The organism is Pseudomonas sp. GW822-FHT04C11, assembly GCF_058800905.1.
On record NZ_JBXAMS010000020.1, the window covers coordinates 57672 to 115342 of the forward strand.

Sequence of the window (57671 nt, forward strand, 5' to 3'; positions counted from 1 at the left end):
GGTGCTGGGGGTTTATCAACGCAATTGGCAGCGGGTCTGGGACCTGGTGCAAAGCGATCCGGACCTGCATGCCGCGTTTGGCCTGCATCCGGCCTACCTCGATGAGCATCGTCCCGCTGACCTGACCGAGTTGGCGGACTGGCTGACGCGTCTGGCCGGCCATCGGCAACTGTGCGCCGTGGGCGAAATTGGCCTGGATTACTTTCTTCAGGACCTGGACCGCGAACGTCAGCAAGCGCTGTTTGAAGCACAACTGCAACTGGCGGCAGACTTCCAGTTGCCGGCGCTGCTGCATGTGCGGCGCAGCCATGCGGCGGTGATTGCGACCTTGAAACGCTTCAGACTCAAACGCGCCGGCATCATCCACGCCTTTGCCGGCAGCCAGGAAGAGGCCCGCGAATACCTCAAGCTCGGTTTCAAACTGGGATTGGGCGGTGCGGCAACCTGGCCACAAGCCTTGCGCATGCACAAAGTAATCGCTGGTTTGCCGCTGGAATCGGTGGTGCTGGAAACCGATTCACCGGACATGGCGCCCGCCATGTACCCCGGACAACGCAACAGCCCTGCTCACCTGCCGGCGATTTGCGCAGCACTGGCGCAGATCATGGCCATCAGCCCCGAGCAACTGGCCGCTGCCAGCACCGCCAACGCCTGCGAGCTGTTCAACTGGTAATAACTGACAGCACAACACACCACATTTATTCGTGGTGAGGCTTCAAACCCTGAACGCGCTGATCAAGTGCTTCAACTGCACCACTTGGGCCGAAAGTGCACGGCTGGCATGCTCGGTCTGGTGCGCACCTTCGGCGGTGCGCTCGCCGGCCCGGTTGATCTCGACAATGTTCTGGTCGATATCGTGGGCCACCGCGGTTTGCTGCTCGACTGCCGCGGCAATTTGCTGGTTCTGATCGACGATCATACCCACCGCGCCGAGGATGTTTTCCAGGGCTTGCTGGACCTTTTCCGACTGACCGACCGTGCCGCTGGCCATCTGGTGACTGACGCCCATGGCCTTCACGGCGGCGCCAACGCCAGCGTGCAGCCTGGTAATCATCTGCTCGATTTCTTCGGTCGATTGCTGGGTCCGTTTGGCCAGGGTGCGGACCTCATCGGCCACCACCGCAAAGCCACGTCCCTGCTCACCCGCACGGGCGGCCTCGATGGCCGCGTTGAGCGCCAGCAGGTTGGTCTGCTCGGCGATGCTCTTGATCACTTCCAGCACGCGACTGATGGACTGACTGTCGCTGGCCAGTTGATTGATCACCAGCACTGACGAGTCGATCTCGCTGGCCAGTTGCGCAATGCTGCCTTGTTGCGACTCGACCAAGCCGCGACCGCTAATGGTTTCATCGTTGACGCTGTGGGCGCTGCTGACGGCAGCCGCCGCACTGCGCGCAACTTCCTGAGCGGTGGCCGACATCTGGTTCATCGCCGTGGCGACTTGCTCGATCTGCATACGCTGACCGGCCACCGCCTGATTGCTCCGGGCCGACACCGTTTCCACCTGACTCGCCTGACGCTCCACTTCGTTGACGGTCTTGCCGACCAACTCGATCAGGTCATGGATCTTCGCCACGGTGCCATTGAAGACGTTGCCCAACTCACCCAACTCATCACGGCTGTGGGCGGTAAACGTGATGGTCATGTCACCGGCCGCCACCTTGTCCATGACTCCGCCGAGACGCTTGAGGGTGGTGCGGGTGGAGGCATAGAAGCCGCCATAGAGGTAAAAAATCAGCACGAACACCACCGACAGTGCCACCGCCTGCAGCACCATGTGCGTGCGGTTCTGTTCCAGGCGTTGCTGCAATTGAACGCCGAGAAACTTAAGCGCCGCGTCATTCAGTTGATAGGTCTTGTCCATCAGCCCGGTGACCTGATCGTAAAAACCCTGCCAGGGTTTATCGAGGGTATCGGCCACCACCACTTGCTCTTCAAACAGCTCGCTGGCCTGTTTGAGCGTGGCTTTACTGGCATTGGCCGAGGGCTCCAGCACCTCACGCGCCGCTTTGCCGGCCGCCAGTGCGTCCTGCAACTTCAAGGCGTATTCGGCCTGAAGCTTGTCGATCTGCGCCAGCAGTTCATCGAACCGGGTGCTCGAAGCAGAGTTGAGAAACCCCTGCCCCAGCGAGTAGGCCCCCATCGCCCGGCCCTCGCCGAGGGTTTGCGTCACACGCGGGGTAACGTTGGTGATCAGCTCACTCAATTGGCGCAGATCACTCTGGTTGTCACGACTCAGGCCGGCCTGGCTGGCGATGATCTGACTGAAAATCTGTGCGTTGCCGAGCAGTTTGCCAATCAGCGCACTTTTGCTTTGCACAGACGTCTCCGTTTGTTGAGCCTTGAACGCTGCAATCATTTCATCGCGCTTGCCATCAAAAACACTGACCTGCTCAGGATCATTGGTCGTCGCGGTCAGACTTTGCAGGCGTGCTAGCACGCTCTGCTCAAGGGCGCTGATTTTCGATTCGGTATCGCCCGCCTTGCCAGACTGGCCGAGGGTCGCGTTGATCTGTACCAGGTTGTTCAGGGTTTCCAGATCTCGCCGCAGCGTCAGGCCACTGCCCAGCAGGTCGAGGCTTTGCAACTCGACCTGGGTGCCCTGGAACTCGCGATACGAATCCCGAACCAGATAGAAATTGGTCACCAGCATGGGGAAGAAAAACAGCACGCTGATCAGGCTGAACTTCATGCCGAAGCTCAGGCGATTCATCAGCGCAACGGCGGGATAGAGCAAACTCTTCACGGACGTCCCCCTTTCATTTCTTATTTTTTTGGGCAGGCACGCAGATGCAGCAGATAGCCACTATGGCGCGCTGCTTCTGTATAGCTCAAATCGAAAGGGGGTTTTGTAACTTAAGGTTAACGACTCGAACGCGATCACTCAGGCCGGAAGAAAAACCTGTGGCGAGGGGGCTTGCCCCCGCTGGGGTGCAAAGCGCCCCTAAAATCGAAGTACGCGGTTCGTCAGGAGAAGTGAGTCAACCGGTTTTACGACTGCTCTGCAGCCGAACGGGGGCAAGCCCCCTCGCCACAAAAGCGTTCGCCACACAGCTGGATCAGGGCAGCACGGTCCAAATGGCAAACCCGGCATACCAGACCACCGCCGCTCGCAGCAGCAGTTCCCAGATCTGATCCAGGTTTTGAACCCCTTCAGGCCCCGCCACTGGTGCCGGAATCTCACCCGCTACCACGCCGACGTTCTCGATCAACTGCGCGGCGCTGATATTCCAGTTCAACAATTCATGGAGCATCACCCGGCTGACCGCGACGAAGTTACCGACCAAAGCAAAACTCGCTGCCAGCAAGCGCACCGGCAGCCAGTCAAAGGCATGTCGCAATTGTGCGGCGCGCTCGACCACCGCCGGGTTCTTGCCGTGCTCGGCCGCCAGGGCCAGCAAGCGATAACTCAGGGCCGCCACCGGACCGAGCAGGAAGTACCAGAAAATCACCGCAAAAAAACTCTGATAAGCCTGCCACAGCAAATGGGCTTGAACCTTCTGCAGCAATTGCTCGCCGCTGTCGGCGCAAATATCCAGGTCACGTTTGGCGACAAGCGCCGCCGCTTGCAGGTCTTCCCGGCGCCAGGCATCACGAAACGGTCCCAGGCCGCCGAGCAAATCACCACGGCCCAGGCTGTAAATCACCACCAGCAAGTGCACCGGCAGGGCCAACAAGCCATAGGCCACCGGCTCCAGTACCAGCAGCAAAAAGCCGAGTAACGCCACAGGGAAGAGCACCAGCAATGCCAGCACCAGCCAGGGCCGATTCGCAAGCTTCGGGCTGGCTTCATACTTGGCCAGCTCCCGCAGCCATCCACTGTCGCGCTGAACTTGATGACGCAAGGCCGAGAACTTCTCGATCCAGACCGCCAGCAGTAACACCAGAAAACTCATTGTGCTTCCCCTTTTTCCAGAGCCCCGCGATAGCGTGCCCAGTCGAACGCCGGTCCCGGATCAGTCTTGCGTCCGGGGGCGATATCGCTATGCCCCTGGATACGTGAATGGGTGATGGCTGTAAACGTAGACTGCAATTGGCGGGTCAGGGCAATCAGCGCGTGATATTGAGCCTCGGTGAACGGCAGATCGTCAGTGCCTTCAAGCTCGATGCCAAGGGAGAAATCGTTACACCCTTCACGCCCCTCGAACCGGGACACGCCTGCGTGCCACGCCCGATCAAGACAAGAGACAAACTGTGTGATCGCGCCGTCACGCTCGATCAGAAAATGCGCAGACACGCGCAAGTCGGCAATCCCTTCAAAGTAGGGGTGCTCGGTGACATCCAGGCGGTTCTGAAAAAATTCCTGCACCTTGCCCGTCGCGAACTGCGCCGGAGGCAGGCTGATATTGTGGATTACCAGCAAGGAGATTTCGCCCGTGGGGCGCGCATTGAAGTTGGGTGACGGGCAATGGCGCACGCCTTCAAACCAACCGCTCGCGGGGTCCAACTGCATACAGGCTCCTTCAATGACGGCTCTGACGGGCTCCAGTATGCCGTGATCACCCCTCAGGTTGCGATCACTTGCCGCAATTGAGGGGCGGCGAGAATGAATTCGAGGAGCATCGCGATCAGATTGATCACATCCTCGTCCGCTACCCCGACCACCCGAGAGTTGCCACTTTTGACGCTGACCCGGGTCAGCAACTGTTCAAGCTGATTGCGCAGGTCAAAATCATCCTGGGCGCCAGGGGCCGGCACGTATTGCTGCAAGTGCGAGAGCAGGCGCAGCAGATCGCGGGTCGAGATGGGCTGGCTCTGGGCGCTGGCTTCGAGGGTCGGCGCAACATTGTCGCGCACGGGGTACAGCAACGCCTGCAAGGTGGCGAAGACTTCTTGCACGCTTTTATCGTCGTGCGTGCTGTTGGATCTGACGCCCGACTCGCTGGACTCCGCATGAACACTGGCCGCCGCCCGGCCCGTGACACGACGTGCGGGGGCGGTCTTGAGTTCAGGCAGAACGCCAGTGGCGATCAGCAATTGGTTGGCTTGCGCATAGAGCTGATCGGCATCGCTGAGCACATAGCGTTCGAACAATTTGAGGATGATCAGCTTGACCTTGATCTCCACCCCCAGATTGCGTCCGGCCTGCAAAAAATACTCGCAGAGCATCGCCGGCCCCATGGGATTGCGCGAATCATCCAGGGGCTTGCCCAGCAGAGAGCTCAGGCGCGCGGTCAGCTGTCCAAGGGCAAAGCCGTCCCGGTTGAGCGCCTTGGCGACCATGGCTTCAAGCGCCGCTTGCCGCTCAGGCTGGTCATAGGGGAGTTCGATCGAAGGGTCTGGATTCATCGCCAACGGCAAGGCGGCGTGAGTCGGGTCGTACTGGATGAGGCCGGCAAAGGCCTCGAAGAAAAGCTCGTGAAAGCCGCGCTCGATGTTTTTGCGCTTGAGGCGCAAATCGCGCATGGCTTCAAAGAAGATGTTCTGCTCGACATTGGTCTGTGCCCGGTCAGCCATTTCGAACAAGGTGTCGTCGGCATTATCAAACATCTCCTGCAAACCAAGCCTGAGTTGTTGCGCAGCCTTGTCGCGAACCTGAAGCAGAATCACCGGCAGGCGGGCGAGCGGCGATGGATTCGCCTGACCGGTAGCGGCCTTGTGCAAAGGCACTACATTCCCGTCGTTGTGCATCCAAGCCTCCTGCAAAGGGGGGATTCCTCCATTCAATGTGAAGCGACAAACGCACACGGCCGGCTCACAACGCAATCGTGATGCACCGCGCTGCATTTCAAGTGTCGGGAAGCCAAAGAAACGTCAAGGCCATGACGTCAAACGCAAGGCGCGATTATCTGCAAAAGACCTCCCGAGTGCCAGCAGACTCTGCATCGGCCCATGAAACAGCGCCCGATCACAGATCGGCATGCAGGGGTAATGCGGGCGAGTCGACCAAGTACAGGTTTTAGAACCTGCTGAAAGTGCTGGGCGTCTTGGGTTCGCTTGCAGCATGGCCCTATAATCGAGCCACTTTGTTTGTGGAGCCCGTTATGCCGAATCTACGCCTCGCCGATTTGACCGCCGAAATCGAAGCCAACGTGCGCCGTGCGTTGCTTGAAGACATCGGCAGCGGCGACATCACCGCACAATTGATCCCGGCCGAACGCCTGGCCAAAGCCACGATCATTACCCGTGATGCGGCCGTCATCAGCGGCACCGCTTGGGTCGACGCGGTGTTCCGGCAACTGGACCCGCGCGTTGCGGTGCACTGGCAAGTGCGCGACGGTGAGCGCGTGAACCCCAATCAGGCGTTGTTTCACCTCGAAGGCCCCGCCCGTTCGCTGCTGACCGGCGAGCGTAGTGCGCTGAATTTTCTGCAACTGCTTTCCGCTGTCGCCACTCGTGCGCAATACCTGGCCGACTTCGTTGCCGATACTCAGGTGAAACTGCTGGATACCCGCAAAACCCTGCCTGGGCTGCGACTGGCGCAAAAGTACGCCGTGACCTGCGGCAGCTGCCACAACCACCGCATCGGCCTGTACGACGCTTTTCTGATCAAGGAAAACCACATCGCTGCCTGCGGGGGCATCCCCGAAGCCATCGCCGCCGCGCACAAGATCGCGCCGGGCAAACCGGTGGAGATTGAAGTGGAAAGCCTGGAGGAGCTCAAGGAGGCCCTGGCGGCGGGGGCCGATATCATCATGCTCGATGAGCTGAGCCTGGAGGACATGCGTGAAGCCGTGCGGCTGAATGCCGGCAAGGCGAAACTCGAGGCCAGCGGTGGCGTCAACGAAAGCACCTTGCGACCGATCGCCGAGACGGGCGTGGATTACATCTCGATTGGGGCGATGACCAAGGATGTGAAGGCCGTAGACCTGTCGATGCGCTTGAGTCTCTGACAAAAAGAAACGCCAGCCTCATGAGGCTGGCGTTGCTTTCAAACCACCAGATTGTTCATCTCGCAGTATTCTTCCCACTCGACGCCCAGCACCTCGGCTGCTTCCTTGTGCAACGCAAGGCGCGTCGCCTCGTATTCTTCCGGCGTTGAGGTGTACTTGAGCGTCAGCTCCCAAGGCTGCAAGCCCTGCGCTTCTGCCTCGTCCTCGAACGCCCACTGAATCTGATCTTTCTGATCGTCGGCGCTCAGGTTCTTGATCTCTTCCATCAGTTCCGGCGCATCAAGCATGTACTTCTTGAGGGCCTCTTCGTGTCTTTGTTCTTGAGTCATTTCGTTCACGGTCATGGCGTTCTCGCTGATCATGGGAATGGAAGATGGATCTGGATCATCAAGGATCTCTCTGACGCAGAAAACCGTTTGAAGCCCGGTTTATCTGGCCTTCAGAACCATTCGGGATCATCTGAAAACTGCTGGGCGATGCTCATGCAGGCACCGAATATAGGACGTTTGGCCCGCGAATTACACGGCTCTTTACATCTATTCCACAAAAAGTTTCACGCTGGGTGCGTCGAGAGCCTCGGGAACATAATTTCAAATCCAAAGTCATAGCGATGTGCCATATCGGTACTTCACAAGGAACCTCAGTGATGCGCAGTTTTTCGAAGCTTTCCTCTGTTCTGTCCGCCAGCGCAATGACCGCCCTGCTGGGTGTCCTGACTTTGCCAGGCACCGCAATGGCCAGCATTGAGCTGAGCAACAGCGGTCCGTCTTACGATGACAAACTCTCCGCCATCCACTATGAATACGGCAAGGACGTTCTGGTCAAAAGTGATTTCCGCATCGACGAACTGAAAAAGATGCAGGAAACCATCAACAACCAGACGCGCCAGATCGAAGAACTCAAGCGCAGCAGCGGTTCCAGCTCAAGCTCCAGCAGCAAGGAGATCGACGACCTCAAGAGCAAGGTCAAAGAGCAGGAACGTGATCTGGATAAGCTCGGTCGGCAGGTGGAAGACCTCAAGCGCAACAGCGGCTCCAGCTCCAGCTCGAACAGCAGCGAGATCTCGAACCTGAAACGGACCATCAGCGATCAGGATCGTGCGATGGATCAGCTCAAACGTACCGTCGAGGAGCTGAGTAGAAAGGTGAAATAACAGGGGGAAGTGGTGCCCGAGACAGGAATCGAACCTGCGACCTTCGCGTTACGAGTGCGCTGCTCTACCGGCTGAGCTACACGGGCGGTGGGCTAAAGCTAGCACTGAGTTTGGGGTCGGGCAACCTGGACAAGCGCCTCATTTTTCACGGATTTGCTCTGAGCCTCTGTAGCAGCTGGCTTCGCCAGCTGCTACAAGGGCGCATTTACTGCACACAGCAAAACGCCCCGAACCAGTCGGGGCGTTTGCTTGTTCAGCGCTTAAGCTGCGGGGTAATTAAACGCCCGAAGCCTTGGCTGCTGCTACGTCTTTGATGGACAGCTTGATACGGCCGCGGTTGTCCACGTCCAGTACCAGTACTTCCACTTCCTGGCCTTCTTTCAGGATGTCGGTCACTTTCTCAACGCGAGCGTCGCTCAGCATGGAGATGTGAACCAGACCGTCCTTGCCCGGCAGGATGTTGACGAATGCGCCGAAGTCGACGATGCGCTCAACTTTACCGACGTAGATCTTGCCGATTTCAGCTTCAGCGGTGATGCCCAGAACGCGCTGACGAGCGGCTTCAGCGGCTTCCTTGGTTTCGCCGAAGATCTTGATCGAGCCGTCGTCTTCAATGTCGATCGAAGCCTTGGTCTCTTCACAGATCGCACGAATGGTCGCGCCGCCTTTACCGATAACATCACGGATTTTGTCGGTGTCGATTTTCATCGCGATCATGGTCGGAGCATTTTCCGACAGCTCGGTACGCGACTGGGCAATGATCTGGTTCATCTGGCCGAGGATGTTCAGGCGCGCTTCCAGGGCTTGGCCCAGAGCGATTTCCATGATTTCTTCGGTGATGCCTTTGATCTTGATGTCCATCTGCAGCGCGGTAACACCTTTGGAGGTACCGGCTACTTTGAAGTCCATGTCGCCCAGGTGGTCTTCGTCACCCAGGATGTCGGTCAGGACGGCGAACTTCTCGCCTTCTTTAACCAGACCCATGGCGATACCGGCAACCGGCGCCTTCATCGGCACGCCAGCGTCCATCAGGGCCAGGGAAGCACCGCAAACCGACGCCATCGAGCTGGAACCGTTGGATTCGGTGATTTCCGATACCACACGGATGGTGTACGGGAACACGTCGGCAGCAGGCAGCATGGCCTGAACCGAACGACGGGCCAGACGGCCGTGACCGATTTCACGACGACCAGCGCCACCCATGCGACCACACTCGCCCACCGAGAACGGAGGGAAGTTGTAGTGCAGCATGAACGGGTCTTTTTTCTCGCCTTCCAGGGTGTCCAGCAGTTGTGCGTCACGGGCGGTGCCCAGAGTCGCGACGACCAGAGCCTGGGTTTCGCCACGGGTGAACAATGCCGAACCGTGGGTCTTCGGCAGAACGCCAACTTCGATGTTCAGCGGACGTACGGTGCGGGTGTCGCGGCCGTCGATACGCGGCTTGCCGTTAACGATGTTTTCGCGAACGGTACGGTATTCGATTTCACCGAAAGCTGCTTTGACTTCGCTGGACGAAGGCTGGCCTTCTTCACCGGACAGCTTGGCTACAACCTGGTCTTTCAGTTCACCCAGGCGAGCGTAACGGTCGGCCTTGACGGTGATGGTGTAAGCCTGGGAAATCGCGTCGCCGAACTCGGCACGGATAGCGCCCAGCAGTGCGGTGGCTTCAGGCTGAGGAGCCCAGGTCCAGGTTGGCTTGGCAGCTTCGGCAGCCAGTTCTTTAACAGCATTGATCACAACCTGGAACTCGTCGTGAGCAAACAGTACTGCGCCCAGCATCTGGTCTTCGGTCAGCTCTTTGGCTTCCGATTCAACCATCAATACCGCTTCCGAAGTACCGGCAACGACCATGTCCAGGCTCGATGCTTTCAGTTGTTCGTAAGTCGGGTTCAGCAGGTAGCCGGTGCTTTCGTGGAATGCAACGCGGGCAGCGCCGATCGGGCCATCGAAAGGAATGCCGGAGATCGCCAGCGCAGCCGAGGTACCGATCATCGCAGCGATGTCCGGATCGGTCTTCTTGCTGGTGGAAACGACGGTGCAGACAACCTGCACTTCGTTCATGAAACCTTCCGGGAACAGCGGACGGATCGGACGGTCGATCAGTCGGGAAGTCAGGGTTTCTTTCTCGGAAGGACGGCCTTCGCGCTTGAAGAAACCGCCAGGGATCTTACCGGCAGCGTAGGTTTTTTCCTGGTAGTGAACAGACAGGGGGAAGAAGCCCTTGCCTGGATCGGCTTGCTTGGCACCGACTACAGTCACCAATACGCTGACGTCGTCGTCAACGGTGACCAATACTGCGCCGGAGGCCTGACGGGCGATACGGCCAGTCTCGAGGGTAACGGTCGACTGACCGAACTGGAATTTTTTGATTACCGGGTTCACGGTGTCCTACCTTCTTTGTGGCTCTTGGGGGAACTGGTTTTCTTGCGAAATTCTTGGGCAATGCCGGGAATCGGCCCGACTTTGATTGTCCAGATAAAACTGTTGTCCAGATAAAACTTGAGGCTGGGAGCCTGCCATGCGCCGGCGGGAAACCCGCTGACGCACGACAGACAACCAACCTCTAGCGCAATCGCTTATTAGCGACGCAGACCCAGGCGAGCGATCAGAGCGCTGTAACGGCTCACGTCCTTGCCTTTCAGGTAGTCCAGCAGCTTGCGACGCTGGTTTACCATGCGGATCAGACCACGACGGGAGTGGTGATCTTTACCGTTGGCCTTGAAGTGACCTTGCAGTTTGTTGATGTTGTGGGTCAGCAGTGCAACTTGCACTTCTGGCGAACCAGTGTCACCAACAGCTTGCTGGTAGTCAGCTACGATTTGAGCTTTTTCTTGAACGTCGAGAGCCATGAGGCAATCCTTTTATCAGGAAACTGTTTCAAAGAAACAGCTTCAACAGGCCAGGGACAAATCCCTGTATCTAAAAATGAGTAGTGACCGTGCCTGTTAACAGCCACCCTCGTTCGGTCATTCTGACCGAATCAGTCGACGTGGCGCGATGCGCCCATCTTCGCTCACTTCACCGATACCGATGAAGCGACCATTGTGATCCTGTACGCGTACCATACCGAACTTCGGTGCATCCGGGGCGCGTACCGGCTGGCCGTTTAGCCAGTAGAACGAGCTGTGCTCCGAGAACTGCAACAGTGGCCAATCCAGCAAGCCGCTGTCCGATGGCATCAGGAAGCGATCAACCGCTTCGTTGCCGCCTTCGGCATGTACTGCTTCCAACTCTTCCAGCGTGACCGTCTGGGCCAGGCTGAACGGACCGGCCTGGGTACGTCGCAACTGCGCAACGTAAGCGCCACAACCGAGTGCTTCACCAATATCCTCCACGAGGGTGCGGATATAGGTGCCTTTACTGCAATCTACGGCGAAGCGCGCAGTATCACCTTCAAAGGCCAGCAATTCCAAGCGCGCAATAGTAACAGAACGCGGTTCGCGCTCCACCACTTCACCTGCACGCGCCAACTTGTACAACGGCTGACCGTCACGCTTGAGGGCTGAGTACATCGGCGGTATCTGACTGATTTGCCCACGAAATTTCGGCAAAACCGCTTCGATATCGGCGCGACAAACGGTCACCGGGCGCTCCTGCAAAACCTCACCTTCAGCGTCTGCCGTGGTGGTGGTCTTGCCCAATTGCGCCAGGGTTTCATAGCCCTTGTCGGAGTCGAGCAGGTATTGCGAGAACTTGGTCGCCTCACCGAAGCACAGCGGCAACACGCCGGTGGCCAACGGATCAAGACTGCCGGTGTGCCCGGCCTTCTCGGCATTGAGCAGCCAGCGAACCTTCTGCAAGGCCGCGTTGGAGGTGAACCCCAGCGGCTTGTCGAGCAGGATGATACCGCTGACGTTACGACGGATACGTTTGACCTGAGCCACCGATTACTCCTTGGTGTCTACGGGTTCTGCCGCAACCGGGTGCTGATTGTCTTCAGCCACGGCGCGTTCGATCAATGCCGACAGATGAGCGCCACGCACGACGCTTTCGTCGTAGTGGAAGTGCAGCTGAGGAACGCTGCGCAGCTTCATCTCGCGAGCCAACTGCATGCGCAGGAAACCGGCGGCCGAGTTCAACACCTTGATGCTTTGAGCGATATCGTCTGCGCTGTCCTGCCCCATCACGGTGATGAAAATCTTGGCGTGACCGACGTCACGGCTGACTTCAACAGCGGTAATGGTGACCAGGCCGACGCGCGGGTCTTTGACTTCACGACGGATCAGCTGTGCCAGCTCACGCTGCATCTGATCGCCGATACGTTGGGTACGGCTGTATTCTTTTGCCATGTCTTGTTACCTGTTACTGCCTCACGGTGAAACCCGTGTGGTCTGAAAGCGGCAAACGCCCGGCCTGACAGAAGCCAGACCGGGCGTTGCGTTTAGAGTCCGGGTGATGCGCCGTGCATTTGCATGCGGCTGCCCATCACGGCTCTTGAAGTGCGCGAGTTAGAGGCTGCGAGCAACCTGAACCTTCTCGAAGACTTCGATCTTGTCACCGACTTTGACGTCGTTGTAGCTCTTCACGCCGATACCGCATTCCATGCCGGCACGTACTTCGGAAGCGTCATCCTTGAAGCGGCGCAGGGACTCCAGCTCGCCTTCGAAGATAACGATGTCTTCACGCAGTACACGGATTGGACGGTTACGGTGCACAACACCTTCGATAACCATGCAACCGGCGATCGCGCCGAACTTCGGCGAACGGAACACGTCGCGGACTTCAGCGATACCCAGGATGTTCTCCCGAACGTCGCTGCCAAGCATACCGGTCAGGGCTTTCTTGACGTCTTCGATGATGTCGTAGATCACGTTGTAGTAACGCATATCCAGACCTTCCTGCTCGACGATCTTGCGAGCGCCAGCATCGGCACGCACGTTGAAGCCGAACAGTACAGCGTTGGAGGCCAGTGCCAGGTTGGCGTCGCTCTCGGTGATACCACCGACACCGCCACCGACTACACGCACTTGCACTTCGTCGTTACCCAGGCCGTTCAAGGCGCCGTTCAACGCTTCCAGCGAACCACGGACGTCGGATTTGAGGACGATGTTAAGCGTCTTCTTCTCTTCCTGGCCCATGTTCTCGAAGATGTTTTCCAGCTTGCCTGCGTGAGCACGAGCCAGTTTGACTTCACGGAACTTGCCTTGACGGAACAGAGCCACTTCACGGGCTTTCTTCTCGTCGGCAACCACGCTCATCTCGTCGCCAGCGTCCGGGGTACCGTCCAGGCCGAGAATCTCGACAGGGATGGAAGGACCGGCTTCCTTGATTGGCTTGCCGTTCTCGTCGAGCATGGCGCGAACGCGGCCATAGTTCGAACCGACCAACACCATGTCGCCTTGGCGCAGGGTGCCGTCCTGAACCAGAACGGTTGCAACCGGGCCACGACCTTTGTCGAGACGCGATTCAACCACGACACCACGGCCAGGAGCCGAAGGAGTCGCTTTCAGTTCGAGAACTTCAGCTTGCAGCAGAACAGCTTCGAGCAGCTCGTCTACACCGGTACCGACTTTCGCCGAAACCGATACGAACGGAGTGTCGCCGCCCCACTCTTCCGAGGTCACGCCGTGAACCGACAGTTCGCTACGGATGCGATCGAGATCGGCGCCCGGCTTGTCGATTTTGTTCACTGCAACAACCAGTGGAACACCAGCAGCCTTGGCGTGCTGTACGGCTTCAATGGTCTGCGGCATCACGCCGTCGTCCGCTGCAACCACCAGGATCACGATGTCGGTCGCCTTGGCACCACGAGCACGCATAGCGGTAAACGCGGCGTGACCCGGGGTATCGAGGAAGGTGACCATGCCGCGTTCGGTTTCAACGTGGTACGCACCGATGTGCTGGGTGATACCGCCGGCTTCGCCAGCCGCTACCTTGGCACGACGGATATAGTCGAGCAGCGAGGTCTTACCATGGTCAACGTGGCCCATTACGGTCACGACTGGCGCACGGGAGAAAGCCTCACCTTCAAACTTCAGGGACTCGGCCAGGGAATCTTCCAGGGCGGTGTCGCTGACCAGGGTCACTTTGTGGCCCAGCTCTTCAGCAACCAATTGAGCAGTTTCCTGGTCAAGTACCTGGTTGATGGTCGCTGGAGTACCCAGTTTGAACATGAACTTGATGATTTCAGCAGCCTTGACCGACATCTGCTGAGCGAGATCGCCAACAGTGATGGTTTCGCCGATCTTCACTTCGCGCACGACAGGGCCGGTTGGGCTCTGGAAACCGTGGGCGTTGCGTTTCTTCAGCTTGGCCTTGCCGCGACCACCACGACGGAAGCCATCGCTTTCTTCGTCGGTAGTCCGTGGAGCAACGCGTGGAGCAGGCGCCTTTTCCTTGACCGAAGCGCGATGTGGAGCGTTTTTGCGCTCACCATCACCCGCGCCACGACGATTGTTATCGTCGGCACGTGGTTTGTCCGGACGACGCTGTTCGTCGCGTTTGCGAGTGTCAGCCGCTGGCGCTGCTGCTACAACCGGTGCTTCACGCACTGGCTCGGCAACTGCGACAGGTGCTGCAACAGCTTCAGTAGAAGCAGATTGCACAGCAGCAGGCTGGCGACGCGCTTCTTCTTCGGCGCGACGCTTGGCTTCTTCTTCAGCCTTCTGACGTGCAGCATTTTCTACTGCGCGACGCTCTTCCAGTTCGCGTTTGCGCTCGGCTTCGATTTCTTCCGGGCTGCGCTGTACGAAGACTTTCTTCTTGCGTACTTCAACGCTGATGCTTTTGCTGCCAGCAACACGCAGGGTGCTGGTGGTTTTACGCTGCAACGTGATTTTGCGCGGTTCTTCCACTTTCGCCTTGTGGCTGCTTTTCAAGTGAGTCAGCAAAGACTGCTTCTCACTGTCGGTCACATGTTCCTCGGCGGCGGTGTGCGGCAGACCTGCCTCACGCATCTGCTGCAGCAGGCGCTCTACCGGTGTTTTGACCTCATCGGCCAGTTGTTTCACCGTGACTTGCGTCATGCACTTCTCTCCTCAGGCCGCGCCTATTACTCGAACCAATGGGCTCGGGCGGCCATGATCAACTTGCCGGCACGATCATCGTCAATGCCGTCGATGTCGAGCAGGTCGTCAATAGACTGCTCGGCCAGGTCTTCGCGGGTAATTACGCCGCGCACCGCCAGTTCCATCGCCAAATCCTTGTCCATACCCTCAAGCGAGAGCAGGTCTTCGGCCGGATGGGCGTCTGCCAGCTTTTCCTCAGTAGCGATGGCTTTAGTCAACAAACGATCCTTGGCCCGAGCGCGAAGCTCGTTGACGGTGTCTTCGTCAAAGCCATCGATGTTGAGCATTTCTTCCAACGGTACGTAGGCAATCTCTTCCAGGCTGGTAAAGCCCTCATCAACCAGCACCTGTGCCAGATCTTCGTCGACTTCCAGCTCGTCGATGAAGTTGCGCAGGATGTCGCCGGTTTCTGCTTGCTGTTTAGCCTGGATGTCCGATTCGGTCATCACGTTCAGGGTCCAGCCAGTCAACTGGCTAGCCAGACGCACGTTCTGACCACCGCGACCGATGGCCTGAGCCAGATTGTCTGCGCCAACGGCGATGTCCATTGCATGGGCATCTTCGTCAACGATAATTGCCGCAACCTCAGCCGGGGACATGGCGTTGATCACGAACTGCGCCGGGTTGTCGTCCCACAGGACGATATCCACACGCTCACCGCCCAATTCGCCCGATACCGCCTGGACGCGCGAACCGCGCATACCAATGCAAGCACCTTGCGGATCGATACGTTTGTCTTTGGAGCGAACCGCGATCTTGGCGCGCGAACCCGGGTCACGGGACGCAGCCATTACTTCGATCAGGCCTTCAGCGATTTCCGGCACTTCGATGCGGAACAACTCGATCAGCATTTCTGGCGCGGTACGCGACAGAATCAGCTGCGGGCCGCGGTTCTCGGTGCGGATTTCCTTGAGTAGTGCACGCAAGCGCACACCCACCCGGAAAGTTTCGCGAGAAATGATGTCTTCACGAGCCAGCAGCGCTTCAGCGTTGTTACCCAGATCAACGATCACGTTGTCGCGGGTTACTTTCTTCACGGTGCCGGAGATGATTTCTCCCAGACGCTCGCGGTAGGCATCAACGACTTGAGCGCGCTCGGCTTCGCGAACTTTCTGCACGATAACTTGCTTGGCAGTCTGCGCAGCAATGCGGCCGAATTCGATGGACTCGATTTTTTCTTCGACTACATCACCGACCTTCGCGCCAGGATGCGTTTCCTGAACCTTGCTCGGCCAGGTTTCAACAGCCGGATCATCCAGGTCTGCTTCTTCGACTACCGTCCAGCGACGGAAAGTTTCATAAGCACCGGTGTGGCGATTGATTTCCACACGCAGATCAACTTCGTCTTCAAAACGCTTTTTGGTAGCGGTGGCCAGAGCCAGCTCCAGCGCTTCAAAAATTACGTTTGCCGGTACGCCCTTTTCATTGGATACCGACTCAACAACCAGCAGTACTTCTTTGCTCATCGTACGCCTCGCCTTTCGCAAGCCATTGGATCCGCGGGATCCGCGTCTCAGTCAAAACTGGGAATAATGTTGGCCTTGTCGATCATATCGATCGGCAACAGGAACTCATGGTCTTCAACCTGCACCACGACGTCCTGCTCTTCTACACCGCGCAGAAGGCCCTGAAAGTTGCGTCGACCTTCGAAAGGCGAGCGCAGCTTGATCTTCACTTGGTCACCGGCAAACTTTGCAAACTGTTCAAGCGTGAACAGCGGGCGTTCCATGCCAGGCGAGGAAACTTCAAGGGTGTATTCAACGGAGATCGGATCTTCAACATCCAGCACACCGCTGATCTGACGGCTGACGATGGCACAATCGTCCACCAGCACACCGCCTTCTTTATCGATATAAACGCGCAACAGTGAGTGGCGACCTTGAGCCGAAAACTCAATACCCCAGCATTCATAGCCAAGGGCCACGACCACCGGGGCCAACAAGGCCTGCAACTGTTCTAGCTTGCTCGACACCTGAACCCCCTCGTGCATGTAAATGCATGCTATGCAAAATAAAAAAATGGGCGAAACGCCCATCCCTGAAACGCCGTTGAACAGCGGCGTTATAAAGTGTCCAGCTAACAAAAAGCCCCTGAAAAGGGGCTCCTGAAACTGGTTGCGGGGGCCGGATTTGAACCGACGACCTTCGGGTTATGAGCCCGACGAGCTACCAGACTGCTCCACCCCGCGACAAAGCTGGGGCGGAAGTATACGACCGATCCCTAACAGGGTCAATGTAACCTTCCACCTACAAGAAAGCCCGCAACAGCGGGCTCTCCTGATAATTGGTACCGAGAAGGGGACTCGAACCCCTACACCCTATGGGCACAACCACCTCAAGGTTGCGTGTCTACCAATTCCACCACCTCGGCAATACTACGTTTGAAACCCTTCTTACTTTTGCTCTTGAGCTGGAGGCACGTCAGTCGCATTGGTTGCCGACTTTTGCTCTTGAAGCACCGGGACATCATCAGAAGCCGGTTTTTGCTTTGGAACTTCCAACACTGCTGGGTTTGGCAAACCTACTTGAGTCAGCTGGTGAGCTTTCTCTTTAGCAAAGTAACCTAACCCTAAGCTGGTTATGAAGAAACCTGCGGCAAGTATAGCAGTAAACTTACTAAGAAAGGTAGAGGAACCTTGGCTTCCGAACACAGTATTTGAAGCACCTGCTCCGAAAGACGCGCCAGCGTCCGCACCTTTACCCTGCTGCAGCAATACGAGAGCAACTACGCCCAGTGCACCCAGCAGATGAAAAACGACTACGACTGTTTCCAGCATTTTTTCAGTTTCCCGCGGCGCGACAAATCGCACCGAACTCATCTGCATTCAGGGAAGCTCCACCAATGAGCCCCCCATCGATATCCGGCATGCCGAACAGTTCGACCGCATTGGCCGCCTTCACGCTGCCGCCGTATAGAAGCCGCACACCTTGTGCGACCTCAGAATTCTCTGCCGCCAACTGCGCACGAATGGCTGCATGCACATCCTGCGCCTGTTGCGGCGAAGCAGTCAGCCCGGTGCCAATGGCCCAGACCGGCTCGTAAGCGATTACTGCTTTTGCAAATACACCAACACCCAGCTCGTCGATGATGCTGCCCAGCTGATGCCCGACAACCTCAAGCGTTTTTCCGGCCTCACGCTGCTCAAGGGTTTCCCCTATGCACAACACCGGAATCAAGCCACATGCCTGCGCCGCTGCAAACTTGCGAATCAGCGTCTCATCACGCTCGCCGATGATCTGGCGACGCTCTGAGTGCCCAATGAGCACCAGGGAACAACCTGAATCCACCAACTGACTCGGCGCAATCTCACCGGTCAATGCACCTTGCATGGCTTCCACCGCAGAATTCTGCGCGCCGACCGAAATCGACGTACCTTCCAAGCCATCAATCACTTGATTGATATACAAGCAAGGCGGGAATACCGCGACCTCAACACCGCTCGGCAAGGCCAGATGACGAAGGCCGTTTATCAGCTCAGCGACGCTGGCGCGGGTACCGTGCATCTTCCAGTTACCAGCTACCATAGGGCGACGCATGCTGTACCTCGTCGGTCAAAGTGGGCGCAGATGTTACCCAACCACATCATTACTGGCAAGCCGAAATCAGGCAGAAACTTCAGCAACCAGTTTTGCCAGCTCCTCGGCGTAACCGCGAACCAGTGTTTCGTCCTCACCTTCGACCATGACCCGCACCAGCGGCTCTGTGCCAGACTTGCGCAACAACACGCGACCACGCCCAGCCATAGCCTTGGTGACGCGCTCGCTGACTTCTTTGACAGTCGCATGCTCGACCGGATTTTCGCCGCCGCCGAAACGCACATTGATCAATACCTGAGGACACTTGCGCAGTGCCTGACGCGATTGCGCAAGACCTTCGGAACGGCGCTTCAGAGACATCAACACCTGCAACGCAGCGATAATCGCGTCACCCGTGGTGGTATGACTGAAGCACACAACGTGACCGGAGTTTTCACCACCCACCAGCCAGTTACGCTCAAGCAGTTCGGCGATTACATAACGGTCACCGACGTTGGCCCGCACAAAAGGAATCCCCAGATCCGCCAGGGCCAGTTCCAGCCCCAGGTTACTCATCAAGGTTCCAACAACACCACCCTGCAACTTGCCACGCTCATGTAAGTCACGCGCGATGATGAACAACAATTCGTCGCCATCGACGATCGCGCCAGTGTGATCAACCATCAATACCCGGTCGCCATCACCATCGAAGGCAATGCCCAGATCTGCGTGCTCAGCCAATACGGCTGCCTGCAATTGCCCCATATGGGTGGAACCGCAATTGTGATTGATGTTCAGACCGTCAGGCTGAGCAGAAAGCACCGTCACCTGCGCACCCAGCTCACGGAAAACACTCGGAGCCACCTTATAGGTAGCACCGTGTGCGCAATCGATCACAATCTTCAAACCAGCGAAATTGGTGCCGGTTGGAACACTGCTTTTACAGAACTCTATATAACGACCTGAGGCATCGTTGATTCGCGAAACCTTGCCGATCTTGCTCGACTCAACCACGGTCATCGGCATATCGAGCAATTCTTCGATCATCAGCTCAACATCATCCGGCAGTTTCGTGCCTTGCCCAGAGAAGAACTTGATGCCGTTATCGTCATGAGGATTGTGCGAAGCGCTGATTACAATACCGGCCTCAGCATTGAAGGTGCGCGTCAAATAGGCGATAGCCGGAGTAGGCATCGGCCCCAGCAGCATGACATCAGCCCCGGCAGAGGTAAGCCCGGCCTCAAGCGCCGATTCGAACATATAACCAGAGATTCGAGTGTCCTTACCGACAAGAACCTTGCAAGCCCCCTTACTGCGAAAGGCCATGCCGGCAGCCCAACCAAGCTTGAGCATGAACTCAGGGGTAATCGGATATTCGCCGACCCGACCACGAATGCCGTCGGTGCCAAAATACTTCTTAGTCATAAGTGCTCCATCATTCTTATTCGGCTGACTCAACTGCTGCGATCATCCGCACCACATCGACTGTTTCGGCCACGTCATGCACCCGCAAGATGCGCGCACCCTTGACGACAGCCAACGCCGCGAGAGCCAGGCCGCCATGCAGCCGCTCTCCCACCGGGCGATTCAATGCCTGCCCGATCATGCTCTTTCGCGAAACCCCGACCAACAGGGGCCGTCCCAAGGCATGCAGGGCTTCCATATGCTTGAACAGACTCAAATTGTGCTGCAAGTTTTTCGCGAACCCGAAACCCGGATCAAGAATGATCCGTTCGGCCGGAATACCGACCGCAGCACACGACGCCATACGCTCGGCAAGAAACTCACCAACCTCTCTCGTCACGTCATCATAATGCGGGTTGTCCTGCATATCTCCCGGCTCACCGAGCATATGCATCAGGCACACCGGCAATCCGGTGGCTGCTGCTGCATCCAGCGCTCCGTCTCGACGCAGCGAACGCACGTCGTTGATCAGACCTGCTCCCAGGCGTGCAGTTTCACGCATGACCGCAGGTGTCGAGGTATCGACCGAGATAATAACGTCCAGTTCGCGATGAATACGCTCGACGATCGGCGCCACGCGCTCCAGCTCCTCAAGCGGCGAGACCGCCCGTGCGCCAGGCCGGGTCGACTCGCCACCTACATCAATGAGGGTCGCACCAGCAGCCGCCATCGCCTCAGCGTGTCGCAGAGCAGCATCGAGCTGACTGAAGCGACCACCGTCGGAGAAAGAATCGGGAGTGACATTGAGGATGCCCATGACATGCGCATGAGCCAAATCAAGAACCCGGTTACCGCAAGGCAACCGGGTTGAGGACTGTACAAGAGTCATTTCAAACCTTAGACGTCAGCGGCCGGGCCACCGATGGGAGTTTCCGGACGCTCTTCCTGTACGACAGGAGGAGTACCGGTACCACCCGACCAGTCACGAGGCTCACGCGGCGTGCGGCCAGCCATGATGTCATCGATCTGTTCGGCATCAATGGTTTCGTACTTCATCAGCGCATCGGCCATGGCATCGAGCTTGTCGCGGTTATCCGTCAAGATCTGCTTGGCCGTGCCGTAGCACTGGTCAATGATGCTGCGCACTTCCGAGTCGATCAGCTTGGCAGTCTCGCCCGAGAAGCTGGCGTGCTGACCACCGCCGCCGCGACCGAGGAACACTTCACCCTCTTCTTCGGCATACATCAAAGGACCGAGTTTTTCCGACAGACCCCACTTGGTGACCATGTTTCGTGCAATCTGGCTGGCACGCATGATGTCATTCGATGCACCCGTGGTCACGCCATCGAAGCCCAAGGTCATCTCCTCAGCAATACGGCCGCCGTACAGCGAGCAGATCTGGCTGATCAACGCACGCTTGGACAGACTGTAACGATCCTCTTCCGGCAGGAACATCGTCACACCCAACGCTCGGCCGCGCGGGATGATCGAGACCTTGTAGACCGGATCATGCTCGGGAACCACACGACCAACGATCGCGTGTCCCGCTTCGTGATAGGCAGTGTTCTGCTTTTCTTTTTCGGACATGACCATGGACTTGCGCTCAGCGCCCATCATGATCTTGTCTTTCGCCAGCTCGAACTCTTTCATCTCGACAACGCGCTTGCCGGTGCGGGCAGCAAATAGCGAAGCCTCGTTCACCAGGTTGGCCAGGTCGGCACCGGAAAAACCAGGCGTACCACGTGCGATAACCGCCGGAGCAACATCATCACCCATCGGCACTTTGCGCATGTGGACTTTCAGGATTTGCTCACGACCACGAATATCCGGCAGCCCTACGACAACCTGACGGTCGAAACGGCCCGGACGCAGCAGCGCAGGGTCAAGTACGTCAGGACGGTTGGTTGCGGCGATGACGATGATGCCGTCATTCATTTCGAAACCGTCCATCTCTACCAGCAACTGGTTGAGAGTCTGTTCACGCTCGTCGTGACCACCGCCCATGCCCGCACCACGATGGCGACCGACAGCGTCGATTTCATCGATGAAGATAATGCACGGAGCGTGTTTTTTCGCCTGCTCGAACATATCGCGAACACGGCTGGCACCCACACCAACGAACATTTCGACGAAGTCGGAACCGGAGATGGTGAAAAACGGCACCTTGGCTTCACCGGCAATGGCTTTGGCCAACAGGGTTTTACCGGTACCCGGTGGACCCACCATCAGCACACCGCGAGGAATACGCCCACCCAGGCGCTGGAACTTGCCCGGATCACGCAGGAACTCGACCAACTCACCCACTTCTTCCTTGGCTTCGTCGCAACCGGCAACGTCTGCCAGGGTAGTTTTCACCTGATCTTCGGAGAGCAGGCGCGCCTTGCTCTTGCCGAAGCTCATCGGTCCACCCTTGCCGCCGGCACCGCCCTGCATCTGCCGCATGAAGAACATGAAGACGGCGATGATCACCAGGATCGGGAAGCTGGCAACCAGGAGCTGAGTCCAGATGCTTTGCTGTTCAGGCTGCTTGCCTTCAACGACTACGTGGTTATCCACCAGGTCGCCGATCAGACCGTTGTCCTGAATGGCCGGACGAATGGTCTTGAAGCTGTCGCCATCATTGCGCTTGCCAGTAATGACATAGCCGTCCACGGCTACGCGCTCGACCTTGCCATCCTTGACCTGCTGGATGAAGTCGGAATAGTTGAGGGTCTGTGGCTCGTTAGGGCTGGAGAAGTTGTTCATCACCGTCACGAGGACAGCCGCGATGATCAACCACAGGATCAGATTCTTTGCCATATCGTTCAATTAACTACCCTCTGAAGCAAGCTCCGCTACTGGCGCGCGCTTCGCATGATATTCACCGGCCTAACTTACTACATTACCTACGGCTCTGGCAGGCGCCGTCTGTAACCCTTTGTGAAACAATGACTACACAATATTCGTTATACCGGCTCTGTAAAGCGATACAAAAAAACCTATCGCCCCCTTAGAAACGCTCAACGCTCTCGGAACCTTCAACACCGCGGAAACCGCGTCCCAGCAAGTACTGCTCGCGAGACCTGTCACGCGAAGACAAAGGCTTGCGCATCTGTACCTTGTCAAACAGCTTGCGGATTTCCTTGTGGTATTCATCGAAGCCTTCACCCTGGAAGACCTTGATCAAAAAATCACCACCTGGCCGTAAAACCCGACCGGCGAGATCCAGTGCCAACTCGCAGAGGAACATCGCCCGTGGCATATCTACAGCTGCCAATCCACTCATATTGGGGGCCATATCGGAAATCACAAGGTCTACCTGCGTATTTCCGACCGCCTCGAGGATCTGAGCCAGCACCGCATCTTCGGTAAAGTCGCCCTGAATGAAGGTCACATCGGGGATGCTGTCCATTTCCAGGATGTCGGAGGCGATCAAACGACCCTGACCACCAATCAGACGACTGGTCACTTGCGACCAGCCACCCGGCGCTGCACCGAGATCGATTACGGTCATGCCCGGACGGATCAGGCGATCCTTTTCCTGGATCTCCAGCAATTTGTAGCTGGCACGCGAACGATACCCGTCTTTTTGCGCCATTTTGACGTACGGGTCGTTGAAATGCTCTTTCAGCCAGTTAAGGCTAGTCTTGGAACGGGCCACGGGCCACCTCAAAAAAATAAACGAGTCGCGATTAACTGGGCGGTCCCGGACTCGCTCGGGTAAACTGGCCGCCGCTTTTTACAAGATCAGACGCAGGGGTCAGATTATGCCGCTCACTCAAGAGCAGAAGAAACAGTACAAGTCCATTGGCCACCATCTGAAACCAGTTTTGACTGTGGCTGACAACGGTTTGACTGAAGGTGTTTTAGCCGAACTGGAACGCGCATTGGGCGATCACGAGCTGATCAAGATCAAGCTCAGCATCCTCGATCGCGAATCGCGCCTGGCAGCCATTGCAGAACTGTGCAAGGCCGGCAAAGCGGATTTGGTGCAAGTCATCGGCAAGATGGCGCTGATTTACCGCAAGAACTTCAGCGTCAACAAGCAGTTGTCGAACGTTCATCGCTTCAAGTGATGATACGGGTCAAGGGTGTGCTTCGCGCACCCTGCCACCCCATCCCGGCACCGGCTGTAAAACCAGCAGCAACCCGGAAAAACCCAGCACAAGATAGCTGAACAACAACCAGTGCTGCGCCTGCGGCCAGTCGATTCGCACGACGAAGTACATCGCACTCGCGTATAGCGCCATCAACAGCAGTTGCCCGCGAATATCGCGCCATAGACTGACAAGGCCCTTGGCCTGAACCAGCACCAAAACCTGAAAAACCACGCACGCCGCTGAAAACCCGACCAGCAGCGCACTCAGCATGCTTGAAATTTCTTCGATCAGCAGCGGTGCCAGGCCAATACGGCTCAGCACCGGCAACAGACCGATGTGCAACAACCACAGGCCACCAACCCATAACATCTGAGTCAGTTGCCAAAGCATGGCGCCCGCACGAAGCAGGCGCTTGCCTTCAGATATGGCGGACTTCGACAATCTCGTACTCGATAACGCCGCCAGGCGTTTTGACCGCCACCACATCACCCTCTTCCTTGGCAATCAAGGCGCGAGCAAGTGGCGAACTGACGGAGATCTTGCCGAGTTTGAAGTCAGCCTCATCCTCGCCCACGATGTGGTAAGTGACACTTTCATCCGTTTCGACGTTGGCGATTTCAACGGTGGTACCGAAAATCACTTTGCCGGTGTGAGGAATGCTCGTGACATCGATGATCACCGCATTCTGCATGCGGCCTTCGATATCACGGATCCGCGCTTCGACCATACCCTGCTGCTCGCGAGCAGCGTGGTATTCGGCGTTTTCCTTCAAGTCACCTAACTCGCGAGCTGTACCGATGTCCTGGCTGAGCTTCGGACGGACGACCTTGGTCAGGTGAGCGTGTTCTTCTTCGAGGGCTTTCGCCCCCTTAACGGTCATTGGGTATTTGATCATGCCTTCAATCCTGCGTGTAGATCCTGCAAGCGGCGCACAGTCTTCTCGGGACCGAACTTCAGCGCTTCACAGATAGCTTCGCCAGCAGCAATGGTGGTAGTGCAGTAGATCTTGTGCTGCAAGGCATTACGACGAATGGAGTACGAATCAGCGATCGACTGACGACCTTCGGTGGTGTTGATTATCAACGTGACTTCGTCATTCTTGATCATGTCGACCACGTGCGGACGACCTTCGGTCACCTTGTTCACACGGCGCACTTTCAGGCCTGCAGCTTCGATCAGCTTGGCAGTACCGGCAGTGGCGACCACTTCGAAGCCCAAGTTGATCAGATCACGGGCTACGCCTGCAACCAGTGGCTTATCATCATCACGCACGCTGATGAAGGCAGTACCGCCGGTCGGCAGCACTTCGCTGGCACCCATCTGGGCTTTGGCAAAGGCTTCGCCGAAGGTGTCGCCCACGCCCATCACTTCACCGGTGGACTTCATTTCCGGGCCAAGGATCGGGTCAACGCCAGGGAACTTGGCGAATGGGAACACCGCCTCTTTCACGCTGTAGAAGTTAGGAATGATTTCTTTGGTGAAACCGATTTCCTTCAGGGTTTTACCGGCCATCACGCGAGCCGCGATCATTGCCAGGGAAACACCGATGCACTTGGACACGAAAGGTACGGTACGGGAAGCGCGCGGGTTGACTTCGATGACGTAGATGTCTTCGCCTTGCAGCGCCAACTGAACGTTCATCAGGCCGACCACGCCCAGCTCCAGGGCCATTTTCTTGACCTGCTCACGCATCTCGTCCTGGATATGCAAAGGCAGCGAGTACGGCGGCAGCGAGCACGCGGAGTCACCGGAGTGAACACCTGCCTGTTCGATGTGCTGCATGATCGCGCCGATCACCACGTCGGTGCCGTCGCAAACCGCATCCACGTCCATTTCGATGGCGCAGTTGAGGAAGTGGTCCAGCAGCACAGGGCTGTCGTTGGACACTTGAACCGCTTCACGCAGGTAGCGCTTGAGTTCTTCTTCTTCGTAGACGATTTCCATCGCACGACCGCCCAGTACGTAGGACGGACGCACCACCAGCGGGTAGCCGATCTTCGCGGCAGCACGAATGGCTTCATCTTCGCTGCGCACGGTGGCGTTTGGCGGCTGACGCAGGTTCAGGCGCTGGACCATCTGCTGGAAGCGCTCACGGTCTTCGGCGCGGTCGATTGCGTCAGGGCTGGTGCCGATGATCGGCACGCCAGCAGCTTCCAGGGCACGAGCCAGTTTTAGCGGAGTCTGGCCGCCGTACTGGACGATCACGCCTTTTGGTTTCTCGACGCGGACAATTTCCAGCACGTCTTCCAGGGTCACCGGCTCGAAGTACAGGCGATCGGAGGTGTCGTAGTCGGTGGATACGGTTTCCGGGTTGCAGTTGACCATGATGGTCTCGTACCCGTCATCGCGCAGGGCCAGTGCCGCGTGTACGCAGCAGTAGTCGAACTCGATGCCTTGACCGATACGGTTAGGACCGCCGCCCAGGATCATGATCTTGTCGCGACCCGATGGCGCGGCTTCGCACTCTTCTTCGTACGTCGAGTAGAGGTAAGCGGTGTCGGTGGCGAACTCGGCGGCGCAAGTGTCGACGCGCTTGTAGACCGGGAACACTTCAAGCTTGTGGCGATGGGCACGCAGGCTCTTCTCGGTCACACCCAGCAACTTGGCCAGGCGTTGATCGGAGAAACCCTTGCGCTTGAGGCGGAACATCATGTCGCGGTCGATGCTGGTCAGACCCAGGGTCTTGACCTTCTCTTCGTCCTTGATCAGATCTTCCATCTGCACCAGGAACCAAGGATCGATCATGGTCATGCCGAAGATATCTTCAACGCTCATGCCGGCGCGCATTGCGTCAGCCACGTACCAGATACGCTCGGCGCCCGGCACGGTCAGTTCGCGCTTGAGCACGCTCATGCTTTCCGGATTGCTCAGGTCGAGCTTCTCGTCCAGACCGCACACACCGACTTCCAGACCGCGCAGGGCTTTCTGCAGGGATTCCTGGAAGGTCCGGCCGATAGCCATGACTTCGCCAACCGACTTCATTTGAGTGGTCAGGCGGGCGTCGGCTTTCGGGAACTTCTCGAAAGCGAAGCGTGGCAGCTTGGTCACGACGTAGTCGATGGACGGCTCGAAAGACGCGGGGGTTTTACCGCCAGTGATGTCGTTCGACAGCTCATCCAGGGTGTAACCCACAGCCAGCTTGGCCGCGACCTTGGCAATCGGGAAACCGGTTGCTTTCGAAGCCAGCGCCGAGGAACGGGATACCCGCGGGTTCATCTCGATGACCACCATGCGGCCAGTGTTCGGGCAGATGCCGAACTGGACGTTGGAGCCACCGGTTTCCACGCCGATCTCGCGCAGTACCGCCAGGGAGGCGTTACGCAGGATCTGGTATTCCTTGTCGGTCAGGGTCTGTGCCGGAGCCACAGTGATCGAGTCACCGGTGTGCACGCCCATCGGGTCGAAGTTTTCGATCGAGCAGACGATGATGCAGTTGTCCTTCTTATCGCGGACAACCTCCATTTCGTACTCTTTCCAGCCAATCAGCGATTCGTCGATCAGCAGCTCTTTGGTCGGCGACAAGTCCAGACCGCGGGCGCAGATTTCTTCGAATTCTTCACGGTTGTAAGCGATACCGCCACCGGTACCGCCCATGGTGAAGGACGGGCGGATGATGCACGGGAAGCCGAGCTTCTCGAGGACCGCATTGGCCTCTTCCATGCTGTGGGCGATGCCGGAACGCGGGCAAGCCAGGCCGATGGATTTCATCGCCTTGTCGAAACGCGAACGGTCTTCAGCCTTGTCGATGGTGTCAGCATTGGCGCCGATCATCTCTACGCCGAACTTCTCCAGAATGCCTTCGCGCTCCAGGTCCAGGGCGCAGTTCAGAGCAGTCTGGCCGCCCATGGTCGGCAGCAGCGCGTCCGGACGCTCTTTCTCGATGATCTTGGCAACGGTCTGCCACTTGATCGGTTCGATGTAGGTGGCGTCGGCCATGGCCGGATCGGTCATGATGGTGGCCGGGTTGGAGTTCACCAGGATGACGCGGTAACCCTCTTCGCGCAGGGCTTTGCAAGCCTGGGCGCCGGAGTAGTCGAATTCGCAAGCCTGGCCGATCACGATCGGGCCAGCGCCGAGAATCAGGATGCTTTTAATGTCTGTACGTTTTGGCATGGGTAGTCACTCAAATCCGCAGGTCCGACGGCAATCCCCTAGGAGAAGCCGTCTTGATCAATCTCTGAAGCCCTTCAGGGACCGCCGGGTTACCGGGGCCACCCTCAGGGACTTCTCGCTACATGCTCAAGCCCGGCGATTAACGTCGCTTGGCCATCTCGTTGATGAAGCGATCGAACAGCGGCGCCACATCGTTCGGACCAGGACTGGCTTCAGGGTGACCCTGGAAGCTGAACGCGCTCTTGTCGGTACGCTCGATGCCTTGCAGGGTGCCGTCGAACAGCGATTTGTGGATCGCCCGAACGTTGCCTGGCAGAGTCGCTTCGTCTACCGCAAAACCGTGGTTCTGGCTGGTGATCATGACGACACCGGAATCCAGATCCTGAACCGGATGGTTGGCACCGTGGTGACCGTGGCCCATTTTCAGGGTCTTGGCGCCAGAGGCCAGGGCCAACAGTTGGTGGCCGAGGCAGATGCCGAACACCGGGATCTCGGTTTCAAGGATGTCCTTGATCGCCTGGATGGCGTAGTCGCAAGGCTCAGGGTCACCCGGGCCGTTGGACAGGAACACACCGTCCGGCTTCAGAGCCAGAACGTCAGCAGCCGGCGTTTGAGCTGGCACCACGGTCACGCGGCAACCGCGCTCGACCAGCATGCGCAGGATGTTGACCTTGACGCCGTAGTCGTAGGCAACCACGTGGTACGGCAGATCGGCAGCGTCGAGGGTCGCGTGGCTGTCGGTTTTCAGATCCCAGACAGTCGAGCGCCATTCGTACTGCTTCTTGGTGCTGACGACTTTCGCCAGATCCATGCCCTTCAGGCCCGGGAAGCCGCGCGCTGCTGCAATCGCAGCTTCGTCGGAGATGTTGTCGCCAGCCATGATGCAGCCGTTCTGCGCGCCTTTTTCACGCAGGATGCGTGTCAGGCGGCGGGTGTCGATACCGGCGATTGCCACAACGTTGTTGGCTTTCAGGTAGTCGGACAGGGACATCGTGTTACGCCAGTTGCTCGCAACCAGTGGCAGGTCACGAATAACCAGACCTGCAGACCAGACGCGGTCGGACTCGGCGTCTTCCGGCGTGGTGCCGGTGTTGCCGATGTGCGGGTAAGTCAGGGTAACGATCTGTTGGGCGTAGGAAGGATCGGTAAGGATTTCCTGATAGCCGGTCATGGCAGTGTTAAACACCACCTCACCAACGGTTTGACCGTCGGCTCCAATGGCTTCGCCGCGAAAAATGCTGCCATCAGCAAGGGCGAGTATGGCTGGCTTAGTCAAGAAGACCTCCCGTAAATAAAGCCTGAAAGGGCGATCGCAGGTTGCAAAAAAGCGGAGTGACGTATGGACACGTCACCCCGCTTCTTCACTGAATTATTCTGCGCGCTTTTAGTGGACACACTAAAGCTGTAGCTTACAGAAAAAGGCTTTTTTGGTCTACCGCCAATGAGCCTAAAAGGCCGGGGAATGCGACAGGACGTCGCTTGGCGGGATAAATCGGGCTCAAACGCTGTGTTTGAACCCGATTCCGGCTGCATCTTAACGCAGGTCGAGCACGTCTTGCATGTCGTAAAGACCCGGCTCACGACCATCCAGCCACAACGCGGCACGCACCGCGCCCTTGGCGAAGGTCATGCGACTGGACGCTTTATGGGTGATTTCCAGGCGCTCGCCCTCGCAGGCGAACAGCACCGTATGATCGCCGACCACATCACCGCCGCGAACCGTGGCGAAACCGATGGTTTCGCGCTCGCGCACACCGGTGTGGCCTTCGCGCCCATAGACCGCAACCTTCTGCAGATCACGATCCAGTGCGCTGGCGATCACCTCGCCCATGCGCAAAGCCGTACCTGAAGGCGCATCGATCTTGTTTCGATGATGGGCTTCGATGATTTCGATATCAGCATCATCACCCAACACACGAGCCGCCATATCGAGCAGCTTCAGCGACAGGTTCACGCCAACACTGAAATTGGCGGCAAAGACAATTGGAATGTCCTTGCCTGCCTCGGCCAGCAACTGCTTTTGCGCAGCATCCAGCCCCGTAGTGCCGATGACCATGGCCTTGCCCACCTTGCGGCAGAACGCCAGGTTTTTCAGCATGACCTCCGGGAGCGTGAAGTCGATCAACACATCGAACTCAGCCGCCACCATTTCCAGGTTACCGGACAGCGGCACACCAATCCGCCCCAGCGCGGCCAGCTCACCAGCATCCACGCCGATCAGCGTGCTGCCAGGGCGCACGATTGCCGCCGTCAGACCAGTGAGTGGTGCGCGTTGCTGCACCGCTTCGATCAGGATCTTGCCCATGCGCCCGGCAGCGCCCATCACAGCTATACGTCGCATGCCCGACTCCTTACAGATCGCCGAAGAAGCGCTTCACGCCTTCGAACCAACCGGTGGTTTTCGGCGAATGGCTGTTGTCGTCCGCCAGGGAACTGCGGAACTCTTCCAGCAGTTCGCGCTGACGACGCCCCAGATTGACTGGAGTCTCGACCACCACACTGCACATCAGGTCGCCCGCGCCACCGCCACGAACCGGTGCCACGCCCTTGCCACGCACCCGGAACTGCTTGCCGGTCTGCGTGCCTTCAGGAATCTTCAGCCTGACCCGACCATCAAGAGTCGGAATCTCCAGCTCGCCGCCCAGCGCTGCATCGACGAAGCTGATCGGCACTTCGCAAAACAGATGCTTGCCGTCACGCTGGAAGATCGCGTGCTCGCGCACGTTGATCACCACGTACAGGTCGCCAGTCGGCCCACCTTGAGTCCCCGCCTCGCCTTCGCCAGACAGACGAATACGGTCGCCGGTATCAACGCCAGCCGGCACTTTCACCGACAGGGTCTTGTACTCTTCGACACGACCTTCGCCATTGCAGGAGTTGCATGGATCGGAAATGATCTTGCCCTGGCCATGGCAACGCGGGCAGGTTTGCTGCACCGAGAAGAAGCCTTGCTGCATGCGCACCTGACCGATACCGCCGCAGGTTGGGCACGTGACCGGCGCAGAACCTTTCTTAGCACCCGACCCGTCGCACGGCTTGCAGTTGACCAGTGTTGGAACACGGATATTCACGGTTGTGCCGCGCACCGCTTCTTCCAGGTTCAGCTCCAGGGTGTAGCGCAGATCGCTACCGCGCTGAGCACCGCCACGGGAACCGCCGCGACCACCACCGAAGAAGTCACTGAACACATCACCGAAGATATCGGAGAAGTTCTGACCACCAAAACCAGCACCGCCGCCACCCATGCTTGGGTCGACACCGGCATGACCGTACTGGTCGTACGCCGCGCGCTTGCTGGAATCGGACAGTACTTCGTAGGCCTCGTTGGCCTCCTTGAATTTTTCTTCCGACGCTTTGTCGTCAGGATTACGGTCCGGGTGGTGCTTCATTGCCAAGCGACGGTAGGCCTTTTTCAGGTCCGTTTCGCTCGTGCCACGCTCAACACCCAACACTTCGTAATAGTCACGCTTTGCCATAAGTCTTTGCACTCTTAAGGACGTTCGGCAAACCCCTCCTGAGCTTCGCCAAACTCGTTGAGCCCCAATACAGGCCCGGACCCAACTCACGTCAATTCAACGATCCTGGTCTTTGATTCGATGCGATACCTGTGGATCGGAAAGCAGGAGCATCCCCGTCCGCACCGCCAGCATCCGAACGCTGTCGCATGCTGTAAAAATTCGTCTACTCCAGACACGCCAACGCGGGAGCAAGCTCCCGCGCGGCGACATCCTACCAGTCACCGCACAAAGGCAGTCAACCGGCCGACCAACAACTTACTTGTGTTCTTTGACTTCTTCGAACTCAGCGTCGACAACGTCGTCAGCCTTCTCAGCTTTTTCAGCGTGCGGTGCCGCACCGTCAGCTGGCTGAGCCTGTTCTGCGTACATCTTCTGCGCCACTGGAGCGGAGACTTTCGACAGCTCTTCAACCTTGGCTTCGATAGCCGCCTTGTCGTCGCCTTTAACAGCGGCTTCCAGGGCAACCACGGCAGCTTCGATTGCGGTCTTCTCTTCAGCAGTCACTTTGTCGCCAGCGTCAGCGACCATTTTGCGCGTCGAGTGAACCAACGCGTCGCCCTGGTTACGGGCAGTGGCCAGCTCTTCGAACTTACGGTCTTCGTCAGCGTTGGTTTCAGCATCGCGAATCATCTGCTGAATTTCTTCCTCGGACAGACCGGAGTTGGCCTTGATCACGATCGACTGAGTCTTGCCGGTGGCCTTGTCTTTGGCGCCTACGTGCAGGATGCCGTTGGCGTCGATGTCGAAGGTCACTTCAATTTGTGGCACGCCACGTGGTGCTGGTGGAATCTCGGCCAGGTCGAACTTGCCCAGGGACTTGTTCTGCGCAGCTTGCTTGCGCTCACCTTGCAGCACGTGAATGGTCACTGCGCCCTGGTTGTCATCGGCAGTCGAGAACACTTGCGATTTCTTGGTAGGAATCGTGGTGTTTTTCTCGATCAGCGCAGTCATCACGCCACCCATGGTTTCGATACCCAGAGTCAGCGGGCTGACGTCGAGCAGCAGGACGTCTTTCACGTCACCGGCCAATACTGCACCCTGGATAGCAGCACCCATGGCAACGGCTTCGTCCGGGTTAACGTCTTTACGGGCTTCTTTACCGAAGAACTCGGTCACCAGTTTCTGAACCAGTGGCATACGGGTCTGACCGCCGACCAGGATCACGTCGTTGATCGCGCCAACGTCGATACCCGAGTCTTTCAGGGCAATGCGGCAAGGCTCAATGGTGCGTTGAACCAGGTCTTCAACCAGCGCTTCCAGCTTGGCGCGGGAGATTTTCACGTTCAAGTGCTTAGGACCGGTCGCATCTGCAGTGATGTACGGCAGGTTAACGTCGGTCTGCAGGCTCGAAGACAGCTCGATCTTGGCTTTCTCAGCGGCTTCTTTCAGGCGCTGCATGGCCAGCGGGTCACCTTTGAGGTTCATGCCGCTTTCTTTCTTGAATTCGTCAACGAGGTAGTCGATCAGACGAATGTCGAAGTCTTCACCGCCCAGGAAGGTGTCACCGTTGGTGGCCAACACTTCGAACTGGTGCTCGCCATCAACTTCGGCGATCTCGATTACGGAGACGTCGAAAGTACCGCCACCCAGGTCATAAACGATCACGGTGTGATCGCCCTTGGCCTTGTCCATACCGTAGGCCAGAGCGGCTGCGGTTGGTTCGTTGATGATGCGTTTTACGTCCAGGCCAGCAATACGGCCGGCGTCTTTGGTCGCCTGACGCTGACTGTCGTTGAAGTAGGCCGGAACGGTGATGACCGCTTCAGTCACAGTCTCGCCGAGGTAGTCTTCGGCGGTCTTCTTCATTTTTTTCAGGATTTCAGCCGAGATCTGTGGCGGCGACATTTTCTGGCCGTTCACTTCAACCCAAGCGTCGCCATTGTCAGCCTTGGCGATTTTGTAAGGGACCATCTTGATGTCTTTCTGTACGACTTCTTCGTCGAACTTACGACCGATCAGACGCTTCACCGCATACAGGGTGTTGTGCGGATTGGTCACAGCCTGACGCTTGGCCGACTGACCCACCAGGATCTCGCCATCGTTGGCATAAGCGATGATCGACGGCGTAGTACGCGCGCCTTCAGCGTTTTCGATAACTTTGGCTACGCCGTTTTCCAGCACGGAGACGCAGGAGTTGGTAGTCCCCAGGTCGATACCGATAATTTTGCCCATGTTCACTCTCCCGAAACTTTGGATTTGGTTGCCGCAGCGGTGGTGGCTAACTGCGGTAGCACTTAAACGCTTGACATCTAAATGGGGGCCTTACGGCGAATTTCAAGCCTGCTCGTCAATCGAAGGCGAAACCGGCGCCGGAGCCTTGCTGACCACGACCATGGCCGGGCGCAGCAGGCGACCGTTGAGCATGTAACCCTTCTGGAACACCTTGAGCACGCTGTTGGGCTCGACGTCTGCACTTTCCTGCATGGCCATCGCCTGATGATGTGCAGCGTTGAACGGCTCACCTTCAGGATCGATCGCTTCCAGCTGATAACGCTTCAGGGTGTCCTGGAACATTTTCAGGGTCAGCTGGATGCCTTCACGCATAGGGCGGATGCTTTCGTCGTCCGGGTTGGACAGCTCAAGACCACGCTCCAGGCTGTCGACTATCGGCAGCAAGTCGTTGGCGAACTTCTCTAACGCGAATTTGTGAGCTTTTTCTACATCCTGCTCAGCGCGACGGCGGACGTTCTGCAGATCGGCAGCAACACGCAAAGACTGATCCTGCGCGCCAGCCAGTTGCTCTTCGAGCACTTGTACACGAGCCGCCAGGTCTTCACCCGATGCTTCGGGAGCCTGATTGGCGTCTGGATTTTGCGTATCCAGCGTCTGTTCGTCAGCCATAGATTTCTCCTTTCAAAATCGTGCGCGAACTCGACTCGCGCTTCTGCCCCGGTATATGGGGTCGCAAATTCCAGGTTCAAGGGCTGCCGGAACTCTGAACGCTATTACCCTTACAAAACGACTGATTTAATATCCCGGGGGTTTTAAAAAAATCCATTTTCCAAGCAAATCGAGCTAAACACGGGCATTGTCAGCCAGAAACAAAACACTGTATAAATAACCAGACCTAAAGCCTGGGAGCGGCCTCTATGCTGGTGCACCTGTCCGTACATAACTACGCAATCGTTGAACATCTCGATCTGGAACTTGATCGCGGGATGAGCGTGATCACAGGGGAAACCGGTGCAGGCAAGTCGATCATGCTCGACGCCCTGGGCCTGACCCTGGGCGATCGCGCCGACAGCGGCGTGGTTCGCCCAGGCGCCGAGAAGGCCGACATCCTGGCCACATTCGACCTGGCCGATATTCCGGAAGCCAGTACCTGGCTGGCCGAGCGCGACCTCGATACCGACGGCCCATGCATCCTGCGCAGGGTGATTACCGCCGAGGGTCGCTCGCGTGGCTACATCAATGGCAGCCCCTGCCCGCTGGGCGACCTTAAAGCCCTTGGCGAACTGCTGATCGATATCCACAGCCAGCATGAACACCAATCGCTGCTGAAAACCGACACGCACCGTCGGCTGCTCGACGAATATGCCGGCGCCACGGACCTCGCCCGCCAGGTGCAACTGGCCGCCCAGCGCTGGCGCCAGACCCGCCAGGAGCTGGAGCGCCTCTCCAACTCCGGCGACGAGCAGCGCGCTCGCCACCAATTGCTCAGCTACCAACTCGAAGAGCTGGAAAACCTCGGCCTCGGCGAGAGCGAGCTGGAGCAACTGGAGCAGGAACACAAAAACCTGACCAACGCCGAAACCTTGCTGGGGATTTGCCGACAAGTGGTCGAGCAGTGCAGCGAAAGCGATTCCGGCAATGTACTGAATGCCCTGACGGCCAGCCTCAATCGCCTGTCGAGCGTGAACAATTCGGTCGGCGCCCTCGGCGAAGCAACCAACCTGCTGACCAGCGCGCAGATTCAGGTGGAAGAAGCTGTCGGCGAACTGAACCGTTTTCTCGACCATTTCGATGCCGATCCGGCACGCCTCCAGCAACTCGAAGAACGCCTGGATTCGATCTACACCCTGGCGCGCAAACACCGGATTCAGCCCACCGAAGTCGCAGAACTTCAGCAAAGGCTGCTGGACGAAATCGAGACACTGAATGCCAACGACGAGTCCATCGAACGACTGAGCGAAGAGCTGGGTGCATTCGCCCGGCATTACCAGGAAAAAGCCCGGGAGCTGAGCGATCTGCGTCATCAGGCTTCGACCAGCCTGGCCAATGCCGTCGAACAGGAAATTCAACGCCTGGGCATGCCCGGCGGCCGCTTCACCATTGAGCTACGCCCCAACACCAGCACTGAACTGCTGCCCAACGGCCTCGAGCAGGTGGAACTGCTGGTCAGCGCCAACCCAGGGCAACCGCTCAAGGCACTGGCCAAAGTCGCATCGGGGGGTGAGTTGTCACGAATCAGCCTGGCCATCCAGGTGATCACCGCACAAACCTCGCGAGTGCCAACACTGGTGTTCGACGAAGTGGACGTCGGGATTGGCGGCCCGACAGCGGAAATTGTCGGCCAGCTCTTGCGCCGCCTCGGAGAGCGCGGACAGGTGCTGACCGTCACTCACTTGCCCCAAGTAGCCTCCCAGGGCCATCAGCATCTATTTGTCCACAAGGTGCGCGGTGACGATGCCACGCACACCGCGGTGTCCAAGCTGAGTAAAAACGAGCGTATTGAAGAAGTGGCGCGAATGCTGGGAGGAATCGACCTGACCAAGGAGTCCCTGGCCCACGCAAAGAAAATGGTCGTGACGGCAAAAATCTGAAGTCACCAGACAGCACGAAGGCGACCCTTGGGTCGCCTTCGTTCGTATCGCGGACCAGAAATCCGCGCGACATGCTTACTTTTTCTTACGTACGTACAGCACCAGGTTGTGATCCACCAACTCGAAGCCGTGCTTCTCGACGATTGCCTTCTGAAGCTTTTCGATTTCTTCCTCGAAGAACTCGATCACTTCACCGTTCTCCACGTTAACCATATGGTCGTGGTGACCGCCGTCCGCCAGTTCGAAGACCGCGTGACCGCCGTCGAAATTGTGACGGACCACCAGACCAGCCGCTTCGAATTGGGTCAGTACACGGTAAACCGTGGCCAGACCGACATCCTCGCCAGCTTCCATCAGCGCCTTGTAAACATCTTCAGCACTCATGTGACGTTGCTCGGCGGAATCGAGCATTTGCAGAATTTTGACCCGTGGCAGGGTCACTTTAAGGCCGGCTTTGCGTAGTTCGCTATTTTCAACCATGGTCAGCTTTCTCGCGATGCTGCTTCGCAGCTACTCTTAATGCGGGTATGATCGGCGTTTACGTTGTCCCAGCCAAGATAGTGGAAGTCGCCCACCGATGCAAAACACCAAGCTCTTGCTAACCAGTTTCACCTTTGTGGGACTGCTCGCACTCGCCGGTTGTTCATTCCCCGGGGTTTACAAAATCGACATCCAGCAGGGCAATGTCGTCACGCAGGACATGATAGACCAGTTACGCCCGGGAATGACCCGTCGGCAAGTACGGTTTATCATGGGCAACCCTCTGCTGACCGACACGTTCCATGCCGATCGCTGGGATTACTTGTATAGCCTGCAGCCAGGCGGCGGTGAACGCCAACAGGAACGCATCAGCGTTATCTTCAACCCTAACGACCAGCTTGTCAGCCTGTCGGGTGATTTCATGCCTGGCGTGAGCCGTGACGAAGCGATTCTCGGCAAGAACAGCGGCACCACCGTAACCGCCCCTGCTGAAAACGCCGAGAAGCCAAAGCCAGAGAAACCGGTAAAACCAGGTTCGCTGCTGGACCAGATCCAGAAGGACGTCGACAAGGTCGAAACCGTTCCGGTCCCGACGCCAACACCGTTGGACACATCGCCGCAATAAATTGCGACACAACAAAAAGCCCGGCATGCCGGGCTTTTTGTTACCTGTCATTTGGGAAATCTACTGATCCCGGGCCTTGGCCTGCGCCGCAGCCTTGGCCGCACGTAACCGACGAACCTCTTTTGGATCCGCCAGCAACGCTCGATAAATCTCGATGCGGTCACCCGGACGGACCTGATGATGCTCGGGATCGGCAATCACCTTGCCGAAAATCCCTACCGGACACGTAGCCAGATCCAACTCGGGGAATTGCTCGACGATGCCTGATTCAGCCAATGCAGCTCGCAGAGTAGTGCCCACAGGCACCGCCACCTTGAGCAACATCTGGCGATCGACGGCGGCATACACCACTTCGACGTCAATCACCGGCTTAACCATGCAACTGCTTGGCGCGCTGACAGAACGCGTCCACCAACGTGTTAGCCGCCTGATTGAACAACGGTCCCAGGGTCGCCCGAACAATCGGCCCGGCATAATCGAACGACAGGTCCAGGCTGATCTTGCAGGCTTTCTCGCCCAATGCCTTGAACACCCAAACACCATGCAACTGATTGAACGGCCCCTCTTCGAGATGCATCTCGATCGAAGACCCGGCCACCAGCGTATTGCGCGTCACAAAGTGCTGGCTTAACCCACCCTTGGCCACGCCTACGCTTGCACGCATGTGCACGGCAGAGCTTTCCAGCACTTCAGCCTCGGAACACCAAGGCAAAAATTCCGGATAGCGCGCCACGTCATTGACCAGGTCATACAGCGCTTGTGCCGGATACGGCAACAGGGCCGAACGTTGAATATGTGTCGTCATGTCAGCGTCACTTCCACAGCTGGGCGGCAAACACTACAAGAATGCCGATTGGCGCCACATAGCGCATCAAGAACAATGTCAGAGCAAACAATGCCGGGCTGCGCATCGACAGTTCGTCGCGCACCGCTTCACGGCCCATCACCCAACCTGCAAACACCACAAAGCACAAACCACCGAGCGGCAACATGATCCGCGAGGTGAAGAAATCGATCACACCAAAGAAATCCAGACCATTTTGCGCCCCCCACTGGTAGAGGTGAAACGCACCGCCATCATTCACGAAAAACTTGGCCTGCTTCCAGATATTGAAGGAAAACACCGTTCCCAAGCCAACAAACCAGCAACTGAATGCCAGCCAGAACGTCACCCAGCCACGACGGATGTTGGTCCGCTCAACCAGGTAGGCCACCATCGGCTCCAGCAAGGAAATCGCCGAACTCCAGGCCGCAATCGCCACCAGCACGAAAAACACCACCCCCATCAACTGGCCGAATGCGACGTTACCAAAGGCAAACGGCAGGCTGACAAACATCAATCCTGGCCCTTCGCTTGGGTTCAGACCGGCAGCAAACACAATCGGAAACAACGCCAGGCCGGCCAGCAACGAAACAAAGGTATCCAGTAACGCAACGCCGACGATGGTCCCGGAAATCGACGAATGCTTAGGCATATAAGCACCGTAGATCATGATCGAGCCCACACCGACGCTCAGGGAAAAAAACGCATGCCCCATGGCCGGCAGCAAGCCGTCCAGCAACTTGTCCGGGTTGAAGTCGAACATGAAATGCACGCCTTCCATGAAGTGCCCGGTGGTCAGGCTGTAGCCCAACAGAATCACCAGCATCACGAACAGCAACGGCATCATGATCCGCAGGCTGCGCTCAAGCCCCGCGACGACGCCTTTGGCGATAACGAATGCCGACAGCAACATGAAGAGGGTATGCCACAGCGTCAGACGCCAAGGGTCGGCGATCACCCCGCCAAAATAGGCGCCGACCTGATCGGCCGTCACGCCCTGGAAATCACCGCGCCCCATATCAATGATGTAATCCAGCGACCAGCCGCCCACCACACTATAGAAAGACAGGATCAGCAGCGCCGTAATCATCCCGGCAAACGCGCCCCAGGACCATTTCGCCGAATGCCCGGCTTCAAGCGCCAGAACCTTCAAGGCATTTGCCGGACTTTGCCGGGCACGACGACCGATCAGGGTTTCGGCCAGCATCACCGGCACGCCGATCAGCGCAATACACGCCAGAAACACCAACACAAACGCGCCGCCGCCATAGACGCCGACCATGTAGGGAAACTTCCAGATACTACCCAGCCCCACGGCTGAACCGGTCGCAGCGAGTATGAAAACCCAACGGCTAGCCCAACTACCGTGGACTGAAACCTTGTCTGACGACATCCTGAACACGCCCAACCGATCAAAAAAGAGGGCGCATTGTCCGGGATTCACTCAATGCGCTCAAGCACGCAGGTTCACCGTAGCCGACTCGCGCGCAACTCCCTATAATGCCGCCCCTATGGCTAAACAGAAGAAACACCCCGAAGGGACCATCGCGCAGAATAAAAAGGCGCGACACGATTACTTCATCGAACATCGATTCGAGGCTGGCATGGTCCTGGCCGGCTGGGAAGTAAAGAGTCTGCGTGCAGGCAAGGCACAACTGGTCGACAGTTATGTGCTACTCAAGGATGGCGAGGCGTGGCTGCTCGGCAGTCACATCACTCCGCTGACCACCGCCAGCACCCACGTCATCGCCGACCCGACGCGCACGCGCAAACTGCTGCTCAACCAGCGCGAGCTGGAGAAGCTGTTTGCCGCCGTGCAACAGAAGGGTTACGCCTGCGTCTGCCTGTCGTTGTACTGGAGTAAGCACTTGATCAAGTGCGAGATCGCTCTGGGCAAGGGCAAGAAGGAATACGACAAGCGTGATACCGAGCGCGAACGCGATGCCGGTCGCGAGTTGCAGCGCGCGGTGCGGAACAAGGGCAAGGAAGATTAATCTTCCAGCCTGAACGCGACCACTGTGGCGAGGGAGCTTGCTCCCGCAGGCCGGCCCGCGCTCGGGCGAAGCAGTCGTAAACCGGTAAACATATTCCGTCTGCGCGATTGTAATGACTGGCTTGAGGGCCGCTTCGCATCCCAGCGGGAGCAAGCTCCCTCGCCACACAAAATCCACTCACACAGCTACATCCCCTTGCGCCGCTCCGCCCGAGCCATGCGCTGCATTTCCTGACGCACTTCTTCGAGCACTTCCTGCACATACAAAATGTGTCGACTGGAAATTTCTCGCGCCTGCTCTGCACGCCCTTCGATAATCGCCTGATACAACTCCCGGTGCTGACTGATCAGCATGTCGCGGGTTTCGACGCGCTGCTTGTACATGCCACCGATGTTGGTCACCACGTTGCGCTTGAGCAGATCGAACAGCCCGCGAATAGTGTGCAACAGCACCGCGTTGTGACTGGCTTCGGCAATGGCCAGGTGAAAGTTCGCATCCGCCGCCCCCTCTTCCGCACGACTCACCTGATCATGCCGCGAGTAGCAATCCTGCAACTCTTCGAATGCCGCAGTCAGTCGCTCACGATCAACATCCGTCGCGCGCAATGCAGCGTAATAAGCGCATGAAGCTTCCAGCGTATGGCGAAACTCCAGCAGATCACGCTGGGCTTCGGGGTTGCTTTCCAGCAGATGCAGCAGCGGATCACTGAAGGTTGAACCGAGTGATTCAACCACATAGTTGCCGCCGCCCTGGCGACTGACCAGCAGCCCCTTGGCCGCCAGTTTCTGGATCGCCTCACGCAATGAAGGGCGCGATACACCGAACTGCTCAGCCAGAGCGCGCTCCGCCGGCAATCGCTCACCGGACTTCAGCGTGCCCTCCAGGATCATCCCTTCGAGCCGCTCGACAATATCGTCAGACAAACGGCGCTGACGAATCTGATCAAACCCCATAACTCATTCTCCACGATCCCGACGGCTCGCCGGGCTCTCTATTCTGGCCTATTGGCGTCGTGCCAGCACCTACCAGACGGCGTTTGATCGAACAGATCAGATGACCTCTGCACCGCTCATTCGACAAAAGTTTCAGGGCGGCAAATTGACACACCACACCCAAGGCTTTTACCCTAGCCAACAGCGATTGTAAATTGGTATTACCAATTAACCAAGAACGCTGACCAGTGCCTGACCAACAACAATTAGGGGCCACCCCATATGCAAACCTGGCAACAGCTCTACAGCCCGCTCGGCAGCCTCGGCTTGTCCGCACTCGCGGCCGTTATCCCCATCGTATTTTTCTTCCTCGCTATGGCCGTGTTTCGCCTCAAAGGACACGTCGCCGGGAGCATCACCCTGGCGCTGTCGATTCTGGTGGCGATCTTTGCCTTCAAGATGCCCGTCGACATGGCCTTCGCTGCTGCCGGCTATGGATTTGCCTACGGACTGTGGCCGATTGCCTGGATCATCGTGGCCGCGGTGTTCCTCTATAAACTGACGGTCAAGAGCGGACAGTTCGAAGTGATCCGCAGCTCAGTGCTGTCGATTACCGACGACCAACGCCTGCAAGTGCTGCTGATCGGCTTTTGCTTCGGCGCGTTCCTGGAAGGTGCCGCCGGATTCGGCGCGCCGGTAGCGATTACCGCCGCGCTGCTGGTAGGACTGGGCTTCAACCCGTTGTACGCCGCCGGCCTGTGCCTGATTGCCAACACTGCGCCGGTAGCCTTCGGCGCACTGGGGATTCCGATCATCGTGGCCGGGCAAGTAACCGGTATCGACGCGTTCAAGATCGGCGCCATGGCGGGTCGCCAACTGCCACTGCTGTCAGTGTTCGTGCCATTCTGGCTGGTGTTCATGATGGACGGGCTGCGCGGCGTCAAAGAGACCTGGCCGGCAGCGTTGGTGGCGGGCTTGAGCTTTGCCGTGACCCAGTTCTTCACCTCGAACTTCATTGGCCCGGAGCTGCCCGACATCACCTCGGCACTGGTCAGCCTGGTTTCCCTGACCCTGTTCCTCAAGGTCTGGCAGCCCAAGCGCTCGTTCGCCGAAGCGACCGCCAGCGTCGGTGCCGCAACCGTGAGAAGCGCCGGCGGCTTCGGTCAACCGCGTACGACCCAGCCTTCGCCGTACAGCTTCGGCGAGATCTTCAAGGCCTGGTCGCCGTTCCTGATCCTCACCGCGTTGGTGACCATTTGGACCCTCAAGCCCTTCAAGGCAATGTTCGCCGCCGGCGGTTCGATGTACAGCTGGGTGTTCAACTTCGCCATCCCGCACCTGGACCAACTGGTGATCAAGACGGCCCCGATCGTAGCCGCCCCGACTGCGATTCCTGCAGTGTTCAAACTTGATCCGATTTCGGCGACCGGCACGGCGATTTTCTTCTCCGCACTGATCTCGATGCTGATCCTGAAGATCAACTTCAAAATTGGTCTTACCACTTTGAAAGAAACCTTCTTTGAACTGCGCTGGCCTATTTTGTCGATCGGCATGGTGCTGGCCTTCGCCTTCGTCACCAACTATTCGGGCATGTCATCGACCATGGCGCTGGTACTGGCAGCCACCGGCGCGGCCTTCCCGTTCTTCTCGCCATTCCTTGGCTGGCTGGGCGTGTTCCTGACCGGTTCGGACACCTCGTCCAACGCGCTGTTCAGCTCGTTGCAAGCGACCACCGCACACCAGATCGGCGTCAACGACGTGCTGTTGGTGGCAGCGAACACCAGTGGTGGCGTGACCGGCAAGATGATCTCGCCACAATCGATCGCCGTGGCCTGCGCCGCGACTGGCCTGGTGGGCAAGGAATCCGACCTGTTCCGCTTCACCCTCAAGCACAGCCTATTCTTTGCCACTATCGTCGGCCTGATCACACTGGCCCAAGCCTACTGGTTTACCGGCATGCTGGTGCACTAAGACTACGAGCAACACAGAAAGAACCGACGCCGGACTTTAACTCCGGCGTCAGCGACTCACCACCCGGTCTGCAAGGCTGCTGAAAGCTTCCCGCTTTATAGTCAGCAGCCTCAGCGGACGGATAACCGGGCCCACCCGGAGACACGCCTGATGAGCGAGCTTTTTTACAACGCTGTGCCGAACGCGACCCGTGTCGCCCCGCCACTGCCTGAACCGCGCCAGTACCCCAGCGAGAAACCGCAGCGGGTCTACCTGTTCGGCACGTGTGTGGTCGACCTGTTTTATCCCGACGCCGGGATGGACGCGATTCACTTGCTCGAACGCGAAGGCATTCGCGTGGAGTACCCGCAAGGGCAAAGCTGCTGCGGACAACCGGCCTACACCTCGGGTTACACCGAACAGGCCCGGACCGTAGCGCGCTCGCAACTGGCGCTGTTTGCCGGGGATTATCCGGTGGTGGTGCCTTCAGGCTCCTGCGCGGGCATGCTGCGTGAACATTACGCCGACTTGTTCAAGGACGAGCCGGACACCTTGAAACAGGTCCAGGCCCTTGCAGCACGGACTTATGAGCTGGCCGAGTTTCTGCTGTTCGTCTGCAAGGTGCAGCTCAAGGACAGCGGCAAGCCGGTCAAAGTGGCGTTGCACACCTCGTGCTCGGCACGGCGGGAGATGAACACCCACTTGCATGGTCGCGAGTTGTTGTCGCAGCTGAGCAACGTGAAGCGGGTCGACCACGATCACGAAAGTGAATGCTGTGGCTTTGGTGGGACATTCAGCGTCCGAATGCCAGACATTTCCGGTGCAATGGTCGCTGACAAGACCAAAGCCCTGAAGGAATCCGGCGCACACACGGTGCTGAGCGCCGACTGCGGCTGTTTGATGAACATCAACGGCTCGTTGGAAAAACAGAACGAAGCGTTACGCGGCCAACATCTGGCCAGCTTCCTCTGGCAGCGTACCGGAGGTGCAAAATGAGCACTTCCACGCTGATTCCAACGGTGGCGGTTGAAGAAGATTTTCGCACCCGGGCTCACGAGGCGTTGGGTGACAAGCAACTGCGAAACAACTTTCGCAGTGCAATGGATTCACTGATGGCAAAGCGGGCAGCGTCCTTCAGCGATGCCTTCGAGCGAGAACACTTACGCGCACTGGGCAATGCTATTCGTGCCCGCGCGTTATCCAAGTTGCCCGACCTGCTCGAGCAACTGGAACAGAACCTGACCCGCAACGGTGTGACAGTGCACTGGGCGGAAACGGTGGACGAGGCCAATGGCATCGTCTTGTCGATCATCCGTGCTCACGAGGCGCGGCAAGTGATCAAGGGCAAATCGATGGTCAGCGAAGAGATGGAGATGAACCATGTCCTCGCTGAACAAGGCGTTGAATGCCTTGAGTCGGACATGGGCGAGTTCATCGTCCAGCTCGACCACGAGAAGCCTTCACACATTATTATGCCGGCGATCCACAAGAATGCCGGTCAGGTCGCGTCCTTGTTCCACGACAAACTTGGCGTGGAATACACCAAGGACGTTGACCAACTCATTCAGATCGGCCGCAAGGTCTTGCGGCAGAAATTCTTCGAAGCGGACATCGGCGTCTCCGGCGTCAACTTCGCCGTGGCCGAAACCGGCACCCTGCTGCTGGTGGAAAACGAAGGCAACGGCCGCATGTCGACCACCGTGCCGCCGGTACACATCGCCGTCACCGGGATCGAGAAAGTCGTCGAAAACCTGCGCGACGTTGTACCCCTGCTCTCCTTGCTGACACGCTCGGCCCTCGGTCAGCCAATCACCACTTACGTCAACATGATCTCCGGCCCGCGCAAGGCACATGAACTCGATGGCCCGCAAGAAGTGCACCTGGTTTTGCTCGACAACGGTCGCAGCCAGGCCTTTGCCGACAGCGAACTGCGCCAGACGCTGAACTGCATTCGCTGCGGCGCCTGCATGAACCATTGCCCGGTCTACACACGCATCGGTGGCCACGCTTATGGCGAAGTTTATCCGGGGCCGATCGGCAAGATCATCACCCCGCACCTGGTTGGCCTGGCGAAAGTCCCGGACCATCCGAGTGCCTCGTCTCTGTGCGGCGCCTGCGGTGAAGTCTGCCCGGTAAAAATTCCGATCCCGGCACTGCTGCGCCGCCTACGCGAAGAAAACGTCAAAGCCCCAGACAGCCCTCATCAAGTGATGCGCGGCCAAGGCAGCAAGTACTCGCGCAAAGAGCGCTTCATCTGGAACGCCTGGGCCAAGCTCAACAGCTCGCCGACGCTGTATCGGCTGTTCGGCTTTTTCGCCACTCGCCTGCGCGCCCTCACGCCAAACAACATTGGCCCGTGGACACAAAACCACAGTGCGCCGAAACCTGCCGCTCGCTCACTGCACGACATGGCCCGCGAGCATCTGGCCAAACAGGGAGATCGCTGATGAGCGCCAAGCAAAACATCCTCGCCAAACTGCGCAATAGCCTGACCGGCACCACGCCAGTGCCTGACAACTTCGACGAAGCACTGGTGACCGAGCCTTACACCTACACCCCGGAACAACGCATCCCGCAACTGCGCAAACTGATGGAAGCGGTGCACACCGAAATCCACCTGACCAGCGAGCAAGGCTGGCCCGAGTTGCTCGCGCAATTGCTGCGCGACCGACAGTTGCCGAGCCTGCTGATCGCACCGACTACACCGCACGGTCAACGTGTCACGCAGCACTGGGCGAACAATCCCGAGCTGCCCACACTCAAGGCCTACGACCGTCCGGTGGAAGAGTGGAAGGCGGAACTGTTCAACGACACCCCTGCCAGCCTGACTACCACCCTCGGAGCGATCGCCGCCACCGGCAGCTTGATCATCTGGCCGACCCGCGAAGAACCACGGCTGATGAGCCTGGTGCCGCCGGTGCATTTCGCCCTGCTCAAGGCCAGTGAAATTCGCGACAACTTTTATCAGGTGCAACAAGAGTACGAGTGGGCCCAAGGCATGCCGACTAACGCCTTGCTGGTATCCGGCCCGTCGAAAACCGCCGACATAGAGCAAGTCCTGGCTTACGGCGCCCACGGCCCGAAAGACCTGGTGGTGCTGATCCTGGAGGACCAATGAGTCTACCGGCGGCTTTCCTGCGTGATGCGCAGCGACTGATTCCAGAGGACCGGCGTTTCGACGACCCGCTCTCGACCCTGGCCTTCGGCACCGACGCGAGTTTCTATCGGCTGATCCCGAAGCTGGTGATTCGTGTCGAGTCTGAAGATGAAGTGGTTGCACTGCTCAAACTGGCCCAGCGTGACCGGGTGCCGGTGACCTTCCGCGCCGCTGGCACCAGCCTCTCTGGCCAGGCCATCAGCGACTCGGTGCTGATCGTCCTTGGCGACAACTGGAACGGTCGCGAGATCCGCAGTCAGGGCACACAAATCCGTCTGCAACCGGGCGTGATCGGCGCACAGGCGAATACTTGGCTGGCTCCGTTTGGCCGCAAGATCGGCCCAGACCCGGCATCAATCAATGCCTGTAAAATCGGCGGCATCGTCGCCAACAACGCAAGCGGCATGTGCTGCGGTACCGCGCAAAATACCTACCACACGCTGGCCGGTATTCGCCTGGTACTGGCCGATGGCAGCCGGCTCGACACCGAGGACGCCACCAGTGTCGCGGCATTTCGCAGCAGTCATGCTGAACTGCTGGAACGCCTGGCGACACTCGGCCGCGAGACCCGCGCCAATAGCGAATTGGCCGCAAGGATTCGCCACAAATACCGTCTGAAAAATACCACCGGCCTGTCGCTCAATGCCTTGGTGGATTTCGACGAACCTGTGGATATCTTGAGCCACTTGCTGGTGGGCTCCGAAGGCACGCTGGGGTTTATCAGCGCAGTGACCTACGACACGGTGATCGAACATCCGAACAAAGCCTCGGCGCTGATCGTCTTTCCGGATGTCGAAACCTGCTGCAACGCCGTGACGGTGCTGAAAACCCAACCGGTCTCGGCCGTGGAATTGCTCGACCGTCGCAGCCTGCGCTCGGTGCAGGACAAACCCGGAATGCCGGCCTTCGTCCAGCAACTGTCGGCCAACGCCTGCGCCTTGCTGATCGAATCCCGCGCTGCATCAACTGCGTTGTTGCACGAACAGCTGGCGCAGATCATGAATTCACTGGCCGCGTTCCCGGTGGAGAAACAGGTCGACTTCACGCAAGACCCGGCAGAAAACGCCAAGCTGTGGGCGATCCGCAAAGACACCTTCCCCGCTGTCGGTGCGGTGCGCAAAACCGGCACCACGGTGATCATCGAAGACGTAACCTTCCCGGTGGAGCAACTGGCGGCTGGTGTGAACCGTTTGATCGAGCTGTTCGACAAACATCACTACGACGAAGCAATCCTTTTCGGCCATGCGCTGGAAGGCAATCTGCACTTCGTCTTCACCCAAGGCTTCAACAGCCCGGAAGAAGTCGCACGCTACCAGGCGTTCATGGACGACGTGGCGCAATTGGTCGCCGTCGAGTTTGGCGGCTCGCTGAAAGCCGAACACGGCACCGGACGCAACATGGCGCCCTTCGTCGAACTGGAATGGGGTAGCGATGCCTATCAGTTGATGTGGCAGCTCAAGCGCCTGCTCGACCCGAACGGGATTCTTAACCCGGACGTGGTGCTCAGCGAAGATCCGCAGATCCACCTCAAGCACCTGAAACCGCTGCCGGCCGCCGACGAGATTGTGGATAAATGCACCGAATGCGGCTTCTGCGAACCGGTCTGCCCGTCAAAAGGCCTGACCTTGAGCCCGCGCCAGCGCATCGTGATCTGGCGTGACATTCAGGCGAAAAAACGCTCTGGCGTCGACACCTCGGCGCTGGAAGAGGCTTATCAATATCAAGGCCTCGACACCTGCGCCGCCACCGGCCTCTGTGCACAACGCTGCCCGGTCGGAATCAACACCGGCGAACTGGTGAAAAAACTCCGTAGCCACACGGCAACCCGGACGAAAACCGCCAACTGGCTCGAAGGAAATTTCGCCACCGCGCTGCAAGGTGCGCGCTTCACGCTGCACGTGGCCAACGGTGCGCGGATGCTGCTGGGTGCGCCGCGGCTGACGAAGATTTCTGCTGCGCTGACCAAGCTGTCGAAAGGGCAAATCCCGCAGTGGACCAACGCCATGCCGCAACCTGAACGAGCGATTCGCTTCAGCCCGACAGTGACCGACGAGCGTCCGCGCGTGGTCTATCTGGCGGCGTGCGTGTCTCGGGTGATGGGGCCGGCGGCGGGAGACAATGAGCAAATGTCGCTCTACGACAAAACCCGTGGCCTGCTGGAAAAAGCTGGCTACCAGGTAGTTTCGCCGGACAATCAGGACAACCTCTGCTGCGGCCAGCCATTCGCCTCCAAGGGTTATGCCGAACAAGCCGAGCACAAACGCCAGGAACTTATCGGCGCGCTGCTGCACGCCAGCCGCGGCGGGCTCGACCCGATCTATTGCGACACCAGCCCCTGCACCTTGCGCCTGGTGCAAGACCTCGGCGATGTGCGCCTGGACCTGTACGACCCGGTGCGCTTCATTCGCACGCATTTGATCGACCGACTGGACTTCACGCCCCAGGAAGCGCCGATTGCGGTGCACGTGACCTGCAGCACTCAGCACCTCGGCGAGAGCCAGGCGTTGATCGATCTGGCGCGACGTTGCAGTAAGAACGTGGTGATTCCGGAAGGCATTCACTGCTGCGGGTTTGCCGGCGACAAGGGCTTCACCACGCCCGAGCTGAACGCTCACTCACTGCGCACATTGAAAGACGCCGTGCAGCATTGCAGCGAAGGCATCTCCACCAGTCGTACCTGTGAAATCGGCCTGAGCCAGCATGGCGGGATCGACTACCACGGGCTGGTTTACCTGGTAGACCGGGTGACCCAAGCCAAAACGCTCTGAAATCGACGCTATCCAGCAAGGGGCGCTCAGCCCCTTTGCTGTACTCTCCTGCCGACGAAATACAACGCTATTTTTCCTACACCACAAGAACCCTTGTGCGCCGCCACAGTCTATCTGTTAAGCCCAAGCCCCTTGCTTCCCGACGCTGTTCAAGGAGAAACCCCATGAAGCGATCCGCCCTGGCCGGACTGCTTATCTGCGCGACACTGACAACCTCCCACGCCTTTGCCTCAAACGAGAGCGATATGTGCGCAAGGAATCTTCAAACACTCACCAGCGAACTGGCCAATGCGACCAAGCTCGATGCCGCCACACAAAGCGACGCCACGAGCAAACTCCAGCAAGCCAAATCCGCCTATGACGCGAAAAACGACCGGGAATGCGTAGCCCTGACGCAGCAAGCGCTGCAGTCCGTCCAAAGCCACAAGAACAGCCAGTAATCCGCCTCTGATACGCAAGCGTGGACAGAAGGTCGACTCGCTCCACGCATTGGCGTACACTGTGTTCACCTGCTGGTTACACACAGCAGGTTCGGGGCCGTTTAGGATTCGACGCCGGTTGCGAAACTTTAGGTGCATGCCGAGTTGGTAACAGAACTCGTAAATCCACTGTTGCAACTTCCTATAGTTGCCAATGACGAAACCTACGGGGAATACGCTCTCGCTGCGTAAGCAGCCTTAGCCCTTCCCTCCTGGTACCTTCGGGTCCAGCAATCATCAGGGGATGTCTGTAAACCCAAAGTGATTGTCATATAGAACAGAATCGCCGTGCAGTACGTTGTGGACGAAGCGGCTAAAACTTACACAACTCGCCCAAAGCACCCTGCCCGTCGGGTCGCTGAGGGTTAACTTAATAGACACGGCTACGCATGTAGTACCGACAGCGGAGTACTGGCGGACGGGGGTTCAAATCCCCCCGGCTCCACCACTTCATCATCTAAAGACGTCCACGGACGTCTTTTTTTGTGCCTAAAATCCAGTGAATACAGGGGTTTCAGCGCTTATGGAGGCTTTGCAGGGTTTCTGAGTTCCAGGCGCTTTGGTATCCCAGGTGGTATCCCGGACTGCCAAATGCTATTTTCAGGATACCAAAACGGTGCTGGAGGTAGCCCTCATGCCTACTAACGCAACCCGCCTCTCCGATCGCCAGCTCAAGGCAGTCAAGGCAACTGGTAAAGACTTCGTCCTCAGCGACGGCGATGGCTTACAGCTTCGAGTACGCGCGAGCGGCTCAATGATGTGGAATTTCAATTACCGCGAGCCGTTGACCAGAAGCCGTATCAACATGGCGCTTGGTCCATACCCCGACCTCTCGCTAGCCAACGCCCGGAAGAAAGCCGCAGAGGCGCGTGAGTTGCTCGCTTTGGGCACTGATCCCAAAACCCAGCGTGATGAGGTAAGGCAAGCCAAACTTGCTGAGACTGAACACACTTTCGAGAAGGTGGCCACTGCCTGGTTCGAACTGAAGAAAGACTCCGTAACCAAAGCCTACGCCGAAGACATTTGGAGATCGCTGACGCTCCATGTTTTCCCAAGCATGAAAACAACGCCGCTCTCTCAAATCACTGCTCCGTTGGTTATCAAAATCCTTCGCCCAATCGAGGCCAAAGGGAGCCTCGAAACCGTGAAACGATTGAGCCAACGCCTCAACGAGATCATGACCTACGGGGTCAACTCCGGGCTGATATTTGCGAACCCCCTCAATGGAATTCGGGCGGTGTTCAAGAAACCCAAGAAAGAGAACATGGCTGCGCTACCACCTGAGGAGCTTCCCGAGCTCATGATGGAAATCGCGAACGCCAGCATCAAGCGCACGACCCGCTGCCTGATCGAATGGCAGTTGCACACGATGACCCGCCCCGCCGAAGCAGCCACCACACGATGGGCAGGTATCGACTTCGACAAGCGCATTTGGACCATTCCGCCAGAGCGCATGAAAAAGCGTCGGCCGCACACAATCCCCCTTACCGATCAGGCACTTTCGTTACTGGAGACGCTCAAGCAACTCAGCGGTAACAGAGAGTACGTGTTCCCCTCAGATAGAAACCCCCGCACCCATGCCAATAGCCAGACTGCCAACATGGCGTTGAAGCGCATGGGCTTTCAGGACCGTCTAGTCAGCCACGGCTTGCGCTCGATGGCGAGCACCATCCTGAATGAGCATGGCTGGGATCCGGAACTGATCGAGGTCGCGCTGGCGCATGTCGACAAGGACGAAGTTCGAAGTGCCTACAATCGGGCGGACTACATCGAACGCAGGAGGCCGATGATGGCTTGGTGGAGTGAGCACATCCAGACAGCGGCCACAGGCAGCCTGTCGGCATCTGCGATCAATCAAACCAAGAATCGCAACGTTGTTCCGATACGCTGAGCACTCACCGAATGGCGCAGGTAGCCGCCCCTGCAGTACTAGGAAGGTCACGAAGTGAAGGAAATTAAATACATCGAAGTCGCAGAAGATTTAACTCTATAAGCAGAGTGGAAAGCCTAGTATTACTTACTCGTACCATTCCGGTCAGCCTCCATCTTTTCGATACTCGACTTATCGAGATGATCGAACATGGTGGCTAGATTTTTTTTGATCAGATAGAGAGACAGCATCAAAAAGCAAACAGCTACCACTACGGTAAAAAGGCATAGCATAACAGCTGAAACCGCCTCAAATAAACCGACGGTCAATTGTGAAATTGACGCTATAAAACTTGATGAGATTGTATAAAAAATAATATTACTCAACCTACGCAGCGGATAGTAAAGCGACGAATAATACTCTGCACCATTTAACTTAAGGCCATCCAACCAATTTTCTTCATAGCTATCCGAATCATAAACCTCCTTCTTCATATTAACAATAATAAACGTTTTAGCCGACATCAAAAATCCACCCAACGCTAAAAACCCGGTGAATAAGCTTCCACGAAGATTTTTAGAGTAAAACTCAAATATCTTTGCAGTAGTGCCTGGTTCAAGCCATATAAACCCTAATACGCTGGCAGGGCTAGAGGCGACAGATACAATGGCGATATAGAGGGCCGCAGAAATTACTACTGCAACCGGGACAACCCATCGCTCTTTCAGGTTATTCGACGACTTTTTTTGAGAAAACATGGGCATACTCCGTTTCGCATTTATCCTTAAGTGCTTTAACCAGACTGCATCCCCTAAGCTCTTTTGGATCAAATGTCATCAATCCGAGAATGAAATCGTCGTAGGCCATTTCCCCATAATTCACAGGGACGTCCATAATCTTCACGGATACCGGCTCGTCTTGGTCGTCGAGCACCTCAATCCTCGCAGTTTTTTCCTTAACTGTCGACATCATGTTCTGAATGCCTTTGATGATAAGGCTTGAATCCACCGAGCTATCAAAGCGAACATCATGCCTTGCTTTAGCTACTAACCCATGCAATGGGGAGTCATCACTAAGATACGCCTCAACAGAAGCAATTTCATACTTAAAAGAGCGTATTTCTTTATATTTAGCCAAAACCTTTTCAATATCGCGCGACTGCACTAACATCTCAAAAGCCAAACCATGAAAAAATCTACTATTTATCGCTTTAATTTGCTTCTGTGGAGCATCTTCGGCCAGCACATCTAATTCAACCTTCCTTTTTTGCTCGAGCTTCCGCCTGTACAGCGATGTAATCATCGACGCAAAATTAGGCAAGGTGCAGGCACCGTAATGATATTGATAAAGCCCAAACCCGTTGAGCTTATTGACGACAAGAAAGTTAAACTCAGCAATTTTTTCCAAATCAGCGAGTTCGGAGATCTTGACTTTCATTTCTCCCTTATCACTCACTAGCGATGCAAACCGCTTTTGATTCTTAATGGTAATCACAACACCATAGAAAAACTTATCATCACTATCCAATATTATTCTGCGAATATTACCCGATTTAATAGAGAATTCAACATTAACTCCAACAAGAGACGACAAGAAAGAATTGAGTTCGATATCGCTTTTCTGCGCCGAAAATGAAAACCCGTAGTTTTTGGAAATGTACATCCGAACTCACATCCTTATGAAACTGGTGCCGCCGGTCGTTCGCGCCTACCCAGCAGAGTAGACATGAAACGCCCTAGCCCGCACCAGCCAATTGTTGGTGGCAAAGCGGCATCATACGTCAGTCGGAACGACTACTGAAGATATCGACCGAACATGCGCTCCTGGCGCGCGGAGAGCACCTCCATCAATGCGAGAAATTCCTCGCAGGTGGCTGCAGGCAAAGCGCATGCACATCGCGAGCAGCACCTTCGATAGGTACTGCAAGATGGTGGAGGTGCGCGTGGTTCACGCCCTTGTCGATTACATGCTGGTTAACCTCAAGCGCAAGATCGTCCGGGACCAGTCGGATAGCCACAATTGACGTCCCAGATGCTGTGACAGTTCTGTTGGCGACAGCGGCGACACCCGCGGCGCCCCTCGTAATCCGTGGCATGCAGGACGGCAACAGAGGACACTGTCGCCGTTGCAAGCCTCGCTCTTGGGACTTTTACGGCTAAGCCCATGCAGGCGGGAAGGCTCCGCATTCCCACCCGCATGGGCTGACATTAAAAACCGACGAACGACCACCCGGCCATGTCATGCCACCGACGTCCAAGATCTTCCAGGACTATCAATTGGCGCAATAGTTACCCAAAAAACACTGTTGATCACGAGTAGCGCGCGCGTTATACCAGAGCCTTACAAGCGCTGTCCTCGACAGCACCCAGGTAGCCAGAACCTTTGAGGCTACGCCACATCGTGGTGGTTCTCCCAAAGTGCGATTAGCGTCCGGCGGCTCGCACGGTCACAGCGATGTGATGGATGCCTACTTCTACCAGAGTGCCCACTGCGGCAACTCATACCTCTACATTCCTCCCCTGCAGCAACTTATCCGTTTGGCCATTTCATTGCGCCAACCTGCGCCCGTCTCTTTCTTCCGGAAAGAGACGGGCGCTCCTACCGCTGCTGCAGCCCAACTCGTACAAGGCTTTGCGGCATTTCCCCTCGTGACAATCGGCGTGACAAACACCGAAGTCACCAGCAGCAGCGATGCAGATGATGGTGCCGCAGCCCAAGGAATGGACTGCACCTGACTGACAATCAGGCATGCCCCGGTCATCGCATCACTGCCTTCACCCGACTCAGGATCTCGCGGCATTGGTCTCGTCAGCCAGCGCAGCCTCCACCCGCCCACGTCTTCGGAAGTGTTCAGGAGGCCAGATCATGAGATGCCCAAGCTCCCGGTCGTAAGGAGCCGCCAGTCCCGCGTTAGTGGACAACCCTCACAGGTCGCAGGGGCCTTGATCCCTGATAACACTCAACATTCGTGGCGGGATGACGTGGGGAAAGTTTGAAAGATTTGGCTTCGGGAGGAGTTTGATCATGGCACTGGTGGGCAGGCGAGATGGACGCAATTTTGGCTACGTCGGCAACTGAGCTATGCCGGGGCGCATGCATTGCGGGACCTGTTTGGCGGCGGGCATTACGGCACGGTCAAGGCGCACAGTGATCGGTGGCAGGCGTTTGTGCGCTGGTGTCGCTCGGAGGATGGGCCGGGGGTTAGCGAGGCGCGGCAGATTGATCGGAAGACCTTGTTGGACTATGCGGAACATCTGCGCCAGCAAGTTAAAAAAGGTGAAATCACCATCGCCACTGCGCAAAACCGACTGTCCAGCTTGAACCGGACCATGTCTGCGCTTCGCGGTGATCAGTATGTGAAGGTCGCGAGTCCGAGCAAGGCGTTGGGAATGCGGCGCACGTCCGTTCGTACGACAGTTCCCCACGGCCAAGATCGCGAACAAGTGATGCGCACCATTCAGACGCTCCGCGAACATCAGCTGTCTCGCGCAGCTGCCATCGCGCAGTTGGCGCGAACTATTGGCATGCGCTTACGCGAGGCCATCTTGGCCGACCTTTCGCGCCTACAATATGAAGCCGAGCAATTCGGCAGAATTAATATCCAGGAGGGTACCAAGGGTGGCCGCTCAGGCGCGCCTGCACCTCGCTGGATCATGGTGAACGATCACATCCGCGACGCACTGGCATTCGCCCATCATTTCTCGCCTGACGGTAGCCGCAATCTATTAGCCCCGCACGAAAGCTACCTGGACTTCATACAGGGCACTGTACGTCACGCTCGAGACATCCTCCATACGCACGAACTCAAAGGCTTCCACGACTTACGCGCGGCCTATGCGTGCGAACGCTATGAACAAATCACCCAGTACCCCGCGCCCATCAACGGTGGCGGCTGCTACCAACTCGACCGACGCCTCGATCGGGAGGCCCGAGTGCAAATCAGCTATGAACTGGGACACGGCCGTATAGACGTTGTATCGGCTTACATTGGAGGGCGAGCATGAGCAAGCCATTCGATATGGAGCTGTTCCTGGGGGGCGTCCTGACTGGGTCGCATGCCACACGCCAACGCCACCTTCGTCAGGCGAAGGCTATCCAAACAGCAATAGCTGATCGCTGGCAACGCGACAGTCCATGGACCTGGCAGCGAAAACATCTCGCTTGGTTTCTGAATCAGCACATGAGCCAGTGCGCGAAGTCGACGCGCTATTACTATGTGTTGACCGTGCATTTACTCACTACTCGCTTAGGCAAGTCATGGCAGTTCGAAGAGCTACGCAAAGATCAACGTTCATAGCGGACCTCAGGTAAAGTGCATTCCCATTGATTACACAAAATGGGCGACCGGCAAGGAGCGACTCAAAGATGCCTGTCATACCGTCTGGAAAGCTAGCCGCGATTCAGTTGCTTGAACAAAACTGGGTCGTCAGGAAGGTCTTGAGGCATGAAATTCATACTTTCCACTATACCGAACCAGGCGACGAATCGAGGCGTCAAAATTTGATGCGGACGGTTGCGCCACAAATCAATACCGTCCGGTACACTGTTGAGTGCCTGAATTGCCAGCTCGATGGCTTCATCCAAACAATCCGACCATGTTCTGAAGCGTTGAGATTCCAGATGCTTTAGCCAAACGTAAAAGCCATTGCGTTCCCAATAGAAAATCTTCACCCGATTTCGAGGCTTGCTGAGGAACACAAACGCACTGTGGCAAGCACCACGACCTAGATACCCAGCTTGACCAGAGCCGCAAGGCCGTCGATGCATTTTTGGAAGTCTAAATATTTTGGGTATATCTCTAGAGTTTTTTGACTTTAGCGTGGGGACGCATCATGAAGTGCTGGCTCCGGAAATAATTCGGGAGCACAGCATTAGGGATTACGTGCTGGGGGTCTATGGAGCGGTTACGCTATATTTTTCATCTATACCGTATATACATGGCTGTACGCATTATATATGCAGATACATGTTTTTTCTGATAGGTCATGCGCGCCTTTCCAAGACCCCCTCTCAATTAATAAATCAAAATGTCGTACTAGTGCACCAGCCATAAGACCTTGTATTCGAAGTCCCATTTCGAGGTTTTCGAGAAAGCCTGCGTGGGTTAGGTTAGCCGATGTAACAAGGGCATCATTACGGTCCGCAATTATTACCTTTGCATGGAGTTTTCGATCATATTGCTGCCCACTCTTGCTTGTTGTTTTTGTCATGTGTTCGCTCCAGCTATAGACCTCACGCGGAGCTTCTGCAAGGTTAACCGGCCAGAAGCTGTTAAGCGCCGAAAAATTGTCTCGGCCTCCTGGTTTGTCACCTGGATCAAAAACAAAACGAATATGGACGCCAGCACGAGCTTTTTTAACTAGAAGTTTAATTAGAGCTTTAATCTGTTCTGTACTTACCACCAACCAATAACCAACAATCAACAACTCATTTCCCGCATTGTCGATAATCTCTCTCACAACCGCCTCTGTCCTACGAAGTTCTGACTTTGCAACTTCAGGTCCTGTCCAAACCGTGTCAACTGTATGAGCTCGAGTTCGAGCGAGACTGTAACAATCTAGAGAGGATTTTATTATAGCGGTCACGTCTGAGGTATTTAGGTGTGACGCACTCGAACGCCAAGTTTTGATGAACTCTGTGAGATTGTGACTTCCAGGTGCACCTTTTAACACCTTGCTAATGCCAACTGGACCGCTCGCTGCCGTCAGTCGTCCGGATTCGAGAGCTGCGACAATTGAGTCTGCCAATGATTGGTTAGCTGCTACTTGCCCAACAAGGTTAGAGCAAGCTGCTGAGAAGGCACTCATATCCGTCAACGTCATATCCATCCAAGATGCTTTGGCGTGAAGAAGGATACGTCCTGGTTGGCGACTGTAGGAACTAAAAGTGATCGGTCTAACCACGAATTATAGGCCTCGCAGCTTGTTTCAGGAACAAGGACACATGCGTGACACGCTGCTCCATTTGTGCTGCGATGCTTATTTGGCTCATGACTCGCACAGAGAGGATCAGAAGAGCAGCGAGTCACATCGCGAAGTGCATCTTGTAAAAGGCTACCGAGACGTTCTTTCGTTCCAAGGTCGATTAAACCACCAAGGCTTCCTTCAGAATCAGGACTTGCCGTGTACAAAAGCACGCCGCTCATTTCTCGTCCTGCCTCAACAGATGAATAAATACGTTCACGAATAGAGGCTCCGGAATATCCACA

General features: G+C 57.1%; 51 protein-coding genes, 3 tRNA genes, 1 other RNA gene and 2 pseudogenes (2 of these 57 cut by a window edge). 18 read left to right on the forward strand and 39 right to left on the reverse strand.

What is annotated here, in order from left to right:
- Window positions 1–673 carry the 3' portion of a TatD family hydrolase gene (locus tag AC1RJ3_RS25890; RefSeq protein ID WP_493081283.1) on the forward strand. The gene continues 104 nt to the left of window position 1, outside the view, so the window shows 673 of its 777 coding nt (coding positions 105–777); its start codon lies beyond the left edge, outside the window; the stop codon is at window positions 671–673.
- Window positions 674–715: 42 nt separating this feature from the next.
- Here AC1RJ3_RS25890 and AC1RJ3_RS25895 read toward each other — a convergent pair whose 3' ends face one another.
- The 4 genes and pseudogenes from AC1RJ3_RS25895 to AC1RJ3_RS25910 all read right to left on the reverse strand — a co-directional run.
- A complete protein-coding gene (locus AC1RJ3_RS25895; RefSeq protein ID WP_493081285.1) occupies window positions 716–2746 on the reverse strand; it encodes a methyl-accepting chemotaxis protein in 2031 nt (676 codons plus the stop codon).
- Between the two features lie 313 nt (window positions 2747–3059).
- Entirely contained in the window at window positions 3060–3896 is an 837-nt protein-coding gene (ampE, locus tag AC1RJ3_RS25900) for a regulatory signaling modulator protein AmpE (protein ID WP_054594053.1), read from the reverse strand.
- On the reverse strand, window positions 3893–4453 hold the full coding sequence (gene ampD / locus AC1RJ3_RS25905; protein ID WP_054594054.1) for a 1,6-anhydro-N-acetylmuramyl-L-alanine amidase AmpD: 561 nt from the start codon (window positions 4451–4453) through the stop codon (window positions 3893–3895). Before ampD ends, ampE begins: the two co-directional genes overlap by 4 nt.
- A gap of 56 nt (window positions 4454–4509) precedes the next feature.
- Window positions 4510–5631, reverse strand: a pseudogene (locus AC1RJ3_RS25910) (DUF1631 family protein); the annotation flags it as partial.
- 353 nt (window positions 5632–5984) lie between these two features.
- On the opposite strand from AC1RJ3_RS25910, the gene nadC reads away from it, so the two are divergent.
- Window positions 5985–6833, forward strand: a complete 849-nt coding sequence (gene nadC / locus AC1RJ3_RS25915) for a carboxylating nicotinate-nucleotide diphosphorylase (protein WP_493081286.1) — start codon at window positions 5985–5987, stop codon at window positions 6831–6833.
- 38 nt (window positions 6834–6871) lie between these two features.
- Here the strand turns inward: nadC and AC1RJ3_RS25920 are convergent, their stop codons facing one another.
- Complete coding sequence (locus tag AC1RJ3_RS25920) at window positions 6872–7177, reverse strand: DUF6388 family protein (protein WP_054598178.1); 306 nt, start codon at window positions 7175–7177, stop codon at window positions 6872–6874.
- 302 nt (window positions 7178–7479) lie between these two features.
- On the opposite strand from AC1RJ3_RS25920, the gene AC1RJ3_RS25925 reads away from it, so the two are divergent.
- Window positions 7480–7986 (forward strand): hypothetical protein, encoded by a 507-nt coding sequence (locus AC1RJ3_RS25925; RefSeq protein WP_054594056.1) that lies wholly within the window; start codon window positions 7480–7482, stop codon window positions 7984–7986.
- A gap of 10 nt (window positions 7987–7996) precedes the next feature.
- On the opposite strand, the gene AC1RJ3_RS25930 is transcribed toward AC1RJ3_RS25925, so the two are convergent.
- From AC1RJ3_RS25930 to rlmE, 16 genes are all read right to left on the reverse strand, one after another.
- Window positions 7997–8072: transfer RNA gene (locus AC1RJ3_RS25930), tRNA-Thr, on the reverse strand.
- A 190-nt stretch (window positions 8073–8262) separates the two neighbouring features.
- On the reverse strand, window positions 8263–10368 hold the full coding sequence (gene pnp, locus AC1RJ3_RS25935) for a polyribonucleotide nucleotidyltransferase (RefSeq protein WP_103318613.1): 2106 nt from the start codon (window positions 10366–10368) through the stop codon (window positions 8263–8265).
- Between the two features lie 197 nt (window positions 10369–10565).
- Window positions 10566–10835, reverse strand: a complete 270-nt coding sequence (gene rpsO, locus AC1RJ3_RS25940; RefSeq protein ID WP_003197723.1) for a 30S ribosomal protein S15 — start codon at window positions 10833–10835, stop codon at window positions 10566–10568.
- 117 nt (window positions 10836–10952) lie between these two features.
- Window positions 10953–11870: a tRNA pseudouridine(55) synthase TruB gene (gene truB / locus AC1RJ3_RS25945; RefSeq protein WP_054594058.1), complete on the reverse strand. Its 918-nt coding sequence runs from the start codon at window positions 11868–11870 to the stop codon at window positions 10953–10955.
- 3 nt (window positions 11871–11873) lie between these two features.
- Window positions 11874–12275: a 30S ribosome-binding factor RbfA gene (gene rbfA, locus AC1RJ3_RS25950; protein ID WP_019691795.1), complete on the reverse strand. Its 402-nt coding sequence runs from the start codon at window positions 12273–12275 to the stop codon at window positions 11874–11876.
- A 159-nt stretch (window positions 12276–12434) separates the two neighbouring features.
- Entirely contained in the window at window positions 12435–14951 is a 2517-nt protein-coding gene (infB, locus tag AC1RJ3_RS25955; RefSeq protein WP_054594059.1) for a translation initiation factor IF-2, read from the reverse strand.
- Between the two features lie 26 nt (window positions 14952–14977).
- On the reverse strand, window positions 14978–16459 hold the full coding sequence (gene nusA, locus AC1RJ3_RS25960; RefSeq protein ID WP_019691793.1) for a transcription termination factor NusA: 1482 nt from the start codon (window positions 16457–16459) through the stop codon (window positions 14978–14980).
- Window positions 16460–16506: 47 nt separating this feature from the next.
- Window positions 16507–16965, reverse strand: a complete 459-nt coding sequence (rimP, locus tag AC1RJ3_RS25965) for a ribosome maturation factor RimP (protein WP_024265126.1) — start codon at window positions 16963–16965, stop codon at window positions 16507–16509.
- 139 nt (window positions 16966–17104) lie between these two features.
- Window positions 17105–17181 (reverse strand) — tRNA-Met (locus AC1RJ3_RS25970).
- 96 nt (window positions 17182–17277) lie between these two features.
- Window positions 17278–17363: transfer RNA gene (locus AC1RJ3_RS25975), tRNA-Leu, on the reverse strand.
- A gap of 22 nt (window positions 17364–17385) precedes the next feature.
- Window positions 17386–17769 (reverse strand): preprotein translocase subunit SecG, encoded by a 384-nt coding sequence (gene secG / locus AC1RJ3_RS25980; protein ID WP_054594060.1) that lies wholly within the window; start codon window positions 17767–17769, stop codon window positions 17386–17388.
- A 4-nt stretch (window positions 17770–17773) separates the two neighbouring features.
- Entirely contained in the window at window positions 17774–18529 is a 756-nt protein-coding gene (gene tpiA / locus AC1RJ3_RS25985) for a triose-phosphate isomerase (protein WP_054594061.1), read from the reverse strand.
- 66 nt (window positions 18530–18595) lie between these two features.
- On the reverse strand, window positions 18596–19933 hold the full coding sequence (gene glmM / locus AC1RJ3_RS25990) for a phosphoglucosamine mutase (protein WP_493081287.1): 1338 nt from the start codon (window positions 19931–19933) through the stop codon (window positions 18596–18598).
- A gap of 16 nt (window positions 19934–19949) precedes the next feature.
- The gene (folP, locus tag AC1RJ3_RS25995; protein WP_054594063.1) at window positions 19950–20801 is read right to left on the reverse strand and encodes a dihydropteroate synthase; all 852 of its coding nucleotides are present in this window, start codon (window positions 20799–20801) and stop codon (window positions 19950–19952) included.
- 8 nt (window positions 20802–20809) lie between these two features.
- The gene (gene ftsH, locus AC1RJ3_RS26000; protein WP_054594064.1) at window positions 20810–22711 is read right to left on the reverse strand and encodes an ATP-dependent zinc metalloprotease FtsH; all 1902 of its coding nucleotides are present in this window, start codon (window positions 22709–22711) and stop codon (window positions 20810–20812) included.
- A gap of 190 nt (window positions 22712–22901) precedes the next feature.
- The gene (gene rlmE, locus AC1RJ3_RS26005) at window positions 22902–23552 is read right to left on the reverse strand and encodes a 23S rRNA (uridine(2552)-2'-O)-methyltransferase RlmE (protein WP_019691786.1); all 651 of its coding nucleotides are present in this window, start codon (window positions 23550–23552) and stop codon (window positions 22902–22904) included.
- 106 nt (window positions 23553–23658) lie between these two features.
- Here rlmE and AC1RJ3_RS26010 point away from each other — a divergent pair, with 106 nt between their 5' ends.
- Window positions 23659–23967, forward strand: coding sequence for a YhbY family RNA-binding protein (locus tag AC1RJ3_RS26010; protein ID WP_019691785.1), 309 nt, complete (start codon window positions 23659–23661; stop codon window positions 23965–23967).
- A 9-nt stretch (window positions 23968–23976) separates the two neighbouring features.
- Here the strand turns inward: AC1RJ3_RS26010 and AC1RJ3_RS26015 are convergent, their stop codons facing one another.
- From AC1RJ3_RS26015 to grpE, 8 genes are all read right to left on the reverse strand, one after another.
- Window positions 23977–24381: a hypothetical protein gene (locus AC1RJ3_RS26015; protein WP_054594065.1), complete on the reverse strand. Its 405-nt coding sequence runs from the start codon at window positions 24379–24381 to the stop codon at window positions 23977–23979.
- A 28-nt stretch (window positions 24382–24409) separates the two neighbouring features.
- Window positions 24410–24886, reverse strand: a complete 477-nt coding sequence (greA, locus tag AC1RJ3_RS26020; protein WP_347928027.1) for a transcription elongation factor GreA — start codon at window positions 24884–24886, stop codon at window positions 24410–24412.
- Window positions 24883–28104, reverse strand: a complete 3222-nt coding sequence (gene carB / locus AC1RJ3_RS26025; protein ID WP_054594067.1) for a carbamoyl-phosphate synthase large subunit — start codon at window positions 28102–28104, stop codon at window positions 24883–24885. The genes greA and carB overlap by 4 nt, the downstream gene beginning before the upstream one ends.
- 139 nt (window positions 28105–28243) lie before the next feature.
- Complete coding sequence (carA, locus tag AC1RJ3_RS26030) at window positions 28244–29380, reverse strand: glutamine-hydrolyzing carbamoyl-phosphate synthase small subunit (RefSeq protein ID WP_493081291.1); 1137 nt, start codon at window positions 29378–29380, stop codon at window positions 28244–28246.
- A 258-nt stretch (window positions 29381–29638) separates the two neighbouring features.
- The gene (dapB, locus tag AC1RJ3_RS26035; protein ID WP_054594069.1) at window positions 29639–30445 is read right to left on the reverse strand and encodes a 4-hydroxy-tetrahydrodipicolinate reductase; all 807 of its coding nucleotides are present in this window, start codon (window positions 30443–30445) and stop codon (window positions 29639–29641) included.
- Window positions 30446–30455: 10 nt separating this feature from the next.
- Window positions 30456–31580: a molecular chaperone DnaJ gene (gene dnaJ, locus AC1RJ3_RS26040; RefSeq protein WP_054594070.1), complete on the reverse strand. Its 1125-nt coding sequence runs from the start codon at window positions 31578–31580 to the stop codon at window positions 30456–30458.
- A gap of 297 nt (window positions 31581–31877) precedes the next feature.
- The gene (gene dnaK / locus AC1RJ3_RS26045) at window positions 31878–33794 is read right to left on the reverse strand and encodes a molecular chaperone DnaK (RefSeq protein WP_054594071.1); all 1917 of its coding nucleotides are present in this window, start codon (window positions 33792–33794) and stop codon (window positions 31878–31880) included.
- A gap of 102 nt (window positions 33795–33896) precedes the next feature.
- On the reverse strand, window positions 33897–34463 hold the full coding sequence (gene grpE, locus AC1RJ3_RS26050) for a nucleotide exchange factor GrpE (protein ID WP_054594072.1): 567 nt from the start codon (window positions 34461–34463) through the stop codon (window positions 33897–33899).
- 248 nt (window positions 34464–34711) lie between these two features.
- Between grpE and recN the strand changes: the two genes are divergently transcribed.
- Complete coding sequence (gene recN, locus AC1RJ3_RS26055; protein WP_103318592.1) at window positions 34712–36385, forward strand: DNA repair protein RecN; 1674 nt, start codon at window positions 34712–34714, stop codon at window positions 36383–36385.
- A 75-nt stretch (window positions 36386–36460) separates the two neighbouring features.
- Here the strand turns inward: recN and fur are convergent, their stop codons facing one another.
- Window positions 36461–36865 (reverse strand): ferric iron uptake transcriptional regulator, encoded by a 405-nt coding sequence (gene fur / locus AC1RJ3_RS26060; RefSeq protein WP_019691775.1) that lies wholly within the window; start codon window positions 36863–36865, stop codon window positions 36461–36463.
- A 97-nt stretch (window positions 36866–36962) separates the two neighbouring features.
- Here fur and AC1RJ3_RS26065 point away from each other — a divergent pair, with 97 nt between their 5' ends.
- Complete coding sequence (locus AC1RJ3_RS26065; protein ID WP_054594074.1) at window positions 36963–37490, forward strand: outer membrane protein assembly factor BamE; 528 nt, start codon at window positions 36963–36965, stop codon at window positions 37488–37490.
- Window positions 37491–37550: 60 nt separating this feature from the next.
- Here the strand turns inward: AC1RJ3_RS26065 and AC1RJ3_RS26070 are convergent, their stop codons facing one another.
- Genes AC1RJ3_RS26070 through AC1RJ3_RS26080 form a run of 3 tightly spaced genes read right to left on the reverse strand, consistent with a single transcriptional unit; the run spans window position 37551 to window position 39706 of the window.
- Window positions 37551–37868 (reverse strand): RnfH family protein, encoded by a 318-nt coding sequence (locus AC1RJ3_RS26070; RefSeq protein ID WP_493081296.1) that lies wholly within the window; start codon window positions 37866–37868, stop codon window positions 37551–37553.
- Window positions 37861–38295: a type II toxin-antitoxin system RatA family toxin gene (locus AC1RJ3_RS26075; protein ID WP_054594076.1), complete on the reverse strand. Its 435-nt coding sequence runs from the start codon at window positions 38293–38295 to the stop codon at window positions 37861–37863. Before AC1RJ3_RS26075 ends, AC1RJ3_RS26070 begins: the two co-directional genes overlap by 8 nt.
- 7 nt (window positions 38296–38302) lie before the next feature.
- The gene (locus tag AC1RJ3_RS26080; RefSeq protein ID WP_103318585.1) at window positions 38303–39706 is read right to left on the reverse strand and encodes a sodium-dependent transporter; all 1404 of its coding nucleotides are present in this window, start codon (window positions 39704–39706) and stop codon (window positions 38303–38305) included.
- Between the two features lie 118 nt (window positions 39707–39824).
- On the opposite strand from AC1RJ3_RS26080, the gene smpB reads away from it, so the two are divergent.
- Window positions 39825–40307, forward strand: coding sequence for an SsrA-binding protein SmpB (gene smpB, locus AC1RJ3_RS26085; RefSeq protein WP_019691770.1), 483 nt, complete (start codon window positions 39825–39827; stop codon window positions 40305–40307).
- Between the two features lie 185 nt (window positions 40308–40492).
- Here the strand turns inward: smpB and AC1RJ3_RS26090 are convergent, their stop codons facing one another.
- The gene (locus AC1RJ3_RS26090; RefSeq protein WP_103318583.1) at window positions 40493–41260 is read right to left on the reverse strand and encodes an FCD domain-containing protein; all 768 of its coding nucleotides are present in this window, start codon (window positions 41258–41260) and stop codon (window positions 40493–40495) included.
- Window positions 41261–41521: 261 nt separating this feature from the next.
- On the opposite strand from AC1RJ3_RS26090, the gene AC1RJ3_RS26095 reads away from it, so the two are divergent.
- The 8 genes from AC1RJ3_RS26095 to AC1RJ3_RS26130 all read left to right on the forward strand — a co-directional run bounded on the left by AC1RJ3_RS26095 (window position 41522) and on the right by AC1RJ3_RS26130 (window position 51484).
- Window positions 41522–43210 carry a lactate permease LctP family transporter gene (locus AC1RJ3_RS26095; RefSeq protein ID WP_493081299.1) on the forward strand — a complete coding sequence of 563 codons (1689 nt, stop codon included), beginning with the start codon at window positions 41522–41524 and terminating at the stop codon, window positions 43208–43210.
- 150 nt (window positions 43211–43360) lie between these two features.
- Window positions 43361–44185 (forward strand): (Fe-S)-binding protein, encoded by an 825-nt coding sequence (locus AC1RJ3_RS26100; RefSeq protein WP_347928032.1) that lies wholly within the window; start codon window positions 43361–43363, stop codon window positions 44183–44185.
- Complete coding sequence (locus AC1RJ3_RS26105) at window positions 44182–45636, forward strand: LutB/LldF family L-lactate oxidation iron-sulfur protein (RefSeq protein WP_054594081.1); 1455 nt, start codon at window positions 44182–44184, stop codon at window positions 45634–45636. The genes AC1RJ3_RS26100 and AC1RJ3_RS26105 overlap by 4 nt, the downstream gene beginning before the upstream one ends.
- On the forward strand, window positions 45636–46307 hold the full coding sequence (locus tag AC1RJ3_RS26110; RefSeq protein WP_347928033.1) for a LutC/YkgG family protein: 672 nt from the start codon (window positions 45636–45638) through the stop codon (window positions 46305–46307). The genes AC1RJ3_RS26105 and AC1RJ3_RS26110 overlap by 1 nt, the downstream gene beginning before the upstream one ends.
- A complete protein-coding gene (locus tag AC1RJ3_RS26115; protein ID WP_493081302.1) occupies window positions 46304–49114 on the forward strand; it encodes an FAD-binding and (Fe-S)-binding domain-containing protein in 2811 nt (936 codons plus the stop codon). Before AC1RJ3_RS26110 ends, AC1RJ3_RS26115 begins: the two co-directional genes overlap by 4 nt.
- A gap of 164 nt (window positions 49115–49278) precedes the next feature.
- On the forward strand, window positions 49279–49554 hold the full coding sequence (locus AC1RJ3_RS26120; RefSeq protein WP_103318571.1) for a PA2433 domain-containing protein: 276 nt from the start codon (window positions 49279–49281) through the stop codon (window positions 49552–49554).
- Window positions 49555–49647: 93 nt separating this feature from the next.
- Window positions 49648–50041, forward strand: a transfer-messenger RNA (tmRNA) gene (gene ssrA, locus AC1RJ3_RS26125).
- A 186-nt stretch (window positions 50042–50227) separates the two neighbouring features.
- Window positions 50228–51484, forward strand: coding sequence for an integrase domain-containing protein (locus AC1RJ3_RS26130; protein ID WP_493081304.1), 1257 nt, complete (start codon window positions 50228–50230; stop codon window positions 51482–51484).
- Between the two features lie 122 nt (window positions 51485–51606).
- Here AC1RJ3_RS26130 and AC1RJ3_RS26135 read toward each other — a convergent pair whose 3' ends face one another.
- Both AC1RJ3_RS26135 and AC1RJ3_RS26140 read right to left on the reverse strand, forming a co-directional pair.
- On the reverse strand, window positions 51607–52221 hold the full coding sequence (locus AC1RJ3_RS26135) for a hypothetical protein (RefSeq protein ID WP_406597579.1): 615 nt from the start codon (window positions 52219–52221) through the stop codon (window positions 51607–51609).
- Complete coding sequence (locus AC1RJ3_RS26140; protein ID WP_493081306.1) at window positions 52193–53125, reverse strand: hypothetical protein; 933 nt, start codon at window positions 53123–53125, stop codon at window positions 52193–52195. The genes AC1RJ3_RS26135 and AC1RJ3_RS26140 overlap by 29 nt, the downstream gene beginning before the upstream one ends.
- 797 nt (window positions 53126–53922) lie before the next feature.
- On the opposite strand from AC1RJ3_RS26140, the gene AC1RJ3_RS26145 reads away from it, so the two are divergent.
- The 3 genes and pseudogenes from AC1RJ3_RS26145 to AC1RJ3_RS26155 all read left to right on the forward strand — a co-directional run bounded on the left by AC1RJ3_RS26145 (window position 53923) and on the right by AC1RJ3_RS26155 (window position 55760).
- Window positions 53923–54198, forward strand: coding sequence for a hypothetical protein (locus tag AC1RJ3_RS26145; RefSeq protein WP_493081308.1), 276 nt, complete (start codon window positions 53923–53925; stop codon window positions 54196–54198).
- A gap of 289 nt (window positions 54199–54487) precedes the next feature.
- Window positions 54488–55467: pseudogene (locus AC1RJ3_RS26150) on the forward strand (integrase domain-containing protein).
- Window positions 55464–55760 carry a hypothetical protein gene (locus AC1RJ3_RS26155; RefSeq protein WP_406597582.1) on the forward strand — a complete coding sequence of 99 codons (297 nt, stop codon included), beginning with the start codon at window positions 55464–55466 and terminating at the stop codon, window positions 55758–55760. The pseudogene AC1RJ3_RS26150 and the gene AC1RJ3_RS26155 overlap by 4 nt, the downstream one beginning before the upstream one ends.
- A 92-nt stretch (window positions 55761–55852) precedes the next feature.
- Here AC1RJ3_RS26155 and tnpB read toward each other — a convergent pair whose 3' ends face one another.
- The 3 genes from tnpB to drmB form a co-directional block, all read right to left on the reverse strand.
- Window positions 55853–56134, reverse strand: a complete 282-nt coding sequence (gene tnpB, locus AC1RJ3_RS26160) for an IS66 family insertion sequence element accessory protein TnpB (RefSeq protein WP_493081310.1) — start codon at window positions 56132–56134, stop codon at window positions 55853–55855.
- A 251-nt stretch (window positions 56135–56385) separates the two neighbouring features.
- Window positions 56386–57291 carry a DISARM system phospholipase D-like protein DrmC gene (drmC, locus tag AC1RJ3_RS26165; RefSeq protein WP_493081312.1) on the reverse strand — a complete coding sequence of 302 codons (906 nt, stop codon included), beginning with the start codon at window positions 57289–57291 and terminating at the stop codon, window positions 56386–56388.
- Window positions 57282–57671, reverse strand: the 3' end of a protein-coding gene (gene drmB / locus AC1RJ3_RS26170; RefSeq protein ID WP_493081314.1) for a DrmB family protein. Its footprint extends 1431 nt past the window's final position; 390 of the gene's 1821 nt are visible here — the last part of the coding sequence; its start codon lies off the right edge, out of view; the stop codon is at window positions 57282–57284. The genes drmC and drmB overlap by 10 nt, the downstream gene beginning before the upstream one ends.

Excerpts from the sequence above, each read along its gene's own strand:
- AC1RJ3_RS26075 (WP_054594076.1), bottom strand. The coding sequence starts at position 38,295 with ATGACGACACATATTCAACGTTCGGCCCTGTTGCCGTATCCGGCACAA.
- recN (WP_103318592.1), top strand. The coding sequence starts at position 34,712 with ATGCTGGTGCACCTGTCCGTACATAACTACGCAATCGTTGAACATCTC.
- AC1RJ3_RS26070 (WP_493081296.1), bottom strand. The coding sequence starts at position 37,868 with ATGGTTAAGCCGGTGATTGACGTCGAAGTGGTGTATGCCGCCGTCGAT.
- folP (WP_054594063.1), bottom strand. The coding sequence starts at position 20,801 with ATGACTCTTGTACAGTCCTCAACCCGGTTGCCTTGCGGTAACCGGGTT.
- AC1RJ3_RS26120 (WP_103318571.1), top strand. The coding sequence starts at position 49,279 with ATGAAGCGATCCGCCCTGGCCGGACTGCTTATCTGCGCGACACTGACA.
- AC1RJ3_RS26135 (WP_406597579.1), bottom strand. The coding sequence starts at position 52,221 with ATGTTTTCTCAAAAAAAGTCGTCGAATAACCTGAAAGAGCGATGGGTT.
- AC1RJ3_RS26100 (WP_347928032.1), top strand. The coding sequence starts at position 43,361 with ATGAGCGAGCTTTTTTACAACGCTGTGCCGAACGCGACCCGTGTCGCC.
- AC1RJ3_RS26065 (WP_054594074.1), top strand. The coding sequence starts at position 36,963 with ATGCAAAACACCAAGCTCTTGCTAACCAGTTTCACCTTTGTGGGACTG.
- AC1RJ3_RS26115 (WP_493081302.1), top strand. The coding sequence starts at position 46,304 with ATGAGTCTACCGGCGGCTTTCCTGCGTGATGCGCAGCGACTGATTCCA.
- ampD (WP_054594054.1), bottom strand. The coding sequence starts at position 4,453 with ATGCAGTTGGACCCCGCGAGCGGTTGGTTTGAAGGCGTGCGCCATTGC.
- AC1RJ3_RS26130 (WP_493081304.1), top strand. The coding sequence starts at position 50,228 with ATGCCTACTAACGCAACCCGCCTCTCCGATCGCCAGCTCAAGGCAGTC.
- AC1RJ3_RS26015 (WP_054594065.1), bottom strand. The coding sequence starts at position 24,381 with ATGCTTTGGCAACTGACTCAGATGTTATGGGTTGGTGGCCTGTGGTTG.
- dnaJ (WP_054594070.1), bottom strand. The coding sequence starts at position 31,580 with ATGGCAAAGCGTGACTATTACGAAGTGTTGGGTGTTGAGCGTGGCACG.
- dapB (WP_054594069.1), bottom strand. The coding sequence starts at position 30,445 with ATGCGACGTATAGCTGTGATGGGCGCTGCCGGGCGCATGGGCAAGATC.
- drmC (WP_493081312.1), bottom strand. The coding sequence starts at position 57,291 with ATGGATATGACGTTGACGGATATGAGTGCCTTCTCAGCAGCTTGCTCT.
- rbfA (WP_019691795.1), bottom strand. The coding sequence starts at position 12,275 with ATGGCAAAAGAATACAGCCGTACCCAACGTATCGGCGATCAGATGCAG.
- rpsO (WP_003197723.1), bottom strand. The coding sequence starts at position 10,835 with ATGGCTCTCGACGTTCAAGAAAAAGCTCAAATCGTAGCTGACTACCAG.
- smpB (WP_019691770.1), top strand. The coding sequence starts at position 39,825 with ATGGCTAAACAGAAGAAACACCCCGAAGGGACCATCGCGCAGAATAAA.
- AC1RJ3_RS26145 (WP_493081308.1), top strand. The coding sequence starts at position 53,923 with ATGGATGCCTACTTCTACCAGAGTGCCCACTGCGGCAACTCATACCTC.
- infB (WP_054594059.1), bottom strand. The coding sequence starts at position 14,951 with ATGACGCAAGTCACGGTGAAACAACTGGCCGATGAGGTCAAAACACCG.
- glmM (WP_493081287.1), bottom strand. The coding sequence starts at position 19,933 with ATGACTAAGAAGTATTTTGGCACCGACGGCATTCGTGGTCGGGTCGGC.
- AC1RJ3_RS26155 (WP_406597582.1), top strand. The coding sequence starts at position 55,464 with ATGAGCAAGCCATTCGATATGGAGCTGTTCCTGGGGGGCGTCCTGACT.
- AC1RJ3_RS26095 (WP_493081299.1), top strand. The coding sequence starts at position 41,522 with ATGCAAACCTGGCAACAGCTCTACAGCCCGCTCGGCAGCCTCGGCTTG.
- AC1RJ3_RS25925 (WP_054594056.1), top strand. The coding sequence starts at position 7,480 with ATGCGCAGTTTTTCGAAGCTTTCCTCTGTTCTGTCCGCCAGCGCAATG.
- nadC (WP_493081286.1), top strand. The coding sequence starts at position 5,985 with ATGCCGAATCTACGCCTCGCCGATTTGACCGCCGAAATCGAAGCCAAC.
- AC1RJ3_RS25920 (WP_054598178.1), bottom strand. The coding sequence starts at position 7,177 with ATGACCGTGAACGAAATGACTCAAGAACAAAGACACGAAGAGGCCCTC.
- AC1RJ3_RS26090 (WP_103318583.1), bottom strand. The coding sequence starts at position 41,260 with ATGGGGTTTGATCAGATTCGTCAGCGCCGTTTGTCTGACGATATTGTC.
- AC1RJ3_RS26080 (WP_103318585.1), bottom strand. The coding sequence starts at position 39,706 with ATGTCGTCAGACAAGGTTTCAGTCCACGGTAGTTGGGCTAGCCGTTGG.
- AC1RJ3_RS26140 (WP_493081306.1), bottom strand. The coding sequence starts at position 53,125 with ATGTACATTTCCAAAAACTACGGGTTTTCATTTTCGGCGCAGAAAAGC.
- secG (WP_054594060.1), bottom strand. The coding sequence starts at position 17,769 with ATGCTGGAAACAGTCGTAGTCGTTTTTCATCTGCTGGGTGCACTGGGC.
- AC1RJ3_RS26010 (WP_019691785.1), top strand. The coding sequence starts at position 23,659 with ATGCCGCTCACTCAAGAGCAGAAGAAACAGTACAAGTCCATTGGCCAC.
- greA (WP_347928027.1), bottom strand. The coding sequence starts at position 24,886 with ATGATCAAATACCCAATGACCGTTAAGGGGGCGAAAGCCCTCGAAGAA.
- carB (WP_054594067.1), bottom strand. The coding sequence starts at position 28,104 with ATGCCAAAACGTACAGACATTAAAAGCATCCTGATTCTCGGCGCTGGC.
- AC1RJ3_RS26110 (WP_347928033.1), top strand. The coding sequence starts at position 45,636 with ATGAGCGCCAAGCAAAACATCCTCGCCAAACTGCGCAATAGCCTGACC.
- ftsH (WP_054594064.1), bottom strand. The coding sequence starts at position 22,711 with ATGGCAAAGAATCTGATCCTGTGGTTGATCATCGCGGCTGTCCTCGTG.
- dnaK (WP_054594071.1), bottom strand. The coding sequence starts at position 33,794 with ATGGGCAAAATTATCGGTATCGACCTGGGGACTACCAACTCCTGCGTC.
- ampE (WP_054594053.1), bottom strand. The coding sequence starts at position 3,896 with ATGAGTTTTCTGGTGTTACTGCTGGCGGTCTGGATCGAGAAGTTCTCG.
- grpE (WP_054594072.1), bottom strand. The coding sequence starts at position 34,463 with ATGGCTGACGAACAGACGCTGGATACGCAAAATCCAGACGCCAATCAG.
- AC1RJ3_RS26105 (WP_054594081.1), top strand. The coding sequence starts at position 44,182 with ATGAGCACTTCCACGCTGATTCCAACGGTGGCGGTTGAAGAAGATTTT.
- fur (WP_019691775.1), bottom strand. The coding sequence starts at position 36,865 with ATGGTTGAAAATAGCGAACTACGCAAAGCCGGCCTTAAAGTGACCCTG.
- tpiA (WP_054594061.1), bottom strand. The coding sequence starts at position 18,529 with ATGCGTCGCCCTATGGTAGCTGGTAACTGGAAGATGCACGGTACCCGC.
- nusA (WP_019691793.1), bottom strand. The coding sequence starts at position 16,459 with ATGAGCAAAGAAGTACTGCTGGTTGTTGAGTCGGTATCCAATGAAAAG.